General features: G+C 72.7%; 55 protein-coding genes and 1 pseudogene (1 of these 56 only partly in view). 35 read left to right on the forward strand and 21 right to left on the reverse strand.

The features are described from left to right. Positions 1 to 83: 83 nt before the first annotated feature. The gene (locus ACWD0Y_RS20470) at positions 84 to 647 is read right to left on the reverse strand and encodes a hemerythrin domain-containing protein (RefSeq protein ID WP_450261749.1); all 564 of its coding nucleotides are present in this window, start codon (positions 645 to 647) and stop codon (positions 84 to 86) included. A 232-nt stretch (positions 648 to 879) separates the two neighbouring features. On the opposite strand from ACWD0Y_RS20470, the gene ACWD0Y_RS20475 reads away from it, so the two are divergent. Further along, positions 880 to 1407, forward strand: a complete 528-nt coding sequence (locus tag ACWD0Y_RS20475) for a hypothetical protein (RefSeq protein WP_450261750.1) — start codon at positions 880 to 882, stop codon at positions 1405 to 1407. Between the two features lie 76 nt (positions 1408 to 1483). Here ACWD0Y_RS20475 and ACWD0Y_RS20480 read toward each other — a convergent pair whose 3' ends face one another. Then, complete coding sequence (locus tag ACWD0Y_RS20480) at positions 1484 to 1675, reverse strand: DUF2795 domain-containing protein (RefSeq protein ID WP_450261751.1); 192 nt, start codon at positions 1673 to 1675, stop codon at positions 1484 to 1486. A gap of 83 nt (positions 1676 to 1758) precedes the next feature. Beyond that, positions 1759 to 2217, reverse strand: coding sequence for a DUF6098 family protein (locus tag ACWD0Y_RS20485; RefSeq protein WP_450261752.1), 459 nt, complete (start codon positions 2215 to 2217; stop codon positions 1759 to 1761). Positions 2218 to 2302: 85 nt separating this feature from the next. On the opposite strand from ACWD0Y_RS20485, the gene ACWD0Y_RS20490 reads away from it, so the two are divergent. From ACWD0Y_RS20490 to ACWD0Y_RS20545, 12 genes are all read left to right on the forward strand, one after another. Beyond that, on the forward strand, positions 2303 to 2608 hold the full coding sequence (locus ACWD0Y_RS20490; RefSeq protein ID WP_093802626.1) for a hypothetical protein: 306 nt from the start codon (positions 2303 to 2305) through the stop codon (positions 2606 to 2608). A gap of 126 nt (positions 2609 to 2734) precedes the next feature. After that, positions 2735 to 3697 carry an NAD-dependent epimerase/dehydratase family protein gene (locus ACWD0Y_RS20495; RefSeq protein WP_450261753.1) on the forward strand — a complete coding sequence of 321 codons (963 nt, stop codon included), beginning with the start codon at positions 2735 to 2737 and terminating at the stop codon, positions 3695 to 3697. 78 nt (positions 3698 to 3775) lie between these two features. Beyond that, positions 3776 to 5449 (forward strand): carbamoyltransferase family protein, encoded by a 1674-nt coding sequence (locus ACWD0Y_RS20500; RefSeq protein WP_450261754.1) that lies wholly within the window; start codon positions 3776 to 3778, stop codon positions 5447 to 5449. Continuing rightward, positions 5446 to 6537, forward strand: a complete 1092-nt coding sequence (locus ACWD0Y_RS20505) for a glycosyltransferase family 2 protein (protein ID WP_450261755.1) — start codon at positions 5446 to 5448, stop codon at positions 6535 to 6537. Before ACWD0Y_RS20500 ends, ACWD0Y_RS20505 begins: the two co-directional genes overlap by 4 nt. Further along, a complete protein-coding gene (locus ACWD0Y_RS20510; RefSeq protein ID WP_450261756.1) occupies positions 6534 to 7205 on the forward strand; it encodes a D-glycero-alpha-D-manno-heptose-1,7-bisphosphate 7-phosphatase in 672 nt (223 codons plus the stop codon). The genes ACWD0Y_RS20505 and ACWD0Y_RS20510 overlap by 4 nt, the downstream gene beginning before the upstream one ends. Next, entirely contained in the window at positions 7202 to 8299 is a 1098-nt protein-coding gene (locus tag ACWD0Y_RS20515; protein ID WP_450261757.1) for a glycosyltransferase family 9 protein, read from the forward strand. Before ACWD0Y_RS20510 ends, ACWD0Y_RS20515 begins: the two co-directional genes overlap by 4 nt. Next, positions 8296 to 9261, forward strand: a complete 966-nt coding sequence (locus ACWD0Y_RS20520) for a glycosyltransferase (protein ID WP_450261758.1) — start codon at positions 8296 to 8298, stop codon at positions 9259 to 9261. The genes ACWD0Y_RS20515 and ACWD0Y_RS20520 overlap by 4 nt, the downstream gene beginning before the upstream one ends. Continuing rightward, positions 9258 to 10520 (forward strand): glycosyltransferase, encoded by a 1263-nt coding sequence (locus tag ACWD0Y_RS20525; protein WP_450261759.1) that lies wholly within the window; start codon positions 9258 to 9260, stop codon positions 10518 to 10520. The genes ACWD0Y_RS20520 and ACWD0Y_RS20525 overlap by 4 nt, the downstream gene beginning before the upstream one ends. A 103-nt stretch (positions 10521 to 10623) precedes the next feature. Next, positions 10624 to 11268 carry a D-sedoheptulose-7-phosphate isomerase gene (locus ACWD0Y_RS20530; RefSeq protein ID WP_450261760.1) on the forward strand — a complete coding sequence of 215 codons (645 nt, stop codon included), beginning with the start codon at positions 10624 to 10626 and terminating at the stop codon, positions 11266 to 11268. Next, positions 11265 to 12668 (forward strand): D-glycero-beta-D-manno-heptose 1-phosphate adenylyltransferase, encoded by a 1404-nt coding sequence (gene rfaE2, locus ACWD0Y_RS20535; protein ID WP_450261761.1) that lies wholly within the window; start codon positions 11265 to 11267, stop codon positions 12666 to 12668. The genes ACWD0Y_RS20530 and rfaE2 overlap by 4 nt, the downstream gene beginning before the upstream one ends. Positions 12669 to 12724: 56 nt before the next feature. After that, positions 12725 to 13819, forward strand: coding sequence for a glycosyltransferase family 9 protein (locus ACWD0Y_RS20540; protein WP_450261762.1), 1095 nt, complete (start codon positions 12725 to 12727; stop codon positions 13817 to 13819). Then, a complete protein-coding gene (locus ACWD0Y_RS20545; RefSeq protein ID WP_450261763.1) occupies positions 13816 to 14703 on the forward strand; it encodes a glycosyltransferase family 2 protein in 888 nt (295 codons plus the stop codon). The genes ACWD0Y_RS20540 and ACWD0Y_RS20545 overlap by 4 nt, the downstream gene beginning before the upstream one ends. 35 nt (positions 14704 to 14738) lie before the next feature. Here ACWD0Y_RS20545 and ACWD0Y_RS20550 read toward each other — a convergent pair whose 3' ends face one another. Further along, positions 14739 to 15989 carry an MFS transporter gene (locus tag ACWD0Y_RS20550; RefSeq protein WP_450261801.1) on the reverse strand — a complete coding sequence of 417 codons (1251 nt, stop codon included), beginning with the start codon at positions 15987 to 15989 and terminating at the stop codon, positions 14739 to 14741. A gap of 662 nt (positions 15990 to 16651) precedes the next feature. Here ACWD0Y_RS20550 and ACWD0Y_RS20555 point away from each other — a divergent pair. Together ACWD0Y_RS20555 and ACWD0Y_RS20560 are read left to right on the forward strand one after the other, a co-directional pair. Next, positions 16652 to 17398 carry an SDR family oxidoreductase gene (locus ACWD0Y_RS20555; RefSeq protein WP_450261764.1) on the forward strand — a complete coding sequence of 249 codons (747 nt, stop codon included), beginning with the start codon at positions 16652 to 16654 and terminating at the stop codon, positions 17396 to 17398. Positions 17399 to 17461: 63 nt separating this feature from the next. Then, entirely contained in the window at positions 17462 to 18271 is an 810-nt protein-coding gene (locus ACWD0Y_RS20560; RefSeq protein ID WP_450261765.1) for an SDR family oxidoreductase, read from the forward strand. 25 nt (positions 18272 to 18296) lie between these two features. Here ACWD0Y_RS20560 and ACWD0Y_RS20565 read toward each other — a convergent pair whose 3' ends face one another. Together ACWD0Y_RS20565 and ACWD0Y_RS20570 are read right to left on the reverse strand one after the other, a co-directional pair. Beyond that, positions 18297 to 18524, reverse strand: a complete 228-nt coding sequence (locus ACWD0Y_RS20565) for a DUF6480 family protein (RefSeq protein WP_450261766.1) — start codon at positions 18522 to 18524, stop codon at positions 18297 to 18299. 32 nt (positions 18525 to 18556) lie between these two features. Beyond that, a complete protein-coding gene (locus tag ACWD0Y_RS20570) occupies positions 18557 to 18958 on the reverse strand; it encodes a ChaB family protein (protein WP_450261767.1) in 402 nt (133 codons plus the stop codon). Positions 18959 to 19322: 364 nt separating this feature from the next. Between ACWD0Y_RS20570 and ACWD0Y_RS20575 the strand changes: the two genes are divergently transcribed. Then, a complete protein-coding gene (locus ACWD0Y_RS20575; protein WP_450261768.1) occupies positions 19323 to 19538 on the forward strand; it encodes a DUF2795 domain-containing protein in 216 nt (71 codons plus the stop codon). A gap of 19 nt (positions 19539 to 19557) precedes the next feature. Further along, the gene (locus ACWD0Y_RS20580) at positions 19558 to 19977 is read left to right on the forward strand and encodes a CBS domain-containing protein (RefSeq protein ID WP_450261769.1); all 420 of its coding nucleotides are present in this window, start codon (positions 19558 to 19560) and stop codon (positions 19975 to 19977) included. 699 nt (positions 19978 to 20676) lie between these two features. On the opposite strand, the gene ACWD0Y_RS20585 is transcribed toward ACWD0Y_RS20580, so the two are convergent. Further along, complete coding sequence (locus ACWD0Y_RS20585) at positions 20677 to 21261, reverse strand: helix-turn-helix domain-containing protein (protein WP_450261770.1); 585 nt, start codon at positions 21259 to 21261, stop codon at positions 20677 to 20679. 118 nt (positions 21262 to 21379) lie between these two features. Between ACWD0Y_RS20585 and ACWD0Y_RS20590 the strand changes: the two genes are divergently transcribed. From ACWD0Y_RS20590 to ACWD0Y_RS20610, 5 genes are all read left to right on the forward strand, one after another. Continuing rightward, the gene (locus ACWD0Y_RS20590; RefSeq protein ID WP_450261771.1) at positions 21380 to 22216 is read left to right on the forward strand and encodes an EamA family transporter; all 837 of its coding nucleotides are present in this window, start codon (positions 21380 to 21382) and stop codon (positions 22214 to 22216) included. 55 nt (positions 22217 to 22271) lie between these two features. Continuing rightward, positions 22272 to 22919: an FMN-binding negative transcriptional regulator gene (locus ACWD0Y_RS20595; protein ID WP_450261772.1), complete on the forward strand. Its 648-nt coding sequence runs from the start codon at positions 22272 to 22274 to the stop codon at positions 22917 to 22919. Between the two features lie 54 nt (positions 22920 to 22973). Then, positions 22974 to 23681 (forward strand): B3/B4 domain-containing protein, encoded by a 708-nt coding sequence (locus ACWD0Y_RS20600; RefSeq protein ID WP_450261773.1) that lies wholly within the window; start codon positions 22974 to 22976, stop codon positions 23679 to 23681. 81 nt (positions 23682 to 23762) lie between these two features. Beyond that, positions 23763 to 26294 (forward strand): glycoside hydrolase family 3 C-terminal domain-containing protein, encoded by a 2532-nt coding sequence (locus ACWD0Y_RS20605; RefSeq protein WP_450261802.1) that lies wholly within the window; start codon positions 23763 to 23765, stop codon positions 26292 to 26294. Between the two features lie 62 nt (positions 26295 to 26356). Next, complete coding sequence (locus tag ACWD0Y_RS20610; RefSeq protein ID WP_450261774.1) at positions 26357 to 27397, forward strand: LacI family DNA-binding transcriptional regulator; 1041 nt, start codon at positions 26357 to 26359, stop codon at positions 27395 to 27397. Between the two features lie 159 nt (positions 27398 to 27556). On the opposite strand, the gene ACWD0Y_RS20615 is transcribed toward ACWD0Y_RS20610, so the two are convergent. From ACWD0Y_RS20615 to ACWD0Y_RS20630, 4 genes are all read right to left on the reverse strand, one after another. After that, the gene (locus ACWD0Y_RS20615) at positions 27557 to 28633 is read right to left on the reverse strand and encodes a DUF1996 domain-containing protein (protein ID WP_450261775.1); all 1077 of its coding nucleotides are present in this window, start codon (positions 28631 to 28633) and stop codon (positions 27557 to 27559) included. A gap of 79 nt (positions 28634 to 28712) precedes the next feature. Next, positions 28713 to 30905: a discoidin domain-containing protein gene (locus ACWD0Y_RS20620; protein WP_450261776.1), complete on the reverse strand. Its 2193-nt coding sequence runs from the start codon at positions 30903 to 30905 to the stop codon at positions 28713 to 28715. A gap of 287 nt (positions 30906 to 31192) precedes the next feature. Then, a complete protein-coding gene (locus ACWD0Y_RS20625) occupies positions 31193 to 33397 on the reverse strand; it encodes a discoidin domain-containing protein (RefSeq protein WP_450261777.1) in 2205 nt (734 codons plus the stop codon). A 102-nt stretch (positions 33398 to 33499) separates the two neighbouring features. After that, positions 33500 to 34840: an ROK family protein gene (locus ACWD0Y_RS20630; protein ID WP_450261778.1), complete on the reverse strand. Its 1341-nt coding sequence runs from the start codon at positions 34838 to 34840 to the stop codon at positions 33500 to 33502. Between the two features lie 152 nt (positions 34841 to 34992). On the opposite strand from ACWD0Y_RS20630, the gene ACWD0Y_RS20635 reads away from it, so the two are divergent. Genes ACWD0Y_RS20635 through ACWD0Y_RS20650 form a run of 4 tightly spaced genes read left to right on the forward strand, consistent with a single transcriptional unit; the run spans position 34993 to position 39602 of the window. Continuing rightward, positions 34993 to 36303 (forward strand): ABC transporter substrate-binding protein, encoded by a 1311-nt coding sequence (locus ACWD0Y_RS20635; RefSeq protein WP_450261779.1) that lies wholly within the window; start codon positions 34993 to 34995, stop codon positions 36301 to 36303. 8 nt (positions 36304 to 36311) lie between these two features. Beyond that, a complete protein-coding gene (locus tag ACWD0Y_RS20640) occupies positions 36312 to 37331 on the forward strand; it encodes a carbohydrate ABC transporter permease (protein WP_450261780.1) in 1020 nt (339 codons plus the stop codon). Beyond that, positions 37324 to 38217, forward strand: coding sequence for a carbohydrate ABC transporter permease (locus tag ACWD0Y_RS20645; protein WP_450261781.1), 894 nt, complete (start codon positions 37324 to 37326; stop codon positions 38215 to 38217). The genes ACWD0Y_RS20640 and ACWD0Y_RS20645 overlap by 8 nt, the downstream gene beginning before the upstream one ends. 20 nt (positions 38218 to 38237) lie before the next feature. Then, a complete protein-coding gene (locus ACWD0Y_RS20650; protein WP_450261782.1) occupies positions 38238 to 39602 on the forward strand; it encodes a GH1 family beta-glucosidase in 1365 nt (454 codons plus the stop codon). A gap of 69 nt (positions 39603 to 39671) precedes the next feature. Here ACWD0Y_RS20650 and ACWD0Y_RS20655 read toward each other — a convergent pair whose 3' ends face one another. The 4 genes from ACWD0Y_RS20655 to ACWD0Y_RS20670 all read right to left on the reverse strand — a co-directional run bounded on the left by ACWD0Y_RS20655 (position 39672) and on the right by ACWD0Y_RS20670 (position 43625). Beyond that, positions 39672 to 39848: a hypothetical protein gene (locus ACWD0Y_RS20655; RefSeq protein ID WP_450261783.1), complete on the reverse strand. Its 177-nt coding sequence runs from the start codon at positions 39846 to 39848 to the stop codon at positions 39672 to 39674. A 128-nt stretch (positions 39849 to 39976) separates the two neighbouring features. Continuing rightward, positions 39977 to 42082 carry a xanthine dehydrogenase family protein molybdopterin-binding subunit gene (locus tag ACWD0Y_RS20660; RefSeq protein WP_450261784.1) on the reverse strand — a complete coding sequence of 702 codons (2106 nt, stop codon included), beginning with the start codon at positions 42080 to 42082 and terminating at the stop codon, positions 39977 to 39979. Between the two features lie 17 nt (positions 42083 to 42099). Continuing rightward, positions 42100 to 43086 (reverse strand): FAD binding domain-containing protein, encoded by a 987-nt coding sequence (locus ACWD0Y_RS20665; RefSeq protein WP_450261785.1) that lies wholly within the window; start codon positions 43084 to 43086, stop codon positions 42100 to 42102. Beyond that, on the reverse strand, positions 43083 to 43625 hold the full coding sequence (locus tag ACWD0Y_RS20670) for a 2Fe-2S iron-sulfur cluster-binding protein (protein ID WP_450261786.1): 543 nt from the start codon (positions 43623 to 43625) through the stop codon (positions 43083 to 43085). Before ACWD0Y_RS20670 ends, ACWD0Y_RS20665 begins: the two co-directional genes overlap by 4 nt. A gap of 132 nt (positions 43626 to 43757) precedes the next feature. Between ACWD0Y_RS20670 and ACWD0Y_RS20675 the strand changes: the two genes are divergently transcribed. From ACWD0Y_RS20675 to ACWD0Y_RS20700, 6 genes and pseudogenes are all read left to right on the forward strand, one after another. Continuing rightward, entirely contained in the window at positions 43758 to 44129 is a 372-nt protein-coding gene (locus ACWD0Y_RS20675; protein WP_450261787.1) for a VOC family protein, read from the forward strand. 42 nt (positions 44130 to 44171) lie between these two features. Continuing rightward, complete coding sequence (locus ACWD0Y_RS20680; protein ID WP_450261788.1) at positions 44172 to 44348, forward strand: hypothetical protein; 177 nt, start codon at positions 44172 to 44174, stop codon at positions 44346 to 44348. A 112-nt stretch (positions 44349 to 44460) separates the two neighbouring features. Beyond that, positions 44461 to 44637 (forward strand): CsbD family protein, encoded by a 177-nt coding sequence (locus ACWD0Y_RS20685; protein WP_450261789.1) that lies wholly within the window; start codon positions 44461 to 44463, stop codon positions 44635 to 44637. 126 nt (positions 44638 to 44763) lie between these two features. Continuing rightward, on the forward strand, positions 44764 to 45471 hold the full coding sequence (locus ACWD0Y_RS20690) for an HAD family hydrolase (protein ID WP_450261790.1): 708 nt from the start codon (positions 44764 to 44766) through the stop codon (positions 45469 to 45471). 21 nt (positions 45472 to 45492) lie between these two features. Further along, complete coding sequence (locus tag ACWD0Y_RS20695; RefSeq protein WP_450261791.1) at positions 45493 to 46695, forward strand: FUSC family protein; 1203 nt, start codon at positions 45493 to 45495, stop codon at positions 46693 to 46695. A gap of 266 nt (positions 46696 to 46961) precedes the next feature. Then, positions 46962 to 47120 (forward strand): annotated as a pseudogene (locus ACWD0Y_RS20700) (ATP-binding protein); the annotation flags it as partial. Here the strand turns inward: ACWD0Y_RS20700 and ACWD0Y_RS20705 are convergent. The 4 genes from ACWD0Y_RS20705 to ACWD0Y_RS20720 all read right to left on the reverse strand — a co-directional run bounded on the left by ACWD0Y_RS20705 (position 47044) and on the right by ACWD0Y_RS20720 (position 50724). Beyond that, a complete protein-coding gene (locus ACWD0Y_RS20705) occupies positions 47044 to 48102 on the reverse strand; it encodes a SigB/SigF/SigG family RNA polymerase sigma factor (RefSeq protein ID WP_450261792.1) in 1059 nt (352 codons plus the stop codon). The pseudogene ACWD0Y_RS20700 and the gene ACWD0Y_RS20705 sit on opposite strands and share 77 nt — an antisense overlap. Positions 48103 to 48226: 124 nt before the next feature. After that, the gene (locus tag ACWD0Y_RS20710) at positions 48227 to 49264 is read right to left on the reverse strand and encodes an NAD-dependent epimerase/dehydratase family protein (RefSeq protein WP_450261793.1); all 1038 of its coding nucleotides are present in this window, start codon (positions 49262 to 49264) and stop codon (positions 48227 to 48229) included. 136 nt (positions 49265 to 49400) lie between these two features. Beyond that, on the reverse strand, positions 49401 to 49742 hold the full coding sequence (locus tag ACWD0Y_RS20715) for a hypothetical protein (protein ID WP_450261794.1): 342 nt from the start codon (positions 49740 to 49742) through the stop codon (positions 49401 to 49403). Between the two features lie 166 nt (positions 49743 to 49908). Then, complete coding sequence (locus ACWD0Y_RS20720) at positions 49909 to 50724, reverse strand: DUF6777 domain-containing protein (RefSeq protein WP_450261795.1); 816 nt, start codon at positions 50722 to 50724, stop codon at positions 49909 to 49911. A gap of 349 nt (positions 50725 to 51073) precedes the next feature. On the opposite strand from ACWD0Y_RS20720, the gene ACWD0Y_RS20725 reads away from it, so the two are divergent. Further along, positions 51074 to 52384, forward strand: a complete 1311-nt coding sequence (locus tag ACWD0Y_RS20725; RefSeq protein WP_450261796.1) for a streptophobe family protein — start codon at positions 51074 to 51076, stop codon at positions 52382 to 52384. 281 nt (positions 52385 to 52665) lie between these two features. Here ACWD0Y_RS20725 and ACWD0Y_RS20730 read toward each other — a convergent pair whose 3' ends face one another. Further along, positions 52666 to 53109, reverse strand: coding sequence for an SPW repeat protein (locus ACWD0Y_RS20730; RefSeq protein WP_450261797.1), 444 nt, complete (start codon positions 53107 to 53109; stop codon positions 52666 to 52668). A gap of 133 nt (positions 53110 to 53242) precedes the next feature. On the opposite strand from ACWD0Y_RS20730, the gene ACWD0Y_RS20735 reads away from it, so the two are divergent. After that, entirely contained in the window at positions 53243 to 53968 is a 726-nt protein-coding gene (locus tag ACWD0Y_RS20735) for a class I SAM-dependent methyltransferase (protein ID WP_450261798.1), read from the forward strand. Between the two features lie 45 nt (positions 53969 to 54013). Here the strand turns inward: ACWD0Y_RS20735 and ACWD0Y_RS20740 are convergent, their stop codons facing one another. Beyond that, positions 54014 to 54499, reverse strand: coding sequence for a hypothetical protein (locus tag ACWD0Y_RS20740; RefSeq protein WP_450261799.1), 486 nt, complete (start codon positions 54497 to 54499; stop codon positions 54014 to 54016). A gap of 496 nt (positions 54500 to 54995) precedes the next feature. Between ACWD0Y_RS20740 and ACWD0Y_RS20745 the strand changes: the two genes are divergently transcribed. Next, positions 54996 to 55044, forward strand: partial view of a type A2 lantipeptide gene (locus ACWD0Y_RS20745; protein WP_450261800.1) — the 5' end (the start) only. 179 nt of this gene lie beyond the right edge of the window; 49 of the gene's 228 nt are visible here — the first part of the coding sequence; its start codon is at positions 54996 to 54998; its stop codon lies off the right edge, out of view.

Genomic DNA, 55044 nt, shown 5'->3' on the forward strand with positions numbered 1-55044 from the left:
CCCGGGCCGGACGCGTCCTCCGTCGGCGTCCGGCCCGGGCGTGCGGGGTGCCGGCGCTTCGGCGGAAGCGCCGGGTGCGGTCTTCAGGACTCCTTGCCCCGGCCGGACAGCGCGTCGCGCATCCGGTCCACGAGTCCGACCCCGGGGGCGAGCAGTTTGTTCGCCGGCGGCTTGTCGGGAGCGGAGGGGTGTGGACGGGTCGGCGCCGACTTCTTGGCCTGCCGGACCTTGTCGCCCAGGTCGTTCAGCGCCTCGGCGGAGCAGGATTCGCGCAGCCGGGGGAAGAGGTTGTTCTCCTCGTCCATGATGTGCGTCCTGATCTCCGTCATCAGCTTGCCGACCAGCATGTCGAACTGCGGGTCTTCCGCCTCGCAGCTCTCCAGGTCCTTCATGGTGCGCTCCGCGGCGGCGTGGTCCTCCAGCTCCCGGTCCGCGAGTGCGTCACCGTTCGGAACGTGCGCACGGACCGCCGGGTAGAGGTACGCCTCCTCCGCGACCGAGTGCCGGACCAGTTCCATGGTGGCCTGGTCGGCGTACGTCTTCCGCCGGCTGTCGCCGGACGGGAGTTCCTCGATATTGGCGAACAGCTCCTCCACTTCCTGATGGTCGGTCATCAATTCCGCGATGACGTCTCCGCCGTGTCCCATGGTGTTGCTCCTCTGTGCGGTTTCCGTGATTTTCCGGTCGTCCGGAAGCCTGTCCGGGCGACAGTGAAACTCCTCCGCGGCCACCGCCCGGTGCATTGCCGCCCCCGAGGGCGTGGCGTACCGGTGGTGTGGCCCAGGCCACTGCTCTGCCGTGACCCGCATCATTTCCCCGGGGAAATGCGGAGGGTAGCGTTCCGGACTTCTTCCCCTCGCGGATTCGGACGGTCCGGCAGTGCCTGCAGATCTCTCCCCGCTGATAGCGGCGACCGCTCAGTGGCTGACCCGCGCCTATCCGTCGGGCGGCGGAGTAATGGACTCCGCTCTCTGCGAGGTACAGGCACGGCAGGCCGTGACGGTCGCGGCCTGGCTCCGCTACCCGACGCCGATGGACGCCGCGCTGGTCTCGGTCGCGGGGCCCGGAGGCTCTGCCCGGCTCGACTGGATCACGGGTGCGGACGGTGCCGCGGCCGATGATCCGGACGGTTACGCGTGGCGTACGTGGGTCGACGAGATCGTGGCGAGCTGGGCGGCCTGCCTGCTCAGCGCCCCGGGACTGGCCGAGGCCGCGGTGACCGCGCTCGCCGGGTCCCGGCACACGGAGGACTCGCCCGTCGAGTTCCGGCGCCTGGTCACGCCCGACGTACGGGACCGGCGGGCCGCCGCGCTCCTGCGCCACCCGGATCTCCTCGCGCCCGTAGCCGAGCTCCACCACGGCCTGCTCCTCGACCGTCTGAAGCCGGGACCGGCGCTGACGGTCTGAGGCCCGGGCCGGCGCCACCGCCTGAAGCCCGGGCCACGTGGGCCGGCCGAGGTGCCTGGAACCCGGCCCGGCGGGGTCAGGATTCCCTGCTGACTTCCCTGCTGACGGCCGCGGGGGAGTCGTACTCCTTCTCCGGCAGGGCGTCGAGCGCTTTCTTGACCTCCGGGTCGGCGCCGCTCTTCTTCGCCGTTTCGACGATGTCCTTCTTGGAGGCGGGGTAATTCACGCCGCCGAGGGACTTCTGCATTTCGATCGGGTTCACCTTCATGGGCCGATACATGCCCCCGGCCCCCGCGTGTGCATACCCGGTGCCGAAGCTGTCACCGCGATGGAGCACAGCGCGGTCTCCGGCTATGCCTCGCGCCGGAGAGGGCCCCAGACGCCCTCCTGCCGGGCGACTTCCGCGGCAGCCTCTTCGATCACGCGTGCGTCGATCCAGCCGACCGGCTGGACGTCCCGGACCAGCGGCTCGTTGTCCGGCCCCCGGCCCGCCTCCTCCCCGCGCAGCGCCCAGGGACGCACACCAGGACCCTTCTCGCGCGGCAGGTGCGAGTAGTCGTACAGCCGGCGGGCCACCCACACCCTCACCGGCCGGTCCCCCCACCACGGCTCGACGCCCAGGGAGTTCGCGGACAGTCCCGGCATGGGAACACCCGTGAGGTCGTCCCGGCTCGACACCGACTTCAGGTCGGTCGCGGGGCCGCGTGACCAGCGTACGTACAGCCGGTCGTGCAGCCGGTCGTGCCGTCCGACGAGATCGGTCAGTTCGTCGAGCGTACGCAGAACAGGCAGCTCGTCCGCGGTATTCATGCCAGCACTCACTCCTCGACACATGCGCTTTTCACCCACTGAGAACCGTAGGCATTCATGTGCTCAAAGGGGTAACCGGTAATCCATGGCAGCAAGCACGCGATATGCAGTTGCGGCTTCCGGACAGTGGGTGGACGAGGAGGACGGCCGCCGGCTCCCCGCCGGTGAGGTGCATGCCTGGGAGCACGGCATGAACCAGACCGTGTGCGGTCTGTCCCTCAGCCGCTCCCGGCTGGGGCGCTTCGCACACGTCGCCTGGCCCGACATCCTCCCGGAATCCGGGGGCGCCGCGGACCGCGTCCAGCGGGTGTGCCCGCGGTGCGCGTCCGTCGCCGGGCGGCGGGGAAGCGACGCCCGCCCCAAGTGGCACCGGACCAACCCGCGGCCCTGAGGGAACCGCCGGCCGCCGCTCCTCACTGTCCGTACGTCACTCGAATGCTCTACATCACCGTGCTGCTTGCTTCTCCGGGGCTGACTCTGATCGGAGGTCCGATCGCTCAGTCCGGAGGAGATTGAAATGAACACCGCTCTCCCGCGCCGCTGGGAACACGCCGTCGTCACCGGCGGCGCGGGTTTCGTCGGCTCGCACCTGTGCACCGCGCTTCTGGACGCGGGCACCGCCGTCACCTGCGTGGACGACTTCAGTACCGGCCGGCCCGAGAACATAACCGCGCTGCTCGACCGCCCCGGATTCACGCTGGTGCAGGCCAACGTCTCGGACCCGTTCACCGTGGACCGGCCGCCCGACCTCGTACTCCACTTCGCGTCCCCGGCGTCCCCCGCCGACTACCTGCGGCTGCCCCTGCACACGATGGAGGCCGGCAGCCTCGGTACGCGCAACGCCCTGGCCCTCGCCCACGGCGCCGGAGCCCGCTTCCTGCTCGCCTCCACCTCCGAGGTCTACGGCGACCCGCAGCAGCACCCGCAGAACGAGCGGTACTGGGGCAACGTGAACCCGGTCGGGCCGCGCAGCGTGTACGACGAGGCGAAGCGCTTCGGCGAGGCGCTGACCACCGCCCAGGCCGACGCCCACGGCACCGACACCGGCATCGTGCGGCTGTTCAACACCTACGGCCCCCGGATGCGCGGCTACGACGGCCGCGCCGTACCGACGTTCATCCGCCAGGCCCTGGCCGGCGAGCCACTCACCGTCACCGGTGACGGACTCCAGACACGCTCGCTGTGCTACGTCGACGACACCGTGCGCGGCATCCTCGCGGCGGCGGCCCACGGGATGCGCGGCCCGGTCAACATCGGCAACCCCGCCGAACTCACCATGCTCGAACTGGCGGGGCTCGTCATCGAGCTCACCGGATCGACCTCCGAGATCCGCTTCATCGAACGGCCGACGGACGACCCCGCCGTGCGCTGCCCCGACATCACGCTGGCCCAGGACAAGCTCGAATGGGAACCGCGCGTGGGTGCCGAAGAGGGCCTGCGGCGCACCATCGCCTGGTATCGCGCCCACACGGACAGCTGATCCGGCCGAACGCCCTCCCGGCCGCGCCTTCCGGCGCGGCCCGGCTTCGCCCCGATTCGCCGAAAGGCCTGGGACCCCATGCGCATCCTCGGAATCAACGCACTCTTCCACGACCCCGCCGCCGCCCTCGTCATCGACGGCCGGACCGTCGCCGCGGCGGAGGAGGAGCGGTTCTCCCGCCGCAAGCACGGAAAACGGCCGGTGCCCTTCTCCGCCTGGGAACTGCCCGAGCAAGCCGCCGCCTGGTGCCTGAAGCGGGCGAACCTGCGCCCGCAGGACCTCGACGCGGTGGCGTACTCCTTCGATCCGGAGCTCGCCAGGCCCGCCGGTGAGATGGGCCTGGACGACCCCTGGGACCACCTGCGGCTGACGTACGCCCGTGAGGTCCCCGGCTTCCTCAAGACCGCCCTGCCGGGGCTGGACCCGGGCATTGTCCGCTTCGTACCGCACCACATGGCACACGCCGCTTCGAGCGCGTTCGCCGCCTCCGGCGCGGAGACCTCTTCGGTACTGGTCCTCGACGGCCGCGGGGAACGCGCCTCGCACCTGGCCGCGCGCCGGATCCGGGGACGGCTGGAGGCGCTGTGCGCGCAGGACCTGCCGCACTCGCTGGGGCTGGTCTACGAGGAGCTCACCGAGCACCTCGGGTTCCTGCGCTCCAGTGACGAGTTCAAGGTCATGGCCCTCGCCTCGCACGGCACCCCGCGCATGCTCCCCGAACTGCGCCACCACGTGTATCCCACCGGTGACGGCGGCTTCCGTGCCACGGCGGTGCCCTGGCACGGACTCTGCGCGCCCCGGGGCCCGGACGAGGCGTGGACCCAGGACCACGCGGACCTGGCGGCCAGCGCCCAGGCCGCCTTGGAGGAGACCCTGCTGGATCTTGTGCGCTGGCTGCACGGGCAGACGCACGACAGCGTCCTGACCCTGGCCGGCGGCGTCGCGCTCAACTGCGTCGCCAACTCCCGCATCGCCCGCGAAGGGCCCTTCTCGCGCGTGTGGGTGCAGCCCGCCGCCGGTGACGCGGGCACCGCGCTGGGCAGCGCCCTGCTGCTCGCCGCGGGCGGCGGGGACGAGCCGGAGCCCATGGCCGGCGCGGACCTCGGCCGGGACTGGTCGGAGGCGGAGCTCGGAGCCTGGCTGAAGACGGCGGCCGTGCCGTTCGACCGGCCGGCGGACATCGCCGCGACCGTGGCCCGGGCCCTGTCGGACAACCAGATCGTGGCCTGGTTCCAGGGGCGTTCGGAGTACGGGCCCAGGGCGCTCGGCCACCGCTCGCTGCTGGCCCACCCCGGCCACGCGGGCAATCTGGAACGGCTCAACGACGTCAAGGGCCGCGAGCAGTTCCGGCCGGTCGCGCCCATGGTGCTGGCCGACCGCGCCCCGGAGATCTTCGACGGTCCGATGCCCAGCCCGTACATGCTGTTCGTCCACGACGTCGCCGAGACCTGGCGCAGCCGCATCCCGGCCGTCGTCCACGTGGACGGGACCGCCCGCATCCAGACCGTGGACCCGGTGCGCGAGCCGCTGGTCGCCCGGATGCTCGGCGAGTTCGAGCGGCTCACCGGCCTGCCCGTGGTCGTCAACACCAGCCTCAACACGGCGGGCAGGCCCATGGTGGACGACCCGCGCGACGCGCTGGAGTGCTTCGGGTCCTCGCCCGTCGACCTGCTGGCCATCGGCCCGTACGCGATCCGGCGCGGCGCTTTCTTCCACTCGTCGGACACCTACGACGACGGGGCGGCGCGATGACGCCCCCCGGACAGGAGACAGCGGCCGGCCGGGAGAGCACGCCGCCCGAGTACGCCGTGGTGATTCCCACGCTCGGACGCCCCGGCCTGAGCGTGTGCCTGCGGGCACTGGCCGACGCCGCCGGCCCCCGGCCGGTGCGGGTGGTACTTGTCGACGACCGTCCCGAGCCCGGCGGCACGCCCCTCCCGGTCGACGTTCCGCAGGCTCTGCGGCCCGTGACCACCGTGGTGGCCGGCCACGCGCGGGGACCGGCCGCGGCGCGCAACCGGGGCTGGCGCGAAGCCGGCCCGGTGCCGTGGGCGGTCTTCCTCGACGACGACGTCGTGCCGGGGCCCACCTGGGCCGACGACCTCGCCGCGGACCTCGCCGCGGCGACCTACCGGACCGCCGCCGTCACCGCCCGCATCGTGGTGCCGCTCCCCGCGGACCGCCGTCCCACCGACTGGGAACGCAACACCGCCGGGCTGGCCACCGCCCGGTGGATCACCGCCGACATGGCGTACCGCCGGGAGGCGCTCGAAGCCGTCGGCGGGTTCGACGAACGGTTCCGCCGCGCCTTCCGGGAGGACACCGACCTCGCCCTGCGGGTACTGGCGGCGGGCTGGGCGGTGAGCGCCGGAAACCGCGTCACCGCGCATCCGGTACGGCCGGCCGGCCGCTGGATCTCCGTACGCCTCCAGGCGGGCAACGCCGACGACGTGCTGATGACCCGGCGGCACGGCCGGGACTGGTGGAACCGGGCGGACGCGCCACGGGGGCGCCTGCCCCGCCACCTCGTGGTGACCGCGGCCGCGGCGGCGGCCCTGGCCTGCGCCGCTCTCGGGCGGCGCGGAACGGCAGCGGCCTGCGCCGCCGGGTGGCTGGCGGGCACCGCCGAATTCGCCCGGGCGCGGATCGCGCCGGGACCCCGGACCCGGGACGAGATCGTCTCCATGGCGCTGACCAGCGTGCTCATTCCGCCCGCCGCCACCTGGCACTGGCTGCGCGGCCAGGTCACCCACCGCCGGGTGCTGCCGCTCGGCCCGTACGAGGCCGCTGCGCCGCCCAGCGCACCGTGCGAGCCGGTCCAGGAGCGGGTGCGGCCATGACCTGCCATCCCGCGGCCCGGCCCGTGACAGGCCCTTCGGACCCCGCGACCGGCCTCTGGCTGTTCGAGGGGCCGGCGGAGGGCCGCCCGGACACGCCGCCGGCACGGAAGGACACGGGCGGCGCCCTCCCGGAGGCGGTCCTCTTCGACCGCGACGGCACGCTCGTGGCCGACGTGCCCTACAACGGCGACCCGGCGCGGGTCGAACTCATGCCGTCGGCGCGGGAAGCCGTCGCCGCCGTACGCTCCCTCGGGATCCCGGTGGGCGTGGTCAGCAACCAGTCGGGCGTGGCCCGCGGTCTGCTGACGCGCCGTCAGGTCGAGGCCGTGCGGCAGCGGGTGGAGGCCCTGCTCGGCCCGTTCGCGCTCTGGGCGGTCTGCCCGCACGGGCCGGACGACGGCTGCGGCTGCCGCAAACCCGCGCCCGGTCTGGTGCTGGCCGCCTGCGAACGGCTCGGGGTGCGCGCCGCGCGCACCGTCGTCATCGGGGACATCGGGGCCGATGTGGAGGCCGCCCGCGCGGCCGGCGCGCGCGGGGTGCTGGTGCCGACCCCGGTCACCCGGCCCGAGGAGACCGAGGCGGCCGGCGAGACGGCCGCCGACCTGCTCCAGGCGGTACGGCTGGCGCTGCGCGCCGACGCCGACCGGACGGCGGGAGGCCCGCGATGACTTCTTCCGCTCCCCGGACGCTCGTCGTCCGCCTGGACAGCGCCGGCGACGTACTGCTGGCCGGACCCGCCGTCCGGGCCGTGGCGGCCGGCTCCTCGCACACCGCCCTGCTGTGCGGGCCGCTGGGCGCCCAGGCGGCGGGGCTCCTCCCCGGTGTGGACGAGGTGCTGGTGTACGACGCCCCCTGGGTGGGGATCGAACCGGCGCCGGTGACGCGCGCGGCGACCCGCGAACTGCTGAACACCCTGTCCGCCGGCCGGTTCGACCGCGCCCTGGTGCTCGTCTCGTACCACCAGAGCCCGCTCCCGGCCGCGCTGCTGCTGAAACTCGCCGGCGTCGGCTGGACGGCGGCCGACAGCGAGGACTACCCGGGAGCCCTCCTCGACCTGCGCCACCACCGGCTGCCCCACCGCCACGAGGCCCAGGCCGCGCTCGACCTGGCCCAGGACGCCGGCTTCGCGCTGCCGCCCGGCGACGACGGGACGCTGCGCATCTCCCCTCCGCCCGACACCGCGCACCTCACCGGCCCCGGGCCGTACGTCGTGCTCCACCCCGGCGCCGCGGTACCGGCCCGCGCCTGGAGCCCCGCACGGGCGGCGCGGGCCGCCGCCGCGCTCTGTGCCGAGGGGTACCGCGTCGTGGTGACCGGCGGCCGGGCGGAGAGGGACCTGACGGCGGAAGTCGCCGGACACCACGCCCTCGACCTCGGCGGGGCCACCGACCTGCACCAGCTGGCGGGGGTCCTGGCCGGGGCGCGGGTCGCGGTGGTCGGCAACACCGGGCCCGCGCACCTCGCCGCCGCGGTGGGGACGCCGGTCGCCTCGCTGTTCGCCCCGGTGGTGCCGGCCGAACGCTGGGGCCCGTACGGCGTACCGCACGTGCTGCTCGGCGACCAGAGCGCGCCCTGCGCCGGAAGCAGGGCCCGGCGCTGCCCGTCCCCGGGACACCCCTGCCTTGACGGGATCGGCGACGCCGAGGTGATCGCCGCCGTGGCCGCGCTCGGCGACCGCACGGGGGCCGGAGCGGGGGCCGACGCGGACCGCCCGGCCGTACCGGGCGGCGTATCCGAAACGGAACGAGGAGCGAGGGCATGAACATCCTGCTGTGGCACGTACACGGTTCCTGGACCACGGCGTTCGTCCAGGGGCCCCACACCTATCTCGTTCCGGTCACACCCGGCCGCGATCCCGACGGGCTCGGCCGGGCCCGTACGTTCTCCTGGCCCGACTCGGTGCGGGAGACGACGCCCGAGGAACTGCGCGAGACGCAGGTCGATCTCGTCGTCCTCCAGCGGCCGCACGAACTCGGACTCGCCGAACGCTGGCTGGGCGGACGCCGGCCCGGCCGTGACGTGCCCGCCGTCTACCTGGAGCACAACGCGCCGGACGGCGACGTCCCGGACACCCGGCACCCGTTCGCGGACCGCGACGACCTGACGCTCGTCCACGTCACCCACTTCAACCGGCTGTTCTGGGACAACGGCTCCACCCGCACCGAGGTGATCGAGCACGGCATCGTCGACCCGGGGCACCAGTACACCGGCTGGCTCCCGCGCGCGGCCGTCGTGGTCAACGAACCGGTCCGGCGCGGCCGCTACACCGGTACGGACCTGCTGCCCGCCCTGTCCGAGGCGGCGCCGCTGGACGTCTTCGGGATGCGCACCGAGGGGCTGGCGGAGCACCTGGGCATACCCGACGACCGGTGCCACACCGCCGACCTGCCCCAGAGCGAACTGCACGCGGCCCTGGCGGAGCGCCGGATGTACCTGCACCCGGTGCGCTGGACGTCGCTGGGCCTGTCCCTGCTGGAGGCCATGCACCTGGGCATGCCGGTGGTGGCGCTCGCCACCACCGAAGCCGTCGAGGCGGTCCCGCCCGGAGCCGGAACGCTGTCCACCCGACCCGACGTACTGGCGCGGGCCGCCCGGCGCTACCTGGAGGAGCCGGAGGCCGCCGCCGAGGACGGCGCGCGCGGCCGCCAAGCGGCCCTCGAACGGTACGGGCTCAAGCGCTTCCTGGACGACTGGGAGCGCGTGATGACGGAGGTGCGCTCATGACATCCCTCAGCCCCATCAGCACCGGTGCCGGCCACCCCGCCGCCCTGTCGGTCGCCCTCGTGTCGGAGCACGCGAGCCCGCTCGCCGCTCTGGGCGGGGTGGACGCGGGCGGGCAGAACGTCCATGTCGCGCGCCTTGCGGGCGCACTCGCCGACCGAGGTCACAGTGTCACCGTCTACACCCGGCGGGACGCGCGCGACCTGCCGGACCGGGTGCCACTGCGAGCGGGCGTCGAGGTGCACCACGTGCCCGCGGGCCCGCCCGAGCAGGTCCCCAAGGACGAACTCCTGCCGCACATGCTGGCGTTCGGCCGCTACCTGGCCAGGGAGTGGCAGATCCGGCCGCCCGACCTCGTCCACTCGCACTTCTGGATGTCGGGGCTCGCCTCGCTCCACGCGACGCGCGAACTGCGGCTGCCGCTCCTGCACACGTACCACGCGCTCGGAACGGTGAAGCGACGCCACCAGAGGCTCGCCGACACCAGCCCGCCGGCGCGGCTCGGCTGCGAGCGGGAGGTGGGCCTGGGCTGCGACCGGATCGTCGCCACCTGCCGTGACGAGGTCCTCGAACTGACCAGGATGGGAATCCCCGCCGGCAAGGTCGCCGTCGTGCCGTGCGGCGTGGACACCGACCAGTTCACCCCGTACGGACCGGCCGCCGACCGGGACGGTGCCTGCCGGCACCGGCTGATCCAGGTGGGCCGCCTGGTTCCCCGCAAGGGCGCCGCGGTCTCCGTCACCGCGCTGGCCGAGCTGCCCGACACGGAACTCCTGGTGGTCGGCGGCCCGACGGCGGCCCGGATCGACGACGACCCCGAGGTGCGCCGGCTGCGCGACATCGCACGCGAGGCCGGGGTGGCCGACCGGGTCCGCTTCACGGGCGGCGTCCCCAGCGAGGACGTGGCGCCGCTGCTGCGGAGCGCCGACGTGGTGCTGTGCCCGGCCGACTACGAGCCGTTCGGCATCGCGCCGCTGGAGGCGATGGCCTGCGGCAGGCCGGTCGTCGCCAGCGCGGTGGGCGGACAGCTGGACACCGTCGCCGACCCGACCACCGGACGGCTGGTACCGCCCGGCGACCCCGGGGCCCTCGCCCGCGTCGTCGGCGAACTCCTCGCCGACCCCGCGACGCGCCGGGCGTGCGGGGAGGCCGGGCGCCGCCGTGTCCTGAGCCGTTACGGCTGGCCGCGGATCGCGGCGGCCACCGAGTCCGTGTACGGCGAGGTGCTCACCCCGCAACCCGTCGCGACGGGGGTGATCTGACGCACCCGCACCACAGCGTTCCCGACCGCCAACCGCGCAGCACCGATGTCCGAAGGAGGTGCGGGTCCGGCCGTCGTCCCCGGACGCGGTACGCCCGACCAGCATGAACGAATCCCAGGTACTCGACGCCGCGCACCGGCACTGCCAGTCGCTGCAGGACGCGCTCGGCCGGCTCCGCCGGCAGGGCCTCGACCGGCTCGCCGCATGGGGAGGCGAGCTCGCCGCCGTACTCCCCGTCGGCGGCCGCCTGCTGGCCGCGGGCAACGGCGGCAGCGCCGCCCAGGCCCAGCACCTGACCGCGGAGCTGGTGGGCCGGTACCGGCAGGAGCGGCCCGCCTACTCGGCCATCGCCCTGCACGCGGAGACCTCCAGCGTGACCGCCATCGGCAACGACTACGGGTTCGACCAGGTGTACGCCCGGCAGGTGTCCGCCCACGGCCGCCCCGGAGACGTCCTCGTCCTCCTGTCCACCTCCGGCCGCAGCGCCAACCTCATCACGGCGGCGGTGACGGGCCGGGCGGCCGGACTGCGCGTATGGGCGCTGACGGGGCCGGGGCCCAACCCGCTGGCCGAGGCGGCCGACGAGGCGCTGTGCGTCGACGCCGCCACCACGGCGACCGTGCAGGAGGCCCACCTCGTCGCCGTGCACCTGCTGTGCGCGTGCTTCGACGCGGCGGGCGGGGCGCCCGCTCCGGCCAGGACGGGGACGGGGACCCGGCCCGTCGCGGCCCGCCGGAGGATGCCGTGAGTGCGCGCAAGCCGCTGGTGGTCGTCGGAGACGTCCTGCTGGACGAGGACATCGAAGGCGTTTCCACCCGGCTGACCCCGGACGCGCCGGCCCCCGTCGTCGACGTCACCGGCGACCAGAGCCGCCCCGGCGGGGCCGGACTGGCCGCCGTGCTGGCGGCCCGGTGCGGCCGCGACGTGACCCTGGTGACCGCGCTCGGCGACGACCCGGCCAGCGAGGCCGTACGCCGCGCCCTGCGGGGCCGGGTCCGGCTGGTGGAGATCCCGCTGGACGGCACCCTGCCGGTGAAGACGCGGGTGCTGGCCGGCGGCCGTCCGCTGGTGCGGATCGACCGCGGCGGCGGAACGCCCGGCGAGCCGGACGACGCGGTGTGCGAGGCGCTGGCGCAGGCCCACGCCGTGCTCGTCGCCGACTACGGACGGCACACGGCGAGTGCCGTGCGGTCGCACCTGGCGGCCGTGGCCCGCCGCACCCCCCTGGTGTGGGACCCCCACCTCAAGGGCGAGGACCCGGTGCCGGGAGCCAGGATCGTCACCCCGAACGGGGCGGAGGCCTGCGCTCTCAGCCCCGCCGGCGGCGACTCCCTGCGCGCGTACGCCCGGCGCGGAGCCGACCTGGCGGAGCGCTGGCGGGTGGCGGCCGTCGCCGTGACGCTCGGGGAACGCGGCGTCCTGCTGACCCGCCCGGGCGCCGGTACGCCGATGCTCGTCCCGGCGCCGTACCGCGCCCAGGGCGACCCGTGCGGCGCGGGCGACTGCTTCGCGGCCGCGACGGCGGCGGCGCTGGCGGACGGCGCCCTGCCGGAGGAGGCCGTGCAGCGGGCCGTCGCCGAGGCCGCCACGTTCGTGGGCGCCGGCGGCGCGGGCAACCCGGCGCTGTGGCGGACGGAGCCGGCGTCCGGCCCCGAGGAGGAGGCCCCCGAGACGGACCCGTTCGCCCTCGCCGAGCGGGTCAGGGCGCGCGGCGGCACGGTGGTCGCGACCGGCGGCTGCTTCGACCTGCTGCACGCCGGTCACGTCGGACTGCTGGAGAGCGCCCGGCGTATCGGCGACTGCCTCATCGTGTGCGTCAACTCCGACGCGTCGCTCACCCGCCGCAAGGGCCCGGGGCGCCCGCTCAACCCGGTGGCGGACCGGCTCCGCGTCCTCGCGGCGCTCGGCAGCGTCGACGCCGTCGCGGTCTTCGAGGAGGACACACCGGCGGCGCTGCTCAGCAGACTGCGGCCCGACGTCTGGGTGAAGGGCGGCGACTACTCGGTCGAGGACCTTCCCGAGGCGGAGGTCCTGCGCGCGTGGGGCGGCCAGGCGGTCGTGCTCCCTTACCTCGTCGGCCGTTCCACCACGGAGCTGGCCCACCGGGCGGCGCAGGCCGCCGTACGGCTGCGGCCGTCGTCGCCCTGACACGGTGCAGCCGTCCGAAGAGACGTGAACCGCGAACGAGGAGAGGCACCCCGGAGATGAGTGGCGAGAAGGGAAACGAGAAGGGGAAACGTCCCGCCGCCCGCGGCCGCGGGGCCGGTACGGAACCCGGGCCGCGGGTGCTGGTGCTGCGCGCCCTCGGACTGGGCGACCTGCTGACCGCGGTGCCCGCCCTGCGGGCGCTGCGGCGCGAGCTGCCCGGACACGAACTGGTGCTGGCGGCGCCCGGGCGGCTGGCCGCCGCGGCGGACGCGACCGGACTGGTGGACCGGCTGCTGCCCGCGTGTGCCCCCGGGCGCGCGGTACCCGCCGAGCTGGCCTGGGACGGGCCGGCGCCCGACCTCGCCGTGGACCTGCACGGCAACGGCCCGCCGAGCCATCTGCTGCTCCAGCGGCTGAACCCCGGGCGGCTCTTCGCGTACGCCCACCCCGGCATGCCCGGGCTCCCCGGCCCCCAGTGGCGGGCCGACGAACACGAGCGGGACCGGTGGTGCCGGCTGGTCGGCTGGTACGGCGTCGCGGCGGACCCCGAGGACCTGCGGATCCCGCCGCCCGCGGTCCCCTCCCCGGCGCCGGGCGCCGTCGTGGTGCACCCCGGCGCGGACGCGGCGGCCCGCCGCTGGCCCGGGGAGAGGTTCGCGGCCGTGGCGGGCGCGCTGCGCCGCGCGGGCCACGAGGTCGTGATCACCGCGGGCGCGGGGGAGGGGGCCCTGGCCCGCCACGTGGCGGCGGGGGCGGGGCTGGCGCCGGACGCGGTACTGGGCGGCGCGGGCGACGTGCCGTTCGACCGGCTCGCCGCGCTCGTCGCGCACGCCCGCTGCGTGGTCGTGGGCGACACCGGGCTCGCCCATCTGGCGACGGCGCTCGGCACACCGTCGGTCGTCCTGTTCGGCCCGGTCGCCCCGCGCCTGTGGGGCCCGCCGGCCCGCGCACGGCACCGGGCGCTGTGGCATCCCGGCGCCGACGGCTCACCGCGTCCCGGCGACGCCCACGGGCACCTCCCGGACGAACGGCTGCTCCGCATCACCGTCGACGAGGTCGTCGACGCGGTACGCGCACTGCCGGAGCCGGAGCCGGAGCCGGACCGCGGCACGGGCACGGACCGGCCGCTGGTCCCGGAGGGGTCGCGGTGAGCGGGCAGCGGGCCCAGCCGGCGGACCACCCGCGCACCGGCGTCGTGGTGATCACCCGCAACCGGCGTACGAGCCTGCTGCGCACCCTGGACCTGCTGGCCGGGCTCCCGGAACGGCCGCCGGTCGCGGTGGTCGACAACGGTTCCACGGACGGCACCGCGGAGGCGGTGCGCGCCGGGCACCCCGGCGTACAACTGCTCACACCCGGACGCAATCTGGCCGCCGCCGGGCGTACGTACGGGGCCGCCGCCCTCGGCACGCCGTACATCGCGTTCAGCGACGACGACTCGTGGTGGGAGCCGGGCGCCCTCGACCGGGCCGCGGACGTGTTCGACGCGCATCCCCGGCTGGGCCTGCTGTCCGCCGCCACACTGGTGGGCCGCGACGCCGGCCCCGACCCGCTGAACGAGGTGCTGCGCGGCTCACCGCTGGGGCAGGAACCCGATCTGCCCGGCCGTTCCGTGCTCGGATTCCTCGCGTGCGCGGCCGTCGTGCGACGGGCGGCGTTCCTCGAAGCGGGCGGGTTCCATCCGCTGCTGGGGGTCGGCGGCGAGGAGCAACTGCTCGCCATCGACCTGGAGGCGCGCGGCTGGGGGGTGGCGTACTGTCCCGACATCGTCGCCCGGCACGCCCCGGACGGGGAGCCCCGGCCCGGCCGGGTGGCCCGGATGCGGCGCAACACGCTGCTCACGGCATGGCTGCGACGGCCCCTGCGGCAGGCCCTGGCGCAGTCCGCGCGCCTCGCCCTGGACAGCCGCACGGACCCGCAGGCACGGTCCGCGCTGGCCGAAGCCGCTCGGCTGCTGCCCGCGGCGCTGGCCCGCCGGGACCGGGCGCCGGCCAGGGTGGAGCGCCGCATCCGGCTCCTGGAGGCCTCGCCCTGAACGGGCGAGGGGCCCGGTGTCCCGGGCGCCGGTCCTCAGGCGGCGGTGCCCAGGCGCGGCTGCGCGGCCGCCACGCCCTCCTCCGTACGCAGGACCACGGCCTGCGCGGACCGGCGGTCGCGGAGCACGAAGCCCGCCCCCACCGCACCGGCGATGATCAGCCCACCGGCCACGAGGGCGCCCCGCGCCCCGGCCAGCTCCATCAGCAGGCCGAGCGCCGGCGGCCCCGCGAGACTCCACACGGTACGGATGGTGCCCCAGACGCCGAGGACGCGGCCCCGCATGTGGGCGGGCGGGTCGGTCTGGAGAACGGTCGTCCCGGCGGTGTCGGAAACCGACTCGACCACGGCCATGGGCAGGACGAGCACCAGCAGCACGGCGAGCGACGGCGAGAACCCCGCCACCGCCTGCAGCAGGGCACCGGCGGCCGCGAGCGTGCCCACGAGCCGTACGGAGGGCTTGCGCAGCCGGGCCCCGAGAACCGCTCCGATGATGCCTCCGACGGCAAGCACGGTGGAGACGGTGCCGAACGCTCCGGCGCCGCCGGCCAGCGGACCCGTGACGAGCACGGCCAGGGTGAGCCCGTAGTTCCGTCCGAAGACCGCGCTGAGCCCGGTGATGCCGGCGAGCGCGACGAGCCGGGGGCGGCGCATGAAGTAGGCGATGCCCTGGCGCACGGTCATGTCGTGGTCGGCGTGGTCGGCGTTTCGCGTGTCGTTCCCGGCGCGCCGGACCGTCTTGTGCACCGGACGGAGGAAGGGGATGACCGAGGCGACGAAGAGGAAGGACAGACCGTTGGCGGCGTACGCGGCGGCCGTGCCGAGGAAGCCCACCGTCACACCCGCCAGAGCGGCACCGGCGAGGCGGCCCGCGTTGTGCACGAGCGAACCCACGCCGATGGCGGAGGGGACGTCCTCCGCATGGACGAGGTCGTTGCCCAGCAGCGAGCAGGCCGGTCCGTCGACGGTGGCGATGAGGCCGGTGACGGCGGCCAGCGCCATCAGGACCCCGAGGCCGAGCTGATCCGTCGCCACCAGGACGGCCGTCAGGAAGGCGACGGCGCCGAGGAGCGCCTGGCTGACCGCGGCGGTCAGTTTGCGGGGCCACCGGTCGACGACGGCGCCGCCCGCGAGGCTCATGAGGAGGCCGGGCGCCGCCTGGACGGACATGGACAGCCCCGTCGCGGCGGCCGACCCGGTGATCTGGAGCACCAGCAGGTTCTGGACCGTGAGCTGCATCCAGGTACCGGCGTTGGAGACGAAGTTCGCGACGGACCACCAGCGCATGCTGCGGTATTTCAGGGACCGCCACGGCGAGTGGTCGCCGCCGGGCTTCGCGGTACGGCCGAAGCGCCGCCGGCCGGCGGGCGGCGCGGAAGCGGGGTCCGTGACCGGGTGCGTCATGACGGACCCGGGGACGGCGGCAGGGGCAAGGGCAGGGGCGGGCACGGAGCCGGCGGGAGAAGAAGACACAGTGAGGTACTCGGAGACGAGCCGGGGCTCAGGTGGCGGAACGGCGGAAGCTCGGACACCGGCTGCTCTGCGCGGCCGCTCCACCGGATCTGTCGAATGCTGTGCCGTTCGAGGGCGGACCGGCCGCCACCTGGGGCGGGGTCCTTCCGGGGCACGGCTGGACCATGGTGGCAGACGGGGCCGGCCGCCGAGGGCGGGAGCGTTCCGCAACGGTGGTCCCCGGGGCGGGAATTCCTTGTGCCGCCAGGGATCCGGTGTCGCTGGTGTGCTTGCTCACAGGGCGTCGGGGGCAGATGAGCGGCGTGGCCCCGCACCCCGGAGGCGTGACCGCAGCCACACACGGAAGGCGGGTACGGCGGCGTAGTCCGGCGTGCCGGAGACCTCCGTGGAGCTCACAGTGAGATACGGAGCGGTTGCCGAGCGCACACCGCGCCGTCCGGCACGGCGAAGACGCGGGGCGACGGAAAGGCGGAAGCATGGACAGCGGAGTGCGGGTCGACCTCCACGGAAAGCGGGCACTGGTGACCGGCGGGGCACGGGGCCTGGGGGCATCGATCTCCCGGCGGCTGGCCGGGGCCGGGGCGTCCGTACTGGTGGCGGACCTGCGCAAGGACCTGGCGCGGGACCTCTGCAACGAACTGGGCGAAGGGGGAGGCGACGCGCGCTTCGTGGAGATGGACGTCCGCGACTCCGAGGCGGTCGCGGAGGTCTTCAGGGACCTGGACGGGGAAGGCCGGCCGGTGGACATCCTGGTCAACAACGCGGCCGTGGACGTCTCCAAGCCCATCGAGCACCTGACGGCCGACGAGGTGACGCGGGTCGTCACGACCAACCTGCTGGGGCCGGTGTACCTGTGCCTGGAGACCTACCGCCGCATGGTCGCGCGCGGCGGCGGCCACATCGTCAACATCCTTTCCACGGCGGCGAACCGCACCTGGACCGAGGCCGGCCCGTACGCGGCGGGCAAGTCGGGCCTGCGCGCCTTCACCCACACCCTGTTCAAGGAGGCCCAGCGGGACTGTCCGGGTATCGGCATCACCGGAATCATCGCGGGCGGCATGGAGACGCCGTTCATCCTCGAACGGTTTCCGGACGCCGACGTGTCCATGCTGCAGAGCCCGGACATCGTGGCCGACACGGTGCTGTACGCCCTGTCGGTCCCGGCCGGCAGCGCGGTGTCCGAGCTGGTCGTCGTACCGCGCAGGGAGCCGTCCTGGCCCTGACCCGCTCTCACCCCCGTCCCCGTCCCCGCCTCCGTCCCCGTCCGGAACACGACAAGGAGCTCCATGACCAGCCCTCAGAACGCACACACGCCAGTCGCCGTCGTCACCGGCGCGGACTCCGGTATCGGGCGCGCCACGGCCGTCCGCCTCGCCGCGCAGGGGATGGACGTCGGCATCACCTTTCACAGCGACCGGGAAGGCGCCGAAGCCACGGCGGAAGAGGTGCGCGGCCACGGCCGCCGCGCGGCCGTCGCGGCCATGGACCTCACCCGGCTGCCCGATGCCGCCGATGTGATCGATCAGCTGGCCCAGGACCTGGGCCGCATCGACGTCCTGGTCAACAACGCGGGAACGGGCACGGCGACCCCGTTCCTCGAAATCGATCTCGCCACGGTCCGCCAGGTCGTCGACGTCGACCTGATCGGCCCGTTCCTGTGCGGCCAGCGGGCCGCGCGCCGCATGATCCGGCAGGGCGACGGAGGCAGGATCGTCAACGTCACCTCGGTCCACGAGACCCAGCCCCGCGTCGGCGCCGCGCCGTACTGCGCGGCCAAAGGCGGTCTCGGCCTGCTGACGCAGGTGATGGCCCTCGAACTCGCCGAGTACGGCATCACGGTCAACGCCGTCGCTCCCGGCGAGATCGCCACGCCCATGACCGGCCAGGAGGACCGGGACGTACGGACCGAGGTACGCCATGGCATTCCCCTGAGGCGGCCCGGTGACGCGCGGGAAGTCGCTTCCGTCATCGCCTTCCTCGCCGGCCCGGACGCGTCCTACGTCACCGGAGCGTCCTGGGCGGTCGACGGCGGAATGCTGCGCATGGGCCCCATGGCGGGCTCCCACCTCGACGACGACTCCTGGCGCCGTCCGTGAGACACCGGTCGGGTGCCCGCCCCGGCTAGATGAGCACCGCGTACACCAGGAAGAAGGCCGCGACGAGCAGCACGACCACTCCGATGGCGATCAGCGGGCCCATGGCCCAGCCACGCGGAGGATCGACGCGCGGGCCGGTCTCGGAACCGGTGCTCGACTCACCGGGAGGGGTTTCGCCGGGAGGCACCGAGCCGCCCGGTTCGAGGCCGGTGGTCCGGTCCGGCTCGGGGTCAGGGCTGTGTGGTGTGTTCATGCGGGGCGGGTGCCCGAAAAGTCCCGAATTAACTATGACCGGGCTTCGCGGGTCTTCGTGCGGTTCGCCTTGCGGACGGCCTCCAGCAGATCGGGCTTGCTCATCCGCGAGCGCCCCTCGACGCCGAGCCGCCCGGCCAGGTCGTACAGATGCTGTTTCGACGCCTGCTCGTCGACCCCCTCGCCGCTGCGCCCGCCCTGCTGCCGCGGACGCGCCGCCTTGGGGTCGGACGGGCCCTTGCGCCGGTTCTCCTTGCGTTCCCAGTGGTCGCCGACCTTCTCGTGCGTGTGCTTGAGGGCGCTGTACGCCACCCGGTGCGCCCGCTCTCCTTCGCCGTACTGCTCCACGGCGGAGTCGTGCGCCTTGATCCAGGTGCGCTGCGCCTCCTCGGCGGACCGCTCCAGGGTCGACGGGAGTTCCTGTTCTCCCGGCACGGGACTCACCTCATCTCCGGATCGAACTAATGGTGAGGGGAAAACGGGTGCCCCACCCGCCTTCCGGGGAAACGGCAGTACGGCCCCGACGTAATGGAACCAAGTCTTCCGGTTATGCCGCTCCCGTCGGGGGCACCCAGGAACCGGGAGGGACGTGAGGGGCGCGTGAACAACCGAAGGAGACGCAGAAACCGGCCGGAGACGGCTGCGGGACGACGAGATCAGGAGGCGGACGCAGGGTGAGCCGAAGGGCGGTCGTCCGACCCGGGTGGAGGAGGAGCACGAACTCCAGCCGTCCGGCGAGGACCAGCCGTCCGCGGACCGCTCGCCGAACGCGGCCACCAGGGGATCGACGCCACCGGGAATGACCCCCCCGGACGTGGACCTCCGCACCGAAATGGCCCGGCACCTGGGTCGCGGCCTCTGTCCGGCCGACCGCGAGAAGGTGCTGCGGACGCTGCGGGAGAACAACGCGCGGGACCAGATCGTCGGCACGGCGGCTGAGCTGCCGGCCGACGGACAGTACGAGAAGGCCCAGGACACCCTCCGCGCACTGGGGCGCGGTACCGGTACTGGGTGAAGAGGCATGGGAGAGCTCGATGGCTCAGCAAGTTCGCGAAATCATGACGAGCGACCCCGTCACCGTCGGTGCGCTCACCGCGGTCAGCGAGGTCGCGCACCGGATGCGCGAGGAGGACATCGGCGCCGTTCTGGTCGCCGAGGGAGACCAGCTGCGCGGGCTGGTCACGGACCGGGACCTCGTGGTGCGCGTGCTCGCCGAAGGCAAGGACCCCGGCGACACGACCGTGCAGGAGGCATGCAGTCCCGACCTCGTCACCGTCACACCCGACGACGAAGTCGACCGCGCCATTCAGCTGATGCGGGAACACTCCCTGCGGAGGCTGCCCGTGGTCGAAGGCGACACCGCGGTGGGCATCGTCTCCCTGGGCGACCTGGCGATCGAACGTGACCCCGATTCGGCCCTGGGCGACGTGAGCGCCGCCAAGTCCAATCAGTAACCCGCCGTCATCCGGCCGGGCGTGGCGGGCGGTGGCCCGAACGGCTGATGCTCTGCCCCTTCGGGGCGTGGCTGACGCGACCGTCCGGCCGGCGAAGACAGAGTGGGCCCGTTAACTCTAAGCGCCCCCGAAGCGGAGTTGCTGAGCCAGAGCCCCCGGCCACCACCGGGGGCTCTGGTTTGTCCGCTGCCCGTGAGTGCCTGCGGTTCCGTGGGTGTCTGCGGTCCCGGTCCGCGGGGCCCGGTTCAGATGGCGGGCTCCGGGGGCGGCACCGGCCCCGGCAGCGGGCCCGGCTGAGGCTGCGGCTCCGTGGGCGGGACCGGGGCCGGCGGGTCCGGCTCGGGCCGGGGCGGAGCCGGGGGCACCGGATCGGGCCCGCCGGGCGCCGGTACCGGTCCGGGGACGGGTCCTGGACCCGGCCCGGGACCCGGCGCGGGTGTCGGGGAGGGCGGGACCGGATCGTTCGGAGGCGTGCCCATGAGAAAACCCCATCACATCTGAAGAAATCCATTCAAGGAATCTGTCCTTCCGGCGGGTGCCCGTGACCGACTGCGACAAACGGTCCGTTGCCTGGACGCTGCCGTGGACGAACCGCGGGCGCTGCCCGCGAGTGAGCGAGCGCGGACACGGCCTGCCGGCCGAGGACGTTGCCCGCGCTTCCCCACTCAGGCGCGCCGGCCCCGATGTCCTGGGCGCGGGTCAGGTGACGGAGGCAGGACCGGGCGGCAGGTGGACGGTCATGATCAGGCGGCAGGTGCCGGCGCCGGCACCGCGGTAGGTGTGGGGGGCGTCGCCGTCGAAGGTGGCGGTCTGTCCGGCTTCGACGGCGTGCTCGGTGCCGTCGACGACCAGGGTCATCCGTCCGGCGGTGACGCTGACGGTTTCCACGACACCGGCCTGGTGGGGGTGGCTGGGGTACTCCTCGCCCGGCTGGAGTTCCCAGCGCCAGACCTCGGTCGGGGCCGGGCCCGACGTCGTCAGCATGAGCCGGGCTTCGCCGCCCCGCTCGCCGGTCCACAGCGGCATCACGGTGTCGGCGGACACGACGCGGACGCGGCCCTCGGTCCGCCCTTCCATCAGGGCGGACACGGAGACGCCGAGGGTGTCGGCCAGCCGGACCAGGGTGGCGAAGTTGGGGTTGCCCTGGGCTCTCTCCAGCCCCACCAGAGCCCCCTTGCTGACCTTGGCGCGTCGGCTGAGTTCGTCCAGGGACAGGCCCGCGCGGGTGCGGGCCGTCCTGACGTTGCGCGCGAGCGTCCGCAGGGCCGCCTCGGTCTCGGGCATCCGATCACCCTCCTCATGAATGGGCCACTTTACTGCACCGTACGGTCATTCGGTTGACACCGAGCGGTCGGTTCGCTGTACGGTTTAGTCGTTCCATTGAAATAGTAAGGGATGTACCGTGATCGCTCTGCTTCTGGCCCTGGGCAGCTCACTCGCCTACGGGTGCGCCGACTTCCTCGGCGGCCTCGGCGCCCGTAAGGCCCACGTGCTGCGTACCGTGATGATCGCGGCGCCGGCCTCTCTCGCGGTCGAGCTGCTGCTGTGGCCGTTCCTCGGCGCCTCGTTCAGCGCCGGCGCCCTCGGCTGGGGTGCCGCGTCCGGGGTCGCCTCGGCCGCCGCGTTCGCCCTGCTCTACCGCACCCTGGCGATCGGCCCGATGAACGTGCTCTCGCCCGTGACCGCGCTGGTGTCCGCCATGCTGCCGGTCGGGGTGGGCCTGTTGCAGGGCGAGCACCTGGGCGCCGCCGGGTTCGTGGGGCTGCCGCTCGCGCTGGCGGCGGTGGTGCTGGTCAGCGCCGGACACGGCTCCGGGACGGCGCGTCCCTCACGCAACGCGCTGCTGCTGGCCCTCGGTGCGGGTGCCGCCATCGCCCTCCAGCTGATCTTCCTCCACCAGGCACCGTCCGACAGCGGCGTGGCCCCGCTGATCGTGGGCCGGGCGGTCTCCTCGGCCGTCACCCTGGCCGCGGCCGGACTGATGTACCGCAAGCTGGGCTCGGAGAAGCCCGCGTACGCGATGTCGGCCGCCGCGGGTGTGCTGGACTCGGTGGCGAACCTGCTGTTCCTGCTCGCCGCCCGCAGCGGGGACCTCGCCGTCGTCGCCGTGATCACCGCCCTCTACCCGGCCGGTACGGTCCTGCTCGCCCGCAGCGTGCTCGCCGAACGCATCCACCGCGGCCAGCTCATCGGCCTGGGCACCGCCGCCGTCGCCGTAAGCCTCCTCGCCCTCACCTGAGCCTCGGCCCCCAAACCCCCACCCCACCATGCCACCGCCCCGCAAGGAGACCGACATGTTCATCCAGCCCTGGGACACCGGCCTGGACGAAGCCGAATGGCAGACCTGGATCACCGAAGGCCACGACTTCGGGCAGCTCAGCGTCAACGGCCTGCCCGGCCGGGCGCCCGTCGCCGTTCCCACCCATTTCACCGGCGACGGCAACCACCTCCTGATCCACCTCGCCCGGCCCAACCCGGTCTGGAAGGCCATCGAGCACGACCCGAACGTCACCTTCACCGTCATCGGCGACTACGCCTTCATCCCCGGCACCTGGCGCGCCAAGCCCGACACCCCGCCCACCGACGGCGTCCCCACCAGCTACTACGCGGCCGTGCAGTTCACCTGCCGCGCCCACATCGTCGACGACCCGGAGGCCAAGGCCGAGCTGCTGCGCCGCCAGCTCGCCCACTTCCAGCCCGACGGGGACCACGCCCCCGTCGCGGTCGACCAGCCGCCCTACGGCCGGATGCTGCCCGGCATCCGCGGACTGCGCCTCGAAGTCACCGAGGTGCGGGCGAAGTTCAAGTACGACGACCACAAGCCCGTCGAACAGCGTGCCGGTATCGCCGACCGCCTCACCGAACGCGGCGAGGGCCTCGACCTGCCCACCGCGCGGCAGCAGCGCCGCCGCCTGGACCGCATCGGCCCCTGGAAGCCCTGATCCCCGTTCGCACCCCTCCATACCCGTACGCACCAAGGAACGGAGCCCTCGCCCATGACCCTCTTCCGCATCAGCCCCGCCGTCGCCGACGCCTTCCCGGACACCCTCATCGCCCTGGTCACCGCCACCGGCCTGCGCGGCCGTGAACCCTGGCCCGGCACCACCACCGCCCTTCGGGACCTGGAGCAGCAGCTGGCCGACGGCACCTGGCGGCCCGCCGACGAGACCGACCCCCGGATCGAGGCGTGGCACACCGCCTACCGGTCCTTCGGCACCAACCCCCGCCGCATCCGCCCCAGCGTCGACGCCCTCGGCCGCCGCCTCGCCAAGAAGGGCGCCCTGCCGCGCATCAACCCGGCCGTCGACTCCTACAACGCCGTCTCCGTACGGCACGGCCTGCCCGCCGGCGCCTTCGACCTGGACCACGTCACCGGCGACGTCGACATCCGGTACGCCGACGGCAGTGAGGAGTTCACGCCGCTCGGCGAGCCCGGCACCGTGGAGAACCCCAAGCCCGGCGAGATCGTCTACACGGACACCGCCGGTGTCCTGACCCGCCACTGGAACCACCGCGACGCCCACCGCACCCGCGTCACCGAGGGCTCCACCCACGTCACCTTCGCCCTGGAGACCCTGCACGCCACCCGCGACGGGCACCTGCTCGAGGCCGCCGCGCACGAACTGCAGGGTCTGCTCGCCCCGCACGCCGAACAGACCACCGTGCACCACCTCACCCCGGCCCGGCCCGACGCCACCGTCTGAACCCTCACCCCCGGTCCCCGGACCCCATGGTGACGCGCGGCGTACCTCCTGATCCGTTGACAGGTGCCGGTCGCCTTGGCCATGCTCCTCGGAGAGCGCTCTCCCAATGGGCGCCGAGGAGGCGGACAGGTGAAAGAGGAAGAGCTCGCCCGGCTGCTGGACAAGCTGGATCTCCGGCAGAAGGTGCGCGTGCTCACCGGTGCCACCACATGGCGCACGCGCGCCGAACCGGCGGTCGGTCTGGGACCGATGACGACATCCGACGGGCCCGCCGGTGTGCGGGGCGAAGCCTGGGACGAGCGGGACACCTCCGTGCTGATCCCCTCCGCCTCCGCGCTCGGCGCGATGTGGGACGAGGGGCTCGTCGAGCGGCTCGGCGGCCTGCTCGCGGCCGAGGCCCGCCGCAAGGGCGTGGACGTGGTGCTCGCGCCCACGCTCAACCTGCACCGCTCGCCCCTGGGCGGCCGGCACTTCGAGTGCTTCTCCGAGGACCCGGAACTCACCGGCCGCACCGGAGCCGCACTGATCCGGGGCATCCAGGCGCACGGCGTCGCCGCCACGGCCAAGCACTACGTGGCGAACGACTCGGAGACCGAACGGCTGACCGTCGACGTCCGTGTCGGCGAACGTGTCCTGCGGGAGGTCTACCTCGCCCCTTTCGAGGCCGCGGTGGAGGCGGGCGTCCGGCTCGTCATGGCCGGGTACAACGGGGTCAACGGCGCCACCATGACGGAGAGCCCGCTCCTGACCGAGCCACTGAAGGGGGAGTGGGGCTTCGACGGCGTCGTCGTCTCCGACTGGGGCGCGGTGCGGTCCACCGGGGCGTCCGCCCTGTCCGGCCTGGACCTGGTCATGCCGGGGCCCGGGAGCACGTGGGCGGACGCCCTGGTCGCGGCGGTGCGTGCGGGCACGGTCCCGGCGGAAGCCGTGGACGACAAGGTCCTGCGCCTGCTGCGGCTCGCCGCCCGGGTCGGTGCGCTCGGCGCACCCGTACCGCCTCCCGCGCCGTCCCCGCCGCACCCCGGCGGCGTACGCCGGCTGCTGCGGCGTACGGTCGCCGCGAGCGCGGTCCTGCTCCGCAACGACGGCCTGCTGCCGCTGGACCCCGGCGCCGTGCGCACGGTCGCGGTGATCGGCGCGCACGCCGCCGCGCCGAGGACACAGGGCGGCGGCAGCGCCGGTGTCTTCCCCGACAGCGTCACCACGCCCCTGGAAGGCATCCGGGCGGCCCTCGCCGGCCGCGCGCACGTCGTCCACGCACCCGGTCCCGCCCTCGGGGAGCCGCCGCCGCTCGGAGCCGCCGCGGAATGCCGCGACCCCCGCAGCGGTCTGCCCGGGGTGCTGCTGCGCACGCTCGACGCGCAGGGGCGTGAGCTGCGCGCCGAACACCGCATATCAGGGAGGCAGTTGGAGCCGCCCTTGGATCCGGGCGCGCACACCGTCGAGATCAGCGCCCTGCTGCTGCCTCCCACCGGGGGCGCGTGGACGTTCGGTGTCGGCGGATTCGGACGCATGACCCTGACCGTGGACGACCGGGTCCTGGTCGACGGCGTGTTCCCGCGCGAGAGCGACGATCCGGCCGTCGTCCACGTCAACCCGCCGTGCCACTACGGGAGCACGCGGATGACGGCCGGGCGCGCGGTGCGCGTCGTGGCGCGGCGCGAACTCGTGCCCGGCAGCGGCCGCGCCACCCTGGTGACCGCGGGGCCGCCCGCGCCGGACCCCGCCTCGGCCGTCACCGAAGCGGCACGCGCGGCGCGCGGCGCGGACACGGCCGTCGTGTTCGTCGGTACCACCGAGGACAGCGAGTCCGAAGGGCAGGACCGCACCGGCCTCGCGCTGCCGGGCCGCCAGGACGACCTGGTGCGGGCGGTGGCGGCGGCCAACCCGCGCACCGTGGTCGTCGTCAACGCCGGAGGCCCGGTGGAGATGGAATGGCGGGAGGAGGTCGCGGCGGTGCTCCTGACGTGGTTCCCCGGGCAGGAAGGGGGCACGGGCATCGCGGACGTGCTGCTCGGGCGCGCCGAGCCCGGCGGGCGGCTGCCGACCACCTGGGGCGCGGCTCTCGACGACGCGCCCGTCACCGGTACGCGGCCCGAGAACGGTGTGCTCGGCTACACCGAGGGGCTCCACATCGGCTACCGCGCCTGGCTGCGCGAGGGGCGCGAGCCCGCGTACTGGTTCGGGCACGGCCTGGGCTACACGACCTGGGCGTACGAGGAGATGAGCGTCTCCGGCGAGATCTCCGGCGAGGTCTCCGGCAGGGTGTCCGGCGACGGATCCGACGGATCCTTCACGGTCGCCGTCCGGGTCCGCAACACGGGAGGGCGGCGCGGCCGCGAGGTGGTCCAGGTGTATCTCGCGCGGCCCGGCTCGTCGGTGGAGCGTCCGCGCCGGTGGCTCGCCGGGTACGCCGCGGTCGAAGCGGGCCCGGGGGAGCCGGTCACCGCGCGGGTCCGGGTGCCGGCGCGGGCGCTGCGGCACTGGTCCGCCGCGGACCGCGGCTGGCGGGTGGAGCCGGGGGCGTACCGGGTGCTCGTGGGACCGTCGGCGGGAGAACTGCCGCTGGCCGCCACCGTCGAGACCGGGCGGCCCCGTACCGTACGCCCCTGACCTGGGAGACCGGTGCCGGAGAGCGCTCCCGCACGGCATGGCCCGGCCGGTAGGGTGCGGGCATGACCAGAAAGGCGCCCACGCTCGAGGACGTGGCCCGGGAAGCGGGGGTCTCCCGCGCGACCGTCTCCCGCGTCGTCAACGGCATCCGCAACGTGGACCCCGCCATCCGCGAGGCGGTGCGGGAGGCGGTCGCGCGGACCGGGTACGCCCCGAACCGTGCCGCCCGGTCGCTGGTGACCCGGCGCGCGGAGACCATCGCCCTGGTGGTCTCCGGCGCGGGCGACGACTCGGAGAGCGAGCAGAACGCGTTCGCGGCCCGGGCGCTCGCGGACCCGTTCTTCGGGCGGGTGGTCAGCGGTGTCGTCGGTTTCCTGCGTCCGCGCTCCATGTACCCGGTGCTGATGTTCGCCGAGACCGAGGCGGCCAGGCAGCAGGTACTGGCGTACCTGCGGCAGGGCAGCGCGGACGGCGCGCTGGTCTTCTCCACCCACGCCGAGGACCCGCTGCCGGCGCTGCTCGCGGCCGAGGGCCTGTCCTGCGTCCTGTTCGCACGCCCGGCGCTGCCCGCCCCCCTCACGTACGTCGACGTCGATCACCGGCAGGGCGGACGGCTGGCCGCCGAGCATCTGCTGGCGCGCGGCTGCCGGCGGGCCGCCACGGTGGCGGGCCCGCTGGACCTGCCCGCGGCCCAGGACCGCCTCTCCGGTTTCCAGGACGCGATGGCCCGCCACGGCCACCCCTACGTCCCGATAGCCGAGGGGGGCTTCACCTTCGACAGCGGGGCTTCGGCCATGACCCGGCTGCTGGCCGAACACCCCCGGATCGACGGGGTGTTCGCCGCCAACGACCTGATGGCGCAGGGCGTCTGCCAGGCGCTGCGCGAAGGCGGGAGACGCGTACCGGAGGACGTGGCGGTGGTCGGCTTCGACGACTCCAGCGCGGCCGTCGCCTGCCGTCCGCCGCTGACCACCGTCCGGCAGCCGATGGAGGAGATGGCGGCCACGATGGCGCGCCTGCTCCAGGAACAGATCGAGGGAAAGCTGACCGAGCCCACCTCGGTGATCTTCGAGCCGGAGCTCGTGCGCCGCGCGTCGGCGTAGGTACGGGAAAACGGAGCGGCACGTGCCCGGCCCCTCCCGCCGGGGAGGGCGGAAGGGGCCGGGCGGCTTGAGCGGGGAAGCCGGCGTTCGTACGGGGGAGTCCGGGCGGGACCTTCATGCGTGAAGTCCCTGCCGGAAGCCCCTGCGGGAAGGTGCCGGTCAGGGCAGTCGGTGGTCCGCGTTCAGTACGGCACCGCGTTCGGGGCGGTACAAGTCGAAGCCCCGTGTGTCGCACTGCAGGCCGCCGACGATGCAGTGGTCGACCAGGGCCTTGAGGGTGCGCTCCTCCCACGCGTTGAAGAAGTCGTAGTGGAAGGAGTAGCCCCGGCCACTGGCCAGGCGGACCTGGGACATGTCGCCGTTGACCGGCCACGCCATCTTGAACTCGATCATCGGCAGGGCGACGGGGTGGGAGGCCGGGCACATGTTGTCGTTGGTGCCGGGCTTGACGACCGGGTAGGCCATGTGGCTCTGGTGGTCGGGGGTGTCGAGGTACTTCCCGTCCCAGCAACTGGGGGCCTGGATGCGCAGGTTGAGCTGTACGTCGGGCCGGTTCGGACAGCTCGCGGGGATGTCGGTGTTGAAGAAGCTGTCACCGCATTCCCAGCCCTCGACGAAGCCCTTGTGGGCGCGGAACTCCTGGGCGCTCTGCATCGGGTTGCCGACGACGAACCGCAGACCCTTGGGGAAGGGACGGACGCTGCGGTAGTCGGTGACGCCGGCCTTGTAGTAGATGACTTGCGGGCCGACGGGCAGGATCTTCTGGTCACCCTTGTACAGCGAGGGCATCCAGTACGCGGAGGCGTCCGCCGGCGCCTTGCAGGTGGTGTTTCCTCCGTAGAGCGAGCCGGTGGTGCTGGCGGCGTTGGTGGAGGTGTTGCCCATGAAGGTGTGGTCGTGGGACTTGCCGAACTGGCCCGGGTAGACGATCGGGTCGTCCGGCGCGGTGTGGGTGACGGCGCAGCCGGCCTGGAACTCGTGATGGTAGGCCGGGGGCGGGGTGGCCGTGGACGGTGTCACACCGGTGACCTGGGGGACGGCCGGGATGTAGCCGTCTCCGTCGGCGTCGTCGCCCGAGGCCTGGGTGGACACGGCCATCGTGTGCCCGGCGTGGCTGCCGGCCGGGGAGGGACTTCCGGGACCGGCCGCGGTGGCTACCGTGCCGATGCCGAGGACGGATGCGACGAGAGCGCTGCCGAGAAGGAGCGCGGGGAGTCGTTTCGAACGCCATCTCATGGAGGGCCTCCAGCCCGTGGGGTGGGAGTGGGGACCCGGCAGGGGGCTGAGCACCGCCCCCTGCCGGGGGCGTGATGCGTCAGCTGTAGACGCCGAACTCGTGGAGCGAGTAGCCCCAGCCCGTCCCGCGGGCCGTCAGGTGGAGACGGACGTGACGGGCGGTCGCCGCGACATCGATGGTGTCGATGTCGCCGTTGCCGGTGGTGGTGGTGTGGACCGTGCGCCAGGTGGTGCCGTCGTCGGACACCTGGACCTCGTAGGACTTGGCGTAGGCCGGGTCCCAGACGAGCTGGAGCTTACGGATGGGGGTGGGGGCGCCGAGGTCGACGCGGATCCACTGCGGGTCGCTCCAGTCGCTGGCCCAGCGGGTGCCGGTCTTCCCGTCGGTGGCGTTCGAGGCGGGGCACGGGCAGTCGCCGTAGGACGCCTGCGCGCTGGACGCGGTGGTCGGCTTGTTCAGCGCCACGTTGGTCCCGGAGACCGGCGGGGCGACGACCTTGACCGACTTGGTCTCGATGCCGGCGTTGCCCTTTCCGTCCTCGGACTGGATGTAGACCTTCCACACGCCGAGCTTCTCGGGTGCGGTGACCGCGAAGGTGCCCGCGCCGGTCGGCCTGAACTGCGCCGGGACGAGCCGCTTGTCGCCGTTGGCGTAGTTGCCGCTGAGGAAGATCTTGTTCGTCACCGCGTCGCCCTCGGGGTCGCGGATGTCGGCGCGGACGGTGAACTCCTGGCCGGCGGGGGCGGACCCGGCAGGCGTGACGGTCATGTCGCTGACGACCGGCGGCAGGTTGTCGCCCGCGTTGGTGCCGGTGAACGCCTTCTTGACCGAGTAGTACGACAGCCGCTTGAGTCCGTCGGGGATCAGGTTGAACCAGACGCCGCCGAAGTCGTGCTCCAGGCCGTAGTGGAAGAGGGTCGCACCCAACGCCACGCCGCGGTGGCCGGTCGTGCACTCCCATGCCTTGGCGTAGCCGTCGCGCTTCTGCACGTCGGTGGGCTCGTCCGGGACGCCGTTGGCGTCGTCCGGGACCTCCCACTCACCGGCCGGTCCGGTCTCGGTGATGATGTAGGGCTTGGTGTAGCCGCCCTCCACCCAGTCCTGCTGGACGCCGCAGATGTCGCCGTAGGCGTTCATCGAGTACAGGTCGAGGTCGGGGGCGTTGCGCTTGTAGTACGGCCAGGCGCCCGTCCAGGCGTCGGTCGAGGTGACGGGGTGGTCGGCGTCGATCGAGTGGATCTTCTTCGCGACGTCGTTGACGAAGGTGGTGTACGCGTTGCGCTGGGCCTCCAGTTCCGCTCCGCTGTAGCAGTTCTGGAGGCCGAGCACCGATTCGTTGCCGACGTTCCACATGAGGGTCGCGGGGTGGCTCTTGTAGGTCTCGACCCATTTGGCGATCTCGGTGAGCATGGTGTTCTTGTACGTGGTGTCGGTGACGTAGTTGGCGCAGCCGCCGCTGCCGGGGCCGCCGCCGGGCTGGAGCCAGAAGCCGTTCATGACGCGCAGGCCGTTCGCGGCGGCCGCGTCGAGGAGGGGCTTGGAGCTCGCGTCCGTGCCCCAAGTGCGGACGGTGTTGACGCCCATCGACTTCAGGTCGGGCATGTACTTCGGGGCGTCCGCCATGGAGGGGCCCCAGGTCAGGCCCTTGACGACGTAGGGCTGCCCGCCGACGGTGAGCTGCCAGTTGCCCTGGGAGCCGGTCACCTTGACCGCGCCGCCGGGCGGGGGCTGGGTGGTGCCCTCGGAGCCGTAGACCTGGAACTCCCACAGGGAGTAGCCGTAGCCGCCGGGGCGGGCGGTGCCGAGCATGCGGACGTAGCGGCCGGCGCCGGCGAGGGCGAGGTCGTCGGTGCCGCCGTCGCCGTCGGTCACCTTCTTCAGGGTGGTCCAGTCGGTGCCGTTGTCCGACGCCTGGATCTCGTACCCCTTGCCGTAGGCGCCCTCCCAGGTGAGCACGGCCCGGCTGAGGTCCGCCTTCTTGCCCAGGTCGACCTGGATCCACTGCGGGTCGGACCACTGGCTGGCCCAGCGGGTGCCGGTGAGGTTGCCGTCGAAGGCCTGTCCGGCGGAGAACCCGTCGCCTTCCTTGGAGGAGGCGGTGGCGGGCTTGCCCTGGGAGAGCAGGGTGTCGGCGGCCGCTTCGGCCACTTCGGCGGCTGCGGCGGCCGGCGCTGTCGCGACCGCGAGCGACGGAGCGAGCAGGGCGCCGAGGGTGAGGAGCAGGGTCGCGGCCCGGGGGCGGCCCGAGATGAGGGCGGGGGGTCTGAACACGTGGGCTCCTGGCGGAGTCGGGGGTGAGACGGCACTGGCATCTCGTGGCAGTGCCGGGAGAGCACTCTTGGAGAGCGCTCTCCGAGCGTGTCGCGCGAGCGTGTTCCTGTCAACGTCCGCGACAACTTCCCTTGTATGCGCCCGGGTTGTGCCGCATGGCGCATGCGCAATGCCCGCCCGGGGCCCGGCCTCCACGAGAGAAGGCCGGGCCCCGGGCGGGGAGGGAGTGCGTGGGGTGGGCCGGCCGTCACGCGGCCGGCCCGTCAGGGGCCGTGCACGGCCGCCGGTCAGGGGAAGGAGACCACCGTCGAGGGGATGGTCGAGGTGCCGGAGGGGGCGGTGGAGGCTCCGGTGTTGTTGATCACGTGGTTGTAGTGGCCCATGCCGCCGAGTGAGACCACCAGCAGGCTGTGGAACTTCACGCCCGGCTTGACCGGTGCCTTGAAGCCGTGGTCCTGGACGATCGTCGGATCGACGTTGTAGTTGCAGTAGCTGCCCATTCCCCAGCCCTCGTGGACGTCGACCGAGTCGTCGACCCGGTAGGCGGCGTAACCCTTGGTGCTGCCGTTCTGGATGGCGGCCTGGTTGGGCGCGTCGTACGCCTTCTCGTTCTGGTAGAAGATGGTCCTGCCGCGCTCGCCGTACCACTCCACGTCGTACTTGTTGAAGTGCTCGACGAAGAGCCCGGTGGCCAGCACGTCGTCGCCGTTGACGCGGACGCCGTAGTCGGCCCGGTTGGTCTCCCAGCCCACGCCGTCGCCGTGGTCGGCGCGCCAGACCCAGGTGTGGTCGATGATCGCGTCGTCACTGTTGACCACCATGCTGGTGGTGGCCTTGCCGGGACCGGCCCCGCCGATCCGGATGTAGACGTCCTGGACGGTCGTCGGGTTGGCCGAGTGGTCGGCGGACGCGCCCTGCGGGCCGATCTCCAGCAGCGTCGGGGAGTTGACGGGTCCGGCGTCGATGAGGAACCCGGCGAGCTTCACGCCGTCGACGTCGGCGACCTTCATCGCGGTCACGCCGTTGTCGGGGATGATCGTGGCGAGCCCGAGGCCCAGCACGACCGTGTCCGCCCGGTTGACGTTGATGGTCTGGTCGACGTGGTAGATGCCCGGTGTGAAGAGCAGGTGCAGGCCCTGGGCGAGGGCGGCGTTGATGGTGGCGGCGGTGGCGCCCGGCTTGACGACGTAGAACTTGCTCAGCGGCAGCGAGCTGCCCTGCGGCGTGCCGTTCGCCCAGGTGGTGCCGCGCGCGCTGGTGCGCTTGGCGGGGACGAACACCTTGTACTCACTGCCGTCGAGGTAGAGGAAGGGCTTCTCGCGGGAGATCGGGGTGGTGTTCAGGGTGGTGTAGCGGGGCTCGGGGAAGCTGTTCGCCGGGGCGCCCTCGACACCGGAGAAGGTCTGGTTCCACACGGAGTTGGACCAGCCGCCGATCGAGCTGTCCCGGGTGTACCACTGCTGCTGCGAGTAGTTGCCGATCTGGCCGTCGACCTTGGTGTCGGCGATGTAGCCGCCACTGGCCCAGCCGTACCCGTTCGGTGCGAGATTCAGTCCGCCCTTGACGTGCATGCGGCGGAAGGAGGCCGCCTGGGAGACCGCCCAGCGGTTGGTGCCGTTGGCCGGGTTCAGCGCCAGGTTCTCGGCCGAGCGCCAGAAGTTCTGCGTCGCGTTGCCGTTGAACCAGCCGGCGTCCACGGTCACGTCGCCGTTGAACGTCGTGTCGTCGGGCGACAGGCCCAGGCCCGCGATCGAGGTGTAGAAGCCGATCTGCGCGTTGATGTTGTTGTACGTGCCGGGCTTGAACAGGAAGGCGTGGCGGTCGGTGCCGAACTGCGCCGACTCCTGCTTCCTGAACACCTCGTCCAGCTTGCCCTGGATGTTGGGCGTCGACGGGTCGAAGACGTGCACGTTGGGGCCGAGGTCGCCGCCGCCGGGGAGCTGCGGGCCGCCCCCGCCGTCACCGGTGGTGCCGTACACCTGGAACTCCCAGAGCGAGTAGCCGTAGCCGGTGGCGCGGGCCGTGCCGTACATGCGGACGTAGCGCGCGGTGCCGGAGACGCTCAGCGTCTCGGTGGAGCCGGGGCCCGTGGTGGTCGAGTGCGCCGTCGACCAGTTCTTGGCGTCGGCGGAGAACTCGATGCGGTACGCCTTCGCGTACGCGGCCTCCCAGCGCAGGACGATCTGGCTCACGCTCGCCGGCGCGCCCAGGTCGACCTGGATCCACTGGGGGTCGGCGGCGGCGCTCGACCAGCGCGAGCCGTTGTCGCCGTCGACCGCCGCGGTCGCCGGTGTGCCGTGGTGCTCCTGGCTCGAAGCCGTCACCGGCTTGCCCTGCGAGAGCAGCGCGGGCGCGGCCTGGGCGGTGGTCTGGGGGACGAACAGCAGGAGGGTGGCGACGAGCGCGGTGACCACGGCACCGGCGACGCCCTGACGTGCGGAAACGTGGGATCTGAGGGGCGGCGGGGCCGCGTGGGCAGGGACATGACGCATGAGCTGTGCTCCTCGGTCGAGGGGGGAAGTCACTTGGAGAGCGCTCTCCAAGCAGGAGATGCTTGTCCGCTCACGCTGCTGTGGTCAAGGGGTGTGCACCGGTTATTTCCGTACCGACTCCTTCGGCGCGGCGGCCAGTGTGCGCGTCTCCATCGTGGCCCGCCAGCCCGCCTGTTCGACGGGGGCCTCACCTTCCGTCGCCTGCTCGTGCAGGCGGCCGCCGCGCGCGAAGAAGTCCGCGAGCGGCAGCGTCGCCGCGCCGACGGTGACGGCGTCGGGTCCGAGCCGCCCCAGTTCGATGGTGACCCGCTCGGCCGGGTGGCGCAGCGCGTACGCCTTCGCGTGACGGCGTACGTCGTCCAGGATGTACGGCGCCAGCTGGAGCCCCGCCCAGCCGCAGAGGAGCACGCGCTCGGGGCCGTAGAGGTTGATCAGATCGGAGATTCCGGCGCCCAGGTACTCCGCCGTCTCGTCCAGCACGTTCAGGGCCACCGGGTCGGCCGGACCCTCCTCGGGATGGGCGGCGGCGAGCAGGGCGGTGACCGCCGTCTCCTCGTCGGTGTCGGCGGGCAGCGTCGCGCCCGCCTCCTGCCAGCGCTGCACCAGCGCCTCGGCGCCGGCGTACGCCTCCAGGCAGCCGAGCGCGCCGCAGCGGCACTGCCGGCCGCGTACGCGCAGGGTGGTGTGACCCCACTCGGCGGCGCTGCCGCGCGCTCCGCCGAAGACGGCGCCGTCGGTGACCAGGCACGCGCCGACGCCGGAGCCGAACAGCACGATCGCCGCGTCCCGTACGCCGCGGCCGCCGCCGAACCACATCTCGGCCTGGCCGAGGGTCTTGGCACCGTTCTCGATGAAGAACCGCGTACCGGGCGGCAGGACGGCGCAGTCGCGCAGCAGCGACTCCAGCGGCACCGCGTCCCAGCCGATGGTCTGGCCGTGCACCACGGCGTCGGCGTCGTCGGATCCGCGGTCGACGATGCCGGGGATGCCGACACCGACGCCGAGCAGCAGGTCCGCGGTGATGCCCGCCTCGTTCATCACGTCCCGGATGCCTTCGCTGATGTGCCGGACGACCGACGTGACGTCGTAACCGTTGCGCTGCAACGGCCTTTCACAACGGGCCAGTTCGGCCAGGGCCAGGTCGAACAGCTCGACGCGCACCCGGGTCTCGCCCACGTCGACACCGATCAGGCAGGCGCCGGAGGGCGCCACCCGCAGCAGGGTGCGCGGGCGCCCGCCGTCGGACTCGACCGTGCCGGCCTCCTCGACGAGCCCCTCGCCGACCAGCTCCGCGACGATGGTGCTGATGGAGCCCGAACTGAGTGAGGTGGCGCCACCGAGGGCCTGCCGGCTCATCGGGCCGTCGAAATACAGTCGTTGCAATACCGCCTTTCGGCTACTTCGTCGCAGGTCACGGACGGTTCGTCTGCTCGGCATGGCCATATGGCTCCCTTCCTCCGTGCAACATACCGCCGCTTCAAGTCTTGACGCGACCCTCTCTCGGGACTTAACTCACGTTCTAAATTAAGCCGTGAGGTTGTTCAGGGGCTGAACACCACCCAGGCCACACCCATCTCCGAAGGGCCGTCTCCGCCATGCGCAGAATCCGAGCCGCGGCAGCCATAGCCGTCGTCACCTCCCTCGCGACCGCCGCCACCGGGTGCGGGGGCGGGGAGGGCGGGACAGGCAGCGACGCCTCGCCCAAGACGCTGACCTACTGGGCGACGAACCAGGGCGCCAACATCGAGGCCGACAAGAAGATCCTCACTCCCGAGCTGAAGAAGTTCGAGAAGGAGACCGGCATCAAGGTCAAGCTGGAGGTGGTCCCCTGGGCCAACCTGCTCGACCGCATCCTGGCCGCCACCACCTCGGGCCAGGGCCCGGACGTGCTGAACATCGGCAACACCTGGTCCGCCTCCCTCCAGGCCACCGGCGCGCTGATGCCGTGGGACGAGGCCGCCTTCGAGAAGATCGGCGGACGGGACCGCTTCGCCGAGGCCGCGGTCGCCTCGGCGGGCGCCAAGGGCCAGGACCCGGCGGCCGTACCGCTGTACTCGATGTCGTACGCCCTCTACTACAACAAGAAGATGTTCAAGGACGCCGGCGTCGAGAAGCCGCCGGCCACCTGGGACGAGATGGTCGAGACGGGCAAGAAGCTGTCCAAGGACGGCAAGTGGGCGCTCGGCGCCGAGGGCTCGAACCTGTCCAACAACATCCACCAGGTCTTCGTGCTCAGCCAGCAGCACGGCGGGAACTTCTTCGACGCCTCCGGCAAGCCGGACTTCACCTCGGACGCCAATGTCGCGGCCGTGAAGCAGTACGTCGACCTCATGGGCAAGAACAAGATCATCGCCCCGGGCAACGCCGAGTACGCCCAGAACCAGTCCCTCCAGGACTTCGCCAGGGGCAAGACGGCCATGGTGCTGTGGCAGTCCGCCGCCAGCACGTTCAAGGCCCACGGCATGAAGAACGAGGACTGGGGCGTCGCCCCGGCGCCCGTCCAGTCCGGCACGCCGGGCCAGGGCCGCCAGATCAACTCCATGGTCTCCGGCATCAACATCGCCGTCTTCAAGAACACCAAGAACCTCGACGGCGCCACGAAGTTCGTGAACTTCATGACCAGCCACGAGGAGCAGAAGATCCTCAACGGAACGTACGGGTCCATCCCGTCGGTCAAGTCCGCCCAGCAGGACGGCTCCTTCGACACCCCCGACGGCACCGTGCTGCGCGAGACGCTCACCAAGAGCGCCGCCCCGCTGCCGCAGGTCGCCAACGAGTCCCAGTTCGAGACCGCGGTCGGCACGGCCGTCAAGGGCCTCTTCGCCGACGCCGCCAACGGGCGCCCGGTGACCACCGAGTCCGTCAAGGCCGCCCTGTCCAAGGCCCAGCAGCAGATGCCGAAGTAGGTCCCACTGTGACACCCGCCGCCACCGCCGCTCACCGGCAGGCACAGGCGCCGGCGGGCCGCTCGACCGAGCGGCCCGCCACCGGGAAGGGCCGGCCGCGCCGGCCGCGCCTCCCCGGACGGCTCCGCCGCGCCGGCCTGCCCTACCTGCTCCTCCTGCCCGCCGTGCTCGTGGAACTCCTCGTCCACCTGGTGCCCATGGTCATGGGCATCATGATGAGCTTCAAGGAACTCACCCAGTTCACCATCCGGGACTGGTCCGTCGCGCCGTGGAACGGGCTCGCCAACTTCTCCGCGACCGTCGACTTCGACGCACCCGTGGGCGAGGCCCTGCTCGACTCGTTCCTGGTGACCTGTGCGTTCACCGTGCTCTCCGTCGGCCTGTGCTGGCTGATCGGCACCGCCGCCGCTATCTTCCTCCAGGACACCTTCCGCGGCCGCGGCCTGCTGCGCACCCTCTTCCTGGTGCCGTACGCGCTGCCGGCCTACGCCGCCGTCATCACCTGGGCGTTCATGTTCCAGCGGGACAACGGCCTGGTGAATCACGTCCTGCACGACCAGCTCGGCCTCACCGACGGCTCCTCCTTCTGGCTGATCGGCGACAACAGCTTCATCGCGCTGCTCGTCGTCTCCGTCTGGAAGGGCTGGCCGTTCGCCTTCCTGATCATCATGGCCGGCCTGCAGAACATCCCCAGGGAGCTGTACGAGGCCGCCGCCCTGGACGGTGCGGGCGTCTGGCAGCAGATCCGCAAGATCACGCTGCCCTCGCTGCAGCCGGTCAACCAGGTCCTCGTGCTCGTCCTGTTCCTGTGGACGTTCAACGACTTCAACACGCCGTTCGTGCTGTTCGGCAAATCGGCCCCCGAAGCCGCCAACCTCATCTCCATCCACATCTACCAGTCGTCGTTCGTCACCTGGAACTTCGGCACCGGATCGGCCATGTCCGCCCTGCTGCTGCTGTTCCTGCTGGCGGTGACCGGCGCCTACCTCCTGGTCACCTCGCGCGGAAGGAAGCCGGCCGATGTCTAGCGCGACGACGGGCGCCCCCGCCGCGGCGGCGCCCCGCCGCTCACCGACCGCGCCCCCGCGGTCCTTCCTGTGGACCCGCAGGATCTTCCTCACCGTGCTGACCACTTTCGTGGCGGTGCCCGTCTACGTCATGATCAGCAGCTCGCTGAAGCCGCTCCAGGACGTCGCGGGCGAGTTCCGCTGGCTGCCCAGCGAGCTCACGATCCGCCCGTACATCGACATCTGGTCCACCGTCCCGCTGGCGGACTACTTCGTGAACTCGCTGATCGTGGCGAGCGCGGCGACCGTCTGCTCGGTGATCATCGCGATCTTCGCGGCGTACGCCGTCAGCCGCTACCGCTTCCGGGGCAAGCGGCTGTTCACCGTCACGGTGCTGTCGACGCAGATGCTCCCCGGCATCCTCTTCCTGCTGCCGCTGTTCCTCATCTACGTCAACATCGGCAACGCCACCGGGATCGCCCTCTTCGGCTCGCGCGGCGGCCTCATCCTCACCTACCTCACCTTCTCCCTGCCGTTCTCCATCTGGATGCTGATCGGCTACCTGGACTCGGTCCCCCGCGACCTCGACGAGGCCGCGATGGTCGACGGCTGCGGTCCCCTCGGCGCGCTGTTCCGGGTGATCGTGCCCGCGGCCGTCCCGGGCATCATCGCCGTGGCGGTCTACTCCTTCATGACCGCCTGGAGCGAGGTGCTGTTCGCCTCCGTCATGACCAACGAGGCGACCCGCACCCTCTCCATCGGCCTCCAGGGCTACGCCACCCAGAACGACGTGTACTGGAACCAGGTCATGGCGGCCTCCCTCGTCGTCAGCGCCCCCGTCGTCGTCGGCTTCCTCTTCCTCCAGCGCTACCTGGTCTCCGGACTCACCGCCGGAGCCGTCAAGTGATCCGCCCCGAAAGGACTTCCGTGACCCAGCTCAACGACCTCGCCGCCCTCCCCGGGGACTTCGCGTGGGGGGTGGCCACCTCGGCGTACCAGATCGAGGGAGCCGTGGCGGAGGGAGGCCGCGCCCCGTCGATCTGGGACACCTTCTCGCACACCCCGGGCAAGATCGACAACGACGACCACGGTGACGTCGCCTGCGACCACTACCACCGCTGGCGCGAGGACATCGCGCTCATGAAGGAACTGGGCGTCGACTCCTACCGGCTCTCGGTCGCCTGGCCGCGGATCGTGCCCGGCGGCGACGGGGCGGTCAACCAGGAGGGCCTCGACTTCTACTCCCGGCTCGTCGACGCCCTGCTGGAAGCGGGCATCACCCCGAACGTCACGCTCTACCACTGGGACCTGCCGCAGGCCCTCCAGGACCGCGGCGGCTGGCCCGAGCGCCGGACCGCCGAGCACTTCGCCGCGTACGCCTCCGTGGTCGCGGGCGCCCTCGGCGACCGCGTGAAGCTGTGGGCCACCCTCAACGAGCCGCTCTGCTCGGCCTGGATCGGCCACCTCGAAGGCAAGATGGCGCCGGGGGCCACCGACATCACCGCCGCCGTCCGTGCCTCGTACCACCTGCTGCTGGGCCACGGCCTCGCCACCCAGGCGGTACGCGCCGCCGCGCCCGGCGCCGAGATCGGCATCGTCAACAACCTCTCCACCGTCGAACCCGCCTCGCGGTCCGGGGCCGACCTCGCCGCCGCCCGCCGCATGGACGGCCACACCAACCGCTGGTGGCTCGACCCGGTCCACGGCCGGGGCTTCCCCGCCGACATGACCGAGGTGTACGGCGTGGACCTCCCCGAGCGCGCCGGCGACCTCGCCACCATCGCGCAGCCGCTGGACTGGCTGGGCCTGAACTACTACTTCCCGGCCGTGGTGACCGACGACCCGCACGGCCCGTACCCCTTCGCACGGCAGATCCGCCGGCCCGGCGTACCGCGCACGGGCATGGACTGGGAGATCGACGCGGGCGGCATCGAGACCCTGCTGATGCGCCTCACCGAGGAGTACGGCGCACGCCGGATCTACGTGACCGAGAACGGCTCCGCCTACCCCGACGCGGTCCTCGCCGACGGCACGATCGACGACCGTGAGCGCGCCCGGTACCTCCAGGAACACCTGGCGGCCTGTGCCCGCGCCGCGCAGCGGGGCGCGCCGCTGGCCGGCTACTACGCCTGGTCGCTGCTGGACAACTTCGAGTGGGCGTACGGCTACGACAAGCGCTTCGGCCTCGTCCACGTCGACTACAAGACCCAGCGCCGCACCATCAAGGGCAGCGGTCACCACTACGCCGGCATCATCCGCGAGCACCGCGCGCGCACTGCCCGCGCGGCCTGACGGACAGGGGACTGCCCGGGGCGGGGCCGCGGCCCCGCCCCGGGCAGTCGTGAACCGGTCCGCTCCCTGTCAGCGCCGAGCACCCCGGGCGGACCACCCGGAGCCCACACCGGCCACATGCAGGGCGAGGAGGGCGAGCCCGAGGAGCATGAGACTCGTCGGACCGAAGACCGCGGCTGTCGACGCCTCGGTCGCGTGAATGATGAAGGCGATGACGAACACCACCGCCGCCGCGAATGCCAGCATGTTCTTCTCCCACCACTGGACGGCGAACCACGCGTCATCCCGGTGGCTGCGCCGCTACCAGCCGTATTCCCTGCCGCAGACCGGTCATTCCTGGTCGGCGCCGCGCCGGCCGCGCCGCCGGCCGGCGGTCACCTCACCGGGTTCACGTACGGCAGCACCTTGTCCGGCGTCAGGGGCAGCTCCCGCAGCCGTGCCCCCACGGCGTGGTGGACGGCGTTGGCGACGGCCGCCGCCGTGCCGACCACACCGATCTCGCCGATGCCCTTGCCGCCCGTCGGGTTGAGGTGCGGATCGTCCTCGTCGATCCAGTGCGCCTCGATCGCCGGCACGTCCGCGCAGGCGGGCACGTGGTACGAGGCCAGGTCCTTCTCCGTGTACTCCCCGAAGGCGGCGTCCATGGTGCTTCCCTCCGTCAGCGCCATGCCCAGGCCCATGGTCATGCCGCCGATGAACTGGGAGCGCGCGGTACGGGGATTGAGGATGCGGCCGGCGGCGTAGACGCCCAGCAGACGGCGCACGCGGATCTCTCCCGTCACGGTGTCGACCTGCACCTCGGCGAAGTGGGCGCCGAACGCGTGCTGCGCGTACGGCGATTCCCTCCCCACTTCCTCCCCGGTGTCCGCGGCGGCGCTCACGCCCTCGGCCGGCAGCCCGCCGGAGTGATCGCCGAGGCGCTCGGCCAGGGCCGTGCAGGCCTTGTGCACGGACCAGCCCCACGACGCGGTGCCCGACGAACCTCCCGCGAGCGGCGCCGCCGGCAGATCGGTGCTGCCGATGTCGACGCGCACCGATTCCAGGGGCACGGCCAGCACGTCGGCGGCGATCTGCGCGAGCACGGTGCGGGCCCCGGTGCCGATGTCGGTGGCGTTGACCCGGATCAGGTACGTGCCGTCGGGGGCGGCGTGCGCGGTGGCGGAGGACGGGCTGACCATGACGGGGTAGGTGCTGGCGGCCACCCCGGTGCCCAGCAGCAGGTCCCCTTCGCGGCGGACGCCCGTACGCGGATCGCGGCGCTCCCAGCCGAAGCGCCGGGCCCCCTCCCGCAGGCACTCGGCCAGGTGCCGGCTGCTGAAGGGCCTGCCGCTGTCGGGTTCGGTGTCCGGTTCGTTGCGCAGCCGCAGTTCCACCGGGTCCACCCCGGCGGCGACGGCGAGTTCGTCCATCGCCGACTCCAGGGCGTACATCCCGGACGCCTCGCCCGGAGCGCGCATCCACGAGGGGGTCGGCACGTCCAGTTCGGCGACCCGGTGGCCGGTGCGGCTGTGGGGCGAGGTGTACATGGTGCGGGCCGGGACAGCCGCCTGCTCCACGAACTCGTTGACCGTGGAGGTGTGCGTGATCACCTCGTGGGCGAGCGCGGTGATCACGCCGTCGGCGCCGGCGCCCAGCCGGACGCGCTGCACGGTCGGCGCGCGGTGGCCGACGACCGCGGCGAGCTGGCGGCGGGGGAGTGCCAGCTTGACGGGGCGCCCGGTGTGGAGCGCGGCCATGGCGGCCAGCACCGGCTGGGGGCGGGGGGTGCCCTTGGAGCCGAACCCGCCGCCGACGTGCTCGGAGACGACCGTGACCCGGCTCTTGTCCCGTCCGAAGATCCGGGCGAGAACGTCCTGGACCGCTCTGGAGCCCTGGGCCGAGTCGTACACGGTCAGATGCCCGTCGTCCCACCAGGCGGTGGCCGCGTGCGGTTCCATGGGGTGGTTGTGCAGCGCGGTCATGGTGTAGGTGGCGTCGATCCGCACCGCCGCGGCGGCGAACGCCGTGTCGAAGTCGCCGCGTTCCCGGACGGCCGGGTGGCCGCCGTTCGCCTGCTCCGGTGTGTAGAGGCCCGGGTGGTGGGCGGTCAGCCGTACGTCGTGCTCCTCGCGCGCGTACTCGATCCGCAGCGCGTCGGCGGCTGCCCCGGCGTTCTCCAGGGTGTCGGCGACCACCAGGGCGACGTACCAGCCGCGGTGCGGGACGCGGGCGCTTTGCAGGAGCGCGAGTGTGGGGTCGTCCGGTTCTTCGAGGCGGGGCGCGTTCTCGTGGGTGAGGACGGCGAGCACTCCGGGCAGGGCCAGCGCCTCGTCGGCGTGCACGGCGGTGACCCGGCCGCGGGCGACGGTGGCGGGCACCGGCCAGGCGTAGGCACACCCGGGCGGGGTGTGCTCGGCCGCGTAGCGGGCGGCGCCGGTGACCTTGTCGCGGGCCTCGCGGCGGACGGCGGGGGTGCCCAGGGGGGACGGTGCGTGCGTCATGACGGGTTCTCACGTCCTCAGGTACGGGAAGCGAGCTCGGCCAGCACGCTGATGGTGAGGTTGCGGGCGAGCGGCACTTTGAAGCCGTTGTCGCGCAGCGGCTCGGCCGCGGCGAGTTCGGCGTCGGCCGCCCGGGCGTACGTGTCCTCGGTGGCGGGCGCTCCCCGCAGCACCTCTTCGGCCGCGCGGGCCCGCCAGGGCCGGTGCGCGAGTCCGCCGAAGGCCAGGGCGGCGTCGCGGACGATGCCGTTCTCGACCCGCAGTACGGCGGCGACGGAGGCGAGGGCGAAGGCGTAGGAGGCGCGGTCGCGGGCCTTGCGGTAGCCGCAGCGGGCCCCGGCCAGGCCCGGCGGCAGGGTCACGCCGGTGATCAGTTCGCCCGTACGGATGACGGTGTCCTGATCGGGGCGGTCGCCCGGCAGGCGGTGGAGGTCCACCAGGGCCAGGGTGCGTACGCCCTGCGGGCCGCGCAGGTGGACGGCGGCGTCGAGGGCGGCCAGCGCGACCGCCATGTCCGAGGGGTGCGTGGCGATGCAGTGCTCGGAGTGGCCGAGGACCGCGAGGTCGCGGTGGAGCCCTTCGCGGGCCGAGCACCCGGTGCCCGGGGCGCGCTTGTTGCAGGGGGTCGAGGTGTCCTGGAAGTACGGACAGCGGGTGCGCTGGAGCAGGTTTCCGCCGGTGGTCGCGGCGTTGCGCAGCTGTCCCGAGGCGCCGGAGAGCAGGGCCTGCGACAGGACGGGGTAGCGCGTGCGCACGGTGGGGTGGGCGGCCAGGTCGCTGTTGCGTACGGTCGCGCCGATGTGCAGGGAGCCGTCGGGCGTCTCGTCGATCCCGTCCAGCGGCAGACGGCTGATGTCGATGAGGAGTCCCGGGGTCGCGACCCCGAGTTTCATCAGGTCGACGAGGTTGGTGCCGCCGCCGAGGTACTGCGCCCCGGGATGGGCGGCGAAGGCCCCGACCGCGTCGTCGGCGGTCTCGGCGCGGAAGTACGCGAACGGCTTCACGGCGCCACCTCCTCGATCGCTTCCACGATGTTCGGGTAGGCGCCGCAGCGGCAGATGTTGCCGCTCATGCGTTCCCGGATCTCGTGCGGGGTGAGGGCGGCGGGGCCGTCCGGGGCGTGCCCGGGCGGTGTGACGTACGAGGGGGCGCCCTCGGCGGCCTCGGCCAGGACCCCGACGGCCGAACAGATCTGGCCCGGCGTGCAGTAGCCGCACTGCAGGGCGTCCCGCGCGACGAACGCCTCCTGGACCGGATGGAGCCGGTCGCCGTCGGCGAGACCTTCCACGGTGGTGATGTGTGCCCCGTTGTGGGCGGCGGCGAGCAGCAGGCAGCTGTTGGCGCGCCGGCCGTCGACGAGCACGGTGCACGCACCGCACTGGCCGTGGTCGCACCCTTTCTTCGCCCCGGTGAGGTCCAGGTGCTCGCGAAGGGCGTCCAGGACGGTGGTCCTGTGGTCGAGCGACAGGGTGTGCGGGGTCCCGTTGACGTGAAGGGTGAGGACAGAGCTGTGCGCGTTCTCCTGCTGGCTGGTGGGCTCCACTCCGTCGCGCCTCTCAGGTCCGAAGGTGTCACTTCTTCCCTTCCTATCAAAATATGATGATTTGCGCGGTTCGGTTCACTCGGCCCGGGACGGGTACCGGGGTGGGACGCGAACCCGAGCAAGGAGGTCGGCATGGCTGTTGCGAAGTTCTCTCTCGTGGCCGTGGACTGCCCCGATCCCGAGGCGCTCGCAGGCTTCTACGCCGCGGTGCTCGGTGGTGACGTGAAGCAGGACGACGAGGACTGGTACGACCTGCGCGTGCCCGGCGGAATCCGTATCGCCTTCCAGCGCGCGCCGGGTTTCCGGCCGCCGAACTGGCCGCGGGCCGACGACAACTCGCAGCAGATGCACCTCGACTTCGACGTACCGGACATCGAGGCGGCGCAGGAGCGGGTGCTCGCTCTCGGCGCGACCCCGCTCGACCTGGACGACGACGGCGGGCGACGGGGCTTTCGGGTGTACGCCGATCCGGCGGGCCACCCGTTCTGCCTCTGCCGCGAGTGAGACATCCGGCGGCCGCGACGCCGCCCGACGTGAGGAGGATCCATGAGTGACCGGCAGGCGCAGGACCAGGAAGAGGGCGGTACGCCCGTGCCGAGAGACCTGCCCGATCAGCAGGCGCAGGACAGTGAGGACCCGCTGGACGAAGCCGGCGACGGCGCGCGGGAGGAGCGCACCCCCGACGCAGGGCAGGACTCCGCCCCGGACGAGCCGACGAGCTGAACGGGCGGGCGTACCCGGACATTCCGGGACGTCCCGGATTGCAGGTACGGGGTGACCGGCGCAAGGTGGGAGCCAGTTCGGTCACCTCTGATCTCTGTGGAAGGACACTGTCGTGAGCAAGGCGAAGGCGAAGGCGAAGCAGCTCAAGGGCAAGATGAAGGAAACCGCCGGCAGGACCGCCGACGACCAGCGGATGGAAGCGGAAGGCCGCGGCGAACAGGTGAGGGGCAAGGCCCAGGAAACGGTCGAGAAGACCGGCGACCGGGTCAAGAGGTCGACCCAGAAGTAGTCCCGGTGCCGGAAACGGGCCGCGCGGTCTCGGCCGCGCGGCCCGTCGGTCTGCTCCGGGAGGTCCGGAGAAATTCCAAGGAGTTCCGGGAAGTTCCGGGAAGTTCCGAGAAGGAGGAACGGCGACATGGAGTGCGCGGCCGTCTTCGACGTCGACGGGACGCTCGTCGACACCAATCATCTGCATGTGACGTCCTGGTGGGAGGCGTTCCGCCAGGCCGGGCACGACGTCGTGATGCACGACATCCACCGGGCCGTCGGCCTGGCGGGCCACGACCTCGTCGCCCATCTGCTCGGAGACGGACGTGACACGAGCCAGGACGACGCGATCAGCGCCGCCCACAAGACGCTGTACGCGACGTACGCCGACCGGCTGCCCGCCCTGCCGCAGGCCGGCCGGCTGCTGCGGACCCTCGCCGGGCAGGGCTGGAGCGTCGTCCTCGCCACGTCGGCGAGCGGCGCGGAACTCGACGCCCTGCGCCGTGCCATCGACGCCGACGACGCCATCACCGCCACTGCGAGCGCCGACGACGTCGACGCGGGCAAGCCGGCCCCCGGCCCGGTCGAGCAGGCCCTGGAACTGGCCGGGGTACCGGCGGACCGTGCGGTGTTCGTCGGCGACACGGTGTGGGACATGGAGGCCGCCACCCGCGCGGGCGTGCTCGCTGTGGCGCTGCGGTGCGGGGGCATCCCGCAGGCGGACCTCGAGGACGCCGGCGCCGCGGCCGTCTACCAGGACCCCGCGGACCTGCTGGCCCGCCTCGGCGAGAGTCCTGTCGCCCGGCTGAAGGAGCGGTTCGGAGACGCCCGCCCGGGAACGCGTGCCGTGACGTAGGCGCGGATTCCGGAGGTGGCAGTGGCAGAGAGTGATCACCGATCGCACACCGGTGGTGTCGCGCTCGGCCGTACGTGGCGATGGCTGTCCCGGGAGGCGTCGGCGATCTGGCGTTCGGCCCGCCGGGCCTGGGCGGGGCCCGGCCCGGAGCGCGACGTGGTCACCCAGTCCCTCAAGGCCGCGGGCGCCGCGGTCCTGGCCTGGGCGCTGACCGGCTGGTGGTGGAACGCGCCGATGGCCCTGATGGCGCCGTGGACGGCGGTCGTACTGGTGCAGAGCACCGTCTACCGTTCCCTGCGCTCCGGGGTGCAGCAGCTCGTCGTGATCGCCCTGGGCACCGTACTGGCGGCGGGAGCCGCCAACCTGACGGGGGACACCATGACCGCCATGGTCCTGGTGCTGCCGGTCGCCGTACTGCTCGGCAACTACGGGCGCTTCGGCGAGCAGGGCCTGTACGCGCCGACGACCGCGGTGTTCGTACTGGCCTACGGGTCCTACTCGGGCCTCGACATCCTGCACCGGCTCTTCGAGTCGGCCGTCGGCGCGGTCATCGGCATCGCGGTGAACGCGCTGATCCTTCCCCCCGTACATCTGCGCAGCGTCCGGGACTCCCTGGGCAGGCTGCCTTCGGAGAGTTCCGAGCTGCTGCACACCGTCGCCGACGGCCTGCGGAAGGGGTACGGCCGCCAGGAGGCCGAGTCCTGGCACGACCGGGCCCGCCGCGTGACCGCGATCCTGGCGGACCTGCACGACGCCCGCCTGTGGAACCGCGAGAGCTACCGCCTCAACCCGGCCGGCCGTCTGCGGCGTACCGGCCCGGCCCTGCCTCCGCCCGAGTGGGACTATGCCTGGGAACGGATCGCCGACCCGCTGGTGGCGCTCACACGCAGCCTCGTCAGTACGGTCAGCGACGAGCCCATGCTGAGGCCGCCGCCCGATTCCGTCCTGACGCACCTGTCGGATCTCCTGCGGGCGGCGGGCGACGTGTGCGCGGCCGACCGGGACGTGCTCGAGGGGCGGGGCCGGGCCGCGAAGGAGGAACGCGCGCTCGCGCTCGAATCGGCCTGGGCCGCGCACGGGCGGCTGAAGCAGCAGCTGCTGGACCAGGACAGCGAGACGGCCACGTCGGTCGGGGGCCTCGTCGCGGAGTCCCAGCAGCTGCTTTACGAGCTCGCTCCGCTGGAACGGAACGTGCGCACACAAGGCGGCCGGGACAAAGGGTAAAACGACGCGTTCCGGGCACCCGATGGCCAAAGCCCTCAACCCGAGCCCTCAACCGAGACCACGAGACCAGGGGGTGCGTCGTGGTACTGAGTGACGTCCTCCAGTCGCGGGGGCAGACCCGTCGGCTGACCCTGTGCGGCGCCGAGGACATCGTGGGTCGCTGCCGCGACTTCAGCCGGGAGGCCCTGACCGACTGGCAATGGATCCCCGCCGGGGACGAAGACGAGCAGGCGGTCGTCGACGACGTCCTTCTGCTCGTGTCCGAGGTGGTCACCAACGCCTGCCTGCACGCCGGCGGGCCCAGGGAGTTCGTACTGCACTGCACGGCCGACCGGCTGCGCATCGAGGTCACCGACGGCAGCCCCGTCCATCCGAGGCCCCGGCCGCCGGGCGTGGCCGCGCCCGGCGGGCACGGTCTGGTCGTGCTGCGGCGCCTCGCCCGGAGCTGGGGCTCTCTCCCGCGGGGAAGCGGCAAGACGGTGTGGGCGGAGGTGGCGGCGCCGGGCGGTGCCCGGCGACCGGGACCTTAGCGGGCCGCCCGTCGTCCTCCGCGAGGAGAGCCTCGCGCAGGGTGCTCAGGATGCGCGTCAGCAGCCGGGACACCTGCATCTGGGAGATGCCCATCCGCTCGCCGATCTCCCGCTGTGTCAGTTCCTCGACGAACCGCATGGTGAGGATCGTGCGGTCCCGCTCGGCGAGGGTGGCCACCAGTGGTTTCAGGGCCACCATGCACTCGACGGTGTCGTACGCCCGGACTTCCTCGCCCAGGCAGCACTGCGCGAAACTCGTGGGCGCCTCGTCGTCGAACGCCGCGTCGAGGGAACGGGCGTTGTAGCCGTTCGCCGCCCGACGGCCTTCCTGCACCTGCTCCCGGCTCACGCCCAGGTGATCGGCGAGCTCGGCGGCTGTGGGCTCGCGGCCCAGGTCCTGCTCCAGGGTGTCGCAGGCCCGGGCGATGTCGATGCGGAGCTCCTGCAGCCGGCGCGGCACCCGCACGTCCCAGCTGTTGTCCCGGAAGAAACGCTTGATCTCGCCCTCGATCGTCGGCAGCGCGAAAGAGGGGAACTCCACCTCGCGCCCGACGTCGAAACGGTTGATGGCCTTGATCAGACCGATGGTGCCCACCTGGACGACGTCTTCCATGGGCTGGTTCCGGTTGCGAAACCGCGACGCGGCATACTTCACCAGGCTGAGGTTGATCTCGACCAGAGTGTTGCGGACGTACGCGTACTCCGGTGTCCCCTCCTTCAGCGACGCCAGCCGCCCGAACAGGGAGTCGGACAGGGTGCGCGCGTCCGGTGTGCAGAGGGTGCGCAGATCCGGGAGGTCGGGGAAGTCGGCCAGTCCCGGCGGGCGGGACCCTGGCGCGGCGGGGGCGGTGTCACGAGTGCGCAGGCGGCTGGACATGAGGCTCCTTCGACGCGCGGGGGGAACCGTCGTGCGAGCTTCCTGATCGATATCTTACCCAAGCGCGCCTTTTGGTGCCTTATTGCATGAATCGCCAGTGCCGGTACCGGTGCCGGCGACGTGACTAACTCGCCTTGCGGCCCGCGAGCGGCGCCGTCCGCTCGCCGCTTCCCTTGCGCACGCCGTCCAGGAACTCCCGGATCGCGTCGGTGGACGACCGCGACGGCTGCCAGCCGAGTTCCCGGTGCGCCCGGGACGCGTCGAGCACGGGCAGTCGCAGCACCGCGTCGAACAGGTGCGGTGACGCCGGGGCGAGGTGCGCGCTCCAGGCCGCCGCGAGCGCGGCGCGCACCACGCGCACGGGCACCCGCACCACGCGCGCCCCCAGCAGTTCGCCCAGTACCCGCGCGTCGACGACCGGGCCGGCGGCCAGATTGAACGCTCCGTCCACTTCGCGCACCACGGCCTGCCGGTACGCCTGCGCGGCGTCGTCGGTGTGCAGTGCCTGGAGGACGAGCCCTTCCAGATCGGGGACCCAGGGGAGCAGTTCGGGCCGTACCAGGGGGCCGGGGAGGAAGCGGCCCGCGAAGATGCGCCGCTGTTCGCTCGCCGACGCCTCCTTGAACAGGAACGCGGGACGCATGCGCACGACGCGGACGTGCGGGTGCTCGTGCTCGAAGGTGTCCAGCACCCGTTCGAGGTAGGACTTCTCGCGGCAGTACGCGGCGTCCGGCCAGCCGTGGGTCGGCCAGGACTCGTCGACCCCCGGGGCCTCCTTCGGGCCGGGCGCGTACGCGCCGACCGACGAAGCATGCACGAGCGCGGGCACCCCCGCGGTCACCACCGCGTCGAAGACCCTGAGCGAGCCGAGGACGTTGGTCTGCCAGGTGAGCACCGGGTCGTGGGTGGGCTGGAAGCGCCAGGCGAGATGGACGACGGCGTCGGCGCCGGCGAAGTGCCCGACGAGCTGGTCGGCGGCCCCTTCCTGCCCCAGGTCCACAGCGGCCCATTCCGTCCGGGGGACCGTCAGGTCGGGAACCCTGCGGGCGAGGCCCAGGACGGAGGCAACCTGCGGATCCTCCGCGAGTGCCCGCACCACACTGGTGCCGACGTTGCCGGTGGCGCCCGTGACGACCACCCGTAGCCCTGTTCTCACACTCATGAGGCACTCCGTGACTTCACTCGTCGTGTCGCTCCGGAACCGGGCGGACGTCCTTCGGGTCCCCAGAACGGAACGGGTGAAACGGGCACCGCGCGGCTGGGCGCGGCGTCATCGGGCGGGTGTCGCCGCACGCGTGTCACCGGACGAGGAAGGCGACCGCGGCGCACGCCCCGCTCGCCGCGCCGGAGGCCAGGACGGCCGCTGCCACGCAACGCGCCCTGAGCCGGCGGTAGCGCTCGGTGTACTCGCCGCGCAGCGCGGTGGCCCGGTCCGAGATCCGCACCAGCATGGCCCGGGAAGCGGCCAGCCGCTCGGCCGTGTAGACGCGTTCGACGTCCTCGCGCTGCGCGGTGGTCAGCCATGGCAGCTGCTCGGTGAAGAGGCCCGCCTGGCGGCGCGCTTCCGCCACCTCGGCGCTCCACAGGAGGTAGCCCTCCAACTGGGCCAGACCGCGGTCGCTGTCCCCCTCGGGGTCCATGCTCCCCTCCTTCCTTCTTGTTCCCGGGCGGTGTGCTCGCCCCTGCGGTCTCCCGGCGGCATTGGCACCGGAGCTCCGGTCTGCGGCGGCTCGCCGTACGCCTGTCCGGCAGCAAACCAGTGGCCCGGCGCACGGTGCGAGCCAGGAGGCTGGTACGCCGTCAAATTCACTCGGTAGGCCCCCCGGAGACCGGCGGGCCGGAACCCGCCGGGGGCGGACCCGGCGGCGGAGTCTCCTCGTCGTCGTCGCCGGTGTCGCCCGCTTCACGGCGGAACCAGCCCTCGCTCTCCGGGTCGAACATGACGAACGCGTCCACCGGCCGGGCCGCGGGCTCCACCGTCACCACGTTCGTGGGCCGGAACCCGGGCCACGGGTTCCCCGTCCGCTTGACGGTGCCCTGCAGGGCGGCCGGCGGGTGCAGCGGGTTGCCGCACGCGCAGCGCACCCGCGGTACGCCGCGGTCGTCGACGAGGACGGCCGTGCCCGCCTGCAATACGGCCTGGTACCTGGTGGGAGCGCCGCTGCGGTAGCCGTGGCTGGTGACCCGGGTGTCCATCCGCAGCCGTACGGGCGTCAGCGACCGCAGATACTCCGGTACGCCGGTGGGCTCCATGTCCAGGACGGTGGCGAACGCCTTGTTCTTGCTCTGTTCGGCCGTGAGCGTGGTGATCTGCTTCTCCACGTCGCAGCTGGAGACCTTCCGGGTCCCGCCGTACAGGCCGGGGCTCGATCCCTCCATGGCGGGGACGGCGGGGGACCGGGCCGCCGACGCGCTCGGCCCCACGCCCGGCGGTGTGGCCGACGACGTCGCCCCGGGGTCCTCGCGTGCCGCCGACTCGGTGTACGGGTCCGGCCCGGACGAGCCCGCGGTCTCCAGGAAGACCTCGCCGCCCGTGGCCGGCCGGCCGTCCGGACGGGTGAGGACGACGGCCACCACCACCGCGGCCACCAGGACGGCGGCGACGGCCGAGACCCGGGGCACGGACCGCCACCAGGGACGCCCGGGCTCACCGGGTCCGCCCGTACCGCCGCCGCCCGTACCGCCGCCGCCCGGAGGACCGGACGGGGGACCCGAAGGGGGGCCGGGCGATGGCGTCGGGCCCGGCCCGGAACGGCCCGGGAGCGGGCCGGGGGCAGGTCCTGCGGGGCGGCCCGAGGGCGGCGGTTGAGCACTCACGGGCTGCTCTTCCCAACGTAGGGATCAATCCCGGTTCAAGATTTTTCTCTCGCTTTGTGCGCTTATTGTGTGCCTCGTATCCGTACGGCCCGCAAGCTGACGCGGTCGGCCCTCTCCGGCGGCGGACCGCCGGACCCGTGGATAGCGTGGCGGCGTGAGCCAGCAGGAGTTCAGCGACCGAAGCCGTGCGCCGCGCGCCGCACACATCTGGCGTGATGCCCTCGTGACGGTGCTCGCCGGCCTGGCGGCCATGGCCGTCACGGCGGCTCTCGGGCTGTGGGCCGCAGGGGCGGCCGACCTGCCCGGGGGTGCGTTCCCGAGCGTCGTCGCGGCCGTCGTGGTGATGGCGGCCGGCGGCTCCGTCGGGATGTCCGGAGGGGCGGGCGCGATCGCCGAGACGAGGGCGGACCTGTCGGTGCTGCCCCTTTCGGTGACCATCGCCGGGGCGCTGGTGATCGCCGCCGGCTTCCTGCGGCCGCTGCGGCACCGGGCCGTCGTCGGTGTCCGCGAACTCGCCGGGCGGGCCGCCTGCCTGGCGGCCCTGTGGGTGCCGGCGCTCGTCGTCCTCTCGCTCTTCGCACGGCACACGTTCCGCATCCCGCTGGAGGACCCGACGGGCGGCCTCTTCGACGACCTGCTGGAAGAGGCATCGCCCGAGATCGGGTTCCGGGCAGACCTCCCCGTCACCCTCCTCTTCGGACTGCTGTGGCTGGCGGGCCTCCTCGCGGTGGCTCTCCTCGTGTCCCGCAGGGCGCCGCTCCCCGCCCGCCTGGTGCGGTTCCAGGAACCGGTGCGCCCGGCGGCCTTCGCCATGGTGGCGCTGCTGCTTTCCTGCGTCGTACTGGGGCTGGTCGTCGCACTCGTCGTCGCGGTGACGCGCGATCACCCCGCCGAGACGTTCGCCGTGATCCTGCTCGGACTGCCGAACCTCGCCTGGATCGCCTTCACGGTGGGACTCGGCGCGTCCTGGGAGGGGAAGGTGGACGGCCCCTTCGGGCTGCCGATGCCGCAGGTGCTGGACAAGGTGCTCCGGACGCCGGACATCTCGGCCGTCAACCTCCGTACGCTCACCGAGCAGGACGGACGGGCCTGGTGGCTGCTGGTCGCCGCCGTGGTCCTGGTGGTGGCCGCCGCGTTCCTCATGGCGGTCCGCTCACCCGCCCGGATGCGGCTCTGGCAGCACGCCGTCCACATGGCCGTCGCGCTCACCCTCACCGTGCTGGCGGTCTGCCTGACCGCCGGGATCTCCGCCCACTACGGTCTGTCGCTGCTGGGAATCGGAGATTTCCTCTCGGAGATCAGCGGCGGCCTCGGCCTCGGCCTCGACGGAGAGGTCTCGCTGCGGCCGCGGCTGTGGACGGCGCTCGGTCTTGCCGTGCTCTGGGGGCTGGTGGCGGGTTTCCTCGGCGGTCTGCTCGCCGCACGGGTGCACCGGCGGGGCGAGGTGCGGCCGCCGGCCTCCTGAGGCCCGCCGACGGCCGGCGGGCGGGCCCGGAGAAGACCGGCAGTGCCCCGCGGGACGGTGGGGTGGTGGGGCGCGGTGCGGGACCGCCGCCGGGTCCGACGAGGTCTGTTTTGCCTGCGGGTACGGATATTCGCCCGATCGGACGCCGGGCACGTATGCCCGGCAGGCCATGCTTTCGTCCGGCCGGACGGCCGTCCGGCCCCCTCTGGTCCCCGGCCGTGCACGGCCGGGGACCAGAGGGGGACTGCGGAGTTGTCAGCCCGTCGTGCCGGTGCCGGGGCTCAGTGGCCGCGAGCGCGGCCGCGACCGGTCGAGCCGCGGTTCATGGCCGCCATGGCCAGGCCGAGCAGCAGTGCCACGCAGCCGACGATCACGTTGCTGACGACGCTGCGTGTGGTGTCGACGTTGCCTGCCACGACCCATGGGGAGACGATCGTCCATACGCCGATGGCGCAGGCGGCCCAGGCCATGGCGTGAGTCCGCTCGTACGCCGAGCCGAACCCGCCCAGGCACAGGGCGTAGGCGACACCGGTGATCAGGTTGCACACGGCCAGTGTGGTGAGGCCGTTGAACCCGGCTATCCACGGCGAGGCGGCGAGGTACAGACCCGTGAGCAGGGCCAGTGTCTCTATCGCCTGGGCGCGGGGAGTGCTGGTCGCGCGCTCGAACCGGGAGCGCATTTCGGCCAGGTCGGGGTGTTGCTCGATGCTGGTATGAGTGGTCATGACAGGCTGCCTCCCGTAAAAGCCTTATCTGCCCTTTAGGTCATATATAACGCTCAATAGACCGTTTTGGTCAACGGGTCCGAGGGACGGGAATCACGCCGGTGTTCCGGCCGCCACGACTACCCTGGCGTCCGTGTTCACCTCCCAGGGGCCCACCTTCCGCGAGCTGACCGTGCAGGCCCTCTCCTCCGTCGAACGCGGCTACGACCTCCTGGCCCCGAAGTTCGACCACACTCCCTTCCGCACCCCCGACCGGTTCCTGGGGGCCGTCGCCGGCGCCCTGGACGCGTTCGGCCCGTTCGACGCGGGTCTCGATGTCTGCTGCGGCACCGGCGCGGGCGTCCGCGTGCTGCGGCCGCTGTGCCGCGAGCGGGTCACCGGAACCGACTTCAGCGCCGGGATGCTGGCCGCCGCCGGGGCGGCGTTCGACGACGGGGGGACGCCCGCGGTCGACTGGGTGCGGGCCGACGCCCGCGCCCTGCCGTTCAGCCGGGAATTCGATCTGGCGGTGAGTTTCGGGGCGTTCGGCCACTTCCTGCCCGCCGAGCGGCCCGCGCTGTTCGCCGGGGTCCACCGGGCGCTGCGGCCCGGCGGACTCTTCGTCTTTCCCGTCGGCGCGCCCCAGTCCGTCCGTTCACCGCTGTACTGGGCGCTGCTCGGCTTCGACTCCGTGATGCGCGTACGCAACGCCCTGTGGCGGCCGCGGTTCGTCATGTACTACCGGACCTTCCCGCTGGGCAGCGTGCGGGAGGACCTGGCCGGGGCCGGCTTCACGGTGCGGCTCCAGCCCCTGGAGGAGTTCGGCCGCCGCGCCGACGGGAGCCCCAACTGGCGACTGGTGGTGGCCCGCAAGGAGTGAGGGGCGGTGGGGGGGACGGCCGGGGGGCCGGCCGGGGAGGCCGGTTCAGTAACCCTTGGGCGGCCGGCCGGGATCCGCCTGCTGGACCTGTTCGGCGAAGTTGGACCCGGACCGGTTGACGCCGTACCTCGCGCGCACGTAGTTGACGGTGGCGCACATGCAGGCCACCACGTCGTAGGGGGTCGTCGCGGTGCCCTCCTGGTGGTACGCCGCGAAGGTCGGCGGGATGCACTGGGTGGCGCCGCGTGAGCAGTTCTGCGGGTGCCCGTCGGCCATGACCGGGCCGTGCGCGTTGGAGTCGGTGGTGTTCACCCGCCAGCGCGGGTGATTGCAGGCGGACTCGCGCAGCGCGATCGTGACCAGGGCGGGCACGCCGTACTCCGGGTCCATGCCGGTCAGTTCGCAGGCCCGCCGGGCGTACGCGCGCATGGCGGATTCGCCGGAGTCGTCGTCGGGATCCTGGTAGGTGACCTCGGACAGGGGCAGTCCGCCCGCGCCCGTCTCCGCGCTGTCGCTGCCGACCGTTTCCATGTGTGCCCCCTCCTGCCGCCGTTCGCGGCGGACGCCGGCTCTTGCACCGTTTTCCTACCCATGTCGCCGATGACCCAGACGACCCGCTTCCGGCGGGAAGCCGCTTACTTTCTTTACGTGCGCCGGAGTGGCGTTGCGTAATGGCCTTGTCACACCAGCGAATCTGCACATCGAATGCGCAGCGGGCACACGGTCTCCCAATGGCTTCACCTGTTCTGACCTGTGGGTATGCCCCTCTGGGAGGGAATGTCCAATGAGGTGTCACGGAAGTGTCCGGGGGTCGGGATTTGCGTCGGGTGATTCCGTGAAGGAGATGTCACCAAGTGATGAACGGGCGTGCACGTCGCGGTAATTGTGCGCACGGATGTGCCCGGTTCGGCAATCGCTCGATTGGCTGCCCGTCACGCATACGTGCTTTGATCCTCCGCACCGAGACCTGCTCGTCAGAGCCGGTCGCGGTAATTTCGAAATATTCACGCGAAGGGAAACTCGCATCATGAACTTCTCCCAGGTTGCGACCCAGGAAATCTCCGACAACGACCTGG

Source organism: Streptomyces altiplanensis (assembly GCF_053591575.1).

What these genes read in the sequence shown, in the direction of transcription:
- ACWD0Y_RS20470 (WP_450261749.1), bottom strand. Translation starts at nt 647, where the DNA reads ATGGGACACGGCGGAGACGTCATCGCGGAATTGATGACCGACCATCAG.
- ACWD0Y_RS20480 (WP_450261751.1), bottom strand. Translation starts at nt 1,675, where the DNA reads ATGAAGGTGAACCCGATCGAAATGCAGAAGTCCCTCGGCGGCGTGAAT.
- ACWD0Y_RS20485 (WP_450261752.1), bottom strand. Translation starts at nt 2,217, where the DNA reads ATGAATACCGCGGACGAGCTGCCTGTTCTGCGTACGCTCGACGAACTG.
- ACWD0Y_RS20490 (WP_093802626.1), top strand. Translation starts at nt 2,303, where the DNA reads ATGGCAGCAAGCACGCGATATGCAGTTGCGGCTTCCGGACAGTGGGTG.
- ACWD0Y_RS20495 (WP_450261753.1), top strand. Translation starts at nt 2,735, where the DNA reads ATGAACACCGCTCTCCCGCGCCGCTGGGAACACGCCGTCGTCACCGGC.
- ACWD0Y_RS20500 (WP_450261754.1), top strand. Translation starts at nt 3,776, where the DNA reads ATGCGCATCCTCGGAATCAACGCACTCTTCCACGACCCCGCCGCCGCC.
- ACWD0Y_RS20505 (WP_450261755.1), top strand. Translation starts at nt 5,446, where the DNA reads ATGACGCCCCCCGGACAGGAGACAGCGGCCGGCCGGGAGAGCACGCCG.
- ACWD0Y_RS20510 (WP_450261756.1), top strand. Translation starts at nt 6,534, where the DNA reads ATGACCTGCCATCCCGCGGCCCGGCCCGTGACAGGCCCTTCGGACCCC.
- ACWD0Y_RS20515 (WP_450261757.1), top strand. Translation starts at nt 7,202, where the DNA reads ATGACTTCTTCCGCTCCCCGGACGCTCGTCGTCCGCCTGGACAGCGCC.
- ACWD0Y_RS20520 (WP_450261758.1), top strand. Translation starts at nt 8,296, where the DNA reads ATGAACATCCTGCTGTGGCACGTACACGGTTCCTGGACCACGGCGTTC.
- ACWD0Y_RS20525 (WP_450261759.1), top strand. Translation starts at nt 9,258, where the DNA reads ATGACATCCCTCAGCCCCATCAGCACCGGTGCCGGCCACCCCGCCGCC.
- ACWD0Y_RS20530 (WP_450261760.1), top strand. Translation starts at nt 10,624, where the DNA reads ATGAACGAATCCCAGGTACTCGACGCCGCGCACCGGCACTGCCAGTCG.
- ACWD0Y_RS20540 (WP_450261762.1), top strand. Translation starts at nt 12,725, where the DNA reads ATGAGTGGCGAGAAGGGAAACGAGAAGGGGAAACGTCCCGCCGCCCGC.
- ACWD0Y_RS20550 (WP_450261801.1), bottom strand. Translation starts at nt 15,989, where the DNA reads ATGCGCTGGTGGTCCGTCGCGAACTTCGTCTCCAACGCCGGTACCTGG.
- ACWD0Y_RS20555 (WP_450261764.1), top strand. Translation starts at nt 16,652, where the DNA reads ATGGACAGCGGAGTGCGGGTCGACCTCCACGGAAAGCGGGCACTGGTG.
- ACWD0Y_RS20560 (WP_450261765.1), top strand. Translation starts at nt 17,462, where the DNA reads ATGACCAGCCCTCAGAACGCACACACGCCAGTCGCCGTCGTCACCGGC.
- ACWD0Y_RS20565 (WP_450261766.1), bottom strand. Translation starts at nt 18,524, where the DNA reads ATGAACACACCACACAGCCCTGACCCCGAGCCGGACCGGACCACCGGC.
- ACWD0Y_RS20575 (WP_450261768.1), top strand. Translation starts at nt 19,323, where the DNA reads ATGACCCCCCCGGACGTGGACCTCCGCACCGAAATGGCCCGGCACCTG.
- ACWD0Y_RS20580 (WP_450261769.1), top strand. Translation starts at nt 19,558, where the DNA reads ATGGCTCAGCAAGTTCGCGAAATCATGACGAGCGACCCCGTCACCGTC.
- ACWD0Y_RS20585 (WP_450261770.1), bottom strand. Translation starts at nt 21,261, where the DNA reads ATGCCCGAGACCGAGGCGGCCCTGCGGACGCTCGCGCGCAACGTCAGG.
- ACWD0Y_RS20595 (WP_450261772.1), top strand. Translation starts at nt 22,272, where the DNA reads ATGTTCATCCAGCCCTGGGACACCGGCCTGGACGAAGCCGAATGGCAG.
- ACWD0Y_RS20600 (WP_450261773.1), top strand. Translation starts at nt 22,974, where the DNA reads ATGACCCTCTTCCGCATCAGCCCCGCCGTCGCCGACGCCTTCCCGGAC.
- ACWD0Y_RS20605 (WP_450261802.1), top strand. Translation starts at nt 23,763, where the DNA reads ATGCTCCTCGGAGAGCGCTCTCCCAATGGGCGCCGAGGAGGCGGACAG.
- ACWD0Y_RS20610 (WP_450261774.1), top strand. Translation starts at nt 26,357, where the DNA reads ATGACCAGAAAGGCGCCCACGCTCGAGGACGTGGCCCGGGAAGCGGGG.
- ACWD0Y_RS20615 (WP_450261775.1), bottom strand. Translation starts at nt 28,633, where the DNA reads ATGAGATGGCGTTCGAAACGACTCCCCGCGCTCCTTCTCGGCAGCGCT.
- ACWD0Y_RS20625 (WP_450261777.1), bottom strand. Translation starts at nt 33,397, where the DNA reads ATGCGTCATGTCCCTGCCCACGCGGCCCCGCCGCCCCTCAGATCCCAC.
- ACWD0Y_RS20630 (WP_450261778.1), bottom strand. Translation starts at nt 34,840, where the DNA reads ATGGCCATGCCGAGCAGACGAACCGTCCGTGACCTGCGACGAAGTAGC.
- ACWD0Y_RS20635 (WP_450261779.1), top strand. Translation starts at nt 34,993, where the DNA reads ATGCGCAGAATCCGAGCCGCGGCAGCCATAGCCGTCGTCACCTCCCTC.
- ACWD0Y_RS20645 (WP_450261781.1), top strand. Translation starts at nt 37,324, where the DNA reads ATGTCTAGCGCGACGACGGGCGCCCCCGCCGCGGCGGCGCCCCGCCGC.
- ACWD0Y_RS20655 (WP_450261783.1), bottom strand. Translation starts at nt 39,848, where the DNA reads ATGCTGGCATTCGCGGCGGCGGTGGTGTTCGTCATCGCCTTCATCATT.
- ACWD0Y_RS20660 (WP_450261784.1), bottom strand. Translation starts at nt 42,082, where the DNA reads ATGACGCACGCACCGTCCCCCCTGGGCACCCCCGCCGTCCGCCGCGAG.
- ACWD0Y_RS20675 (WP_450261787.1), top strand. Translation starts at nt 43,758, where the DNA reads ATGGCTGTTGCGAAGTTCTCTCTCGTGGCCGTGGACTGCCCCGATCCC.
- ACWD0Y_RS20680 (WP_450261788.1), top strand. Translation starts at nt 44,172, where the DNA reads ATGAGTGACCGGCAGGCGCAGGACCAGGAAGAGGGCGGTACGCCCGTG.
- ACWD0Y_RS20690 (WP_450261790.1), top strand. Translation starts at nt 44,764, where the DNA reads ATGGAGTGCGCGGCCGTCTTCGACGTCGACGGGACGCTCGTCGACACC.
- ACWD0Y_RS20705 (WP_450261792.1), bottom strand. Translation starts at nt 48,102, where the DNA reads ATGTCCAGCCGCCTGCGCACTCGTGACACCGCCCCCGCCGCGCCAGGG.
- ACWD0Y_RS20710 (WP_450261793.1), bottom strand. Translation starts at nt 49,264, where the DNA reads ATGAGTGTGAGAACAGGGCTACGGGTGGTCGTCACGGGCGCCACCGGC.
- ACWD0Y_RS20715 (WP_450261794.1), bottom strand. Translation starts at nt 49,742, where the DNA reads ATGGACCCCGAGGGGGACAGCGACCGCGGTCTGGCCCAGTTGGAGGGC.
- ACWD0Y_RS20730 (WP_450261797.1), bottom strand. Translation starts at nt 53,109, where the DNA reads ATGACCACTCATACCAGCATCGAGCAACACCCCGACCTGGCCGAAATG.
- ACWD0Y_RS20740 (WP_450261799.1), bottom strand. Translation starts at nt 54,499, where the DNA reads ATGGAAACGGTCGGCAGCGACAGCGCGGAGACGGGCGCGGGCGGACTG.